The organism is Motilibacter peucedani (assembly GCF_003634695.1).
In the GTDB taxonomy this organism is placed as follows: Bacteria; Actinomycetota; Actinomycetes; order Motilibacterales; family Motilibacteraceae; genus Motilibacter; species Motilibacter peucedani.
This window is the reverse complement of sequence record NZ_RBWV01000014.1, coordinates 1-57,671: the sequence shown is the minus strand read 5'-3', so window position 1 is coordinate 57,671 and position 57,671 is coordinate 1. Positions and strand designations below refer to the sequence as shown.

44 protein-coding genes, 1 pseudogene and 1 riboswitch (1 of these 46 running past the window's edge) are annotated in these 57,671 nt (G+C 73.9%); of the genes and pseudogenes, 30 read left to right on the top strand and 15 right to left on the bottom strand.

What is annotated here, in order from left to right; all coding sequences use genetic code 11:
• Positions 1 to 1,480, top strand: the 3' portion of a protein-coding gene (gene glgX / locus CLV35_RS15365; protein WP_121194396.1) for a glycogen debranching protein GlgX. It extends 569 nt beyond the left edge of the window; the window shows 1,480 of its 2,049 coding nt (coding positions 570–2,049); the start codon falls outside the window, past its left edge; the stop codon is at positions 1,478 to 1,480.
• Here the strand turns inward: glgX and CLV35_RS15360 are convergent.
• Positions 1,443 to 2,090: a sigma-70 family RNA polymerase sigma factor gene (locus CLV35_RS15360; protein WP_231121888.1), complete on the bottom strand. Its 648-nt coding sequence runs from the start codon at positions 2,088 to 2,090 to the stop codon at positions 1,443 to 1,445. The two genes, glgX and CLV35_RS15360, sit on opposite strands and share 38 nt — an antisense overlap.
• A 146-nt stretch (positions 2,091 to 2,236) precedes the next feature.
• Between CLV35_RS15360 and CLV35_RS15355 the strand changes: the two genes are divergently transcribed.
• The gene (locus CLV35_RS15355; protein WP_121194394.1) at positions 2,237 to 2,860 is read left to right on the top strand and encodes an acyltransferase; all 624 of its coding nucleotides are present in this window, start codon (positions 2,237 to 2,239) and stop codon (positions 2,858 to 2,860) included.
• On the opposite strand, the gene CLV35_RS15350 is transcribed toward CLV35_RS15355, so the two are convergent.
• Genes CLV35_RS15350 through CLV35_RS15340 form a run of 3 tightly spaced genes read right to left on the bottom strand, consistent with a single transcriptional unit; the run spans position 2,821 to position 6,463 of the window.
• Entirely contained in the window at positions 2,821 to 3,477 is a 657-nt protein-coding gene (locus tag CLV35_RS15350; protein ID WP_231121887.1) for a class F sortase, read from the bottom strand. The two genes, CLV35_RS15355 and CLV35_RS15350, sit on opposite strands and share 40 nt — an antisense overlap.
• On the bottom strand, positions 3,474 to 4,355 hold the full coding sequence (locus CLV35_RS15345) for a DUF4397 domain-containing protein (protein WP_121194393.1): 882 nt from the start codon (positions 4,353 to 4,355) through the stop codon (positions 3,474 to 3,476). Before CLV35_RS15345 ends, CLV35_RS15350 begins: the two co-directional genes overlap by 4 nt.
• A gap of 2 nt (positions 4,356 to 4,357) precedes the next feature.
• Complete coding sequence (locus CLV35_RS15340; RefSeq protein ID WP_121194392.1) at positions 4,358 to 6,463, bottom strand: hypothetical protein; 2,106 nt, start codon at positions 6,461 to 6,463, stop codon at positions 4,358 to 4,360.
• Positions 6,464 to 6,795: 332 nt separating this feature from the next.
• On the opposite strand from CLV35_RS15340, the gene CLV35_RS15335 reads away from it, so the two are divergent.
• Positions 6,796 to 7,998, top strand: coding sequence for a glycosyltransferase (locus CLV35_RS15335; RefSeq protein ID WP_231121886.1), 1,203 nt, complete (start codon positions 6,796 to 6,798; stop codon positions 7,996 to 7,998).
• Here CLV35_RS15335 and CLV35_RS15330 read toward each other — a convergent pair.
• From CLV35_RS15330 to CLV35_RS15310, 6 genes are read right to left on the bottom strand one after another with little or no spacing between them, the layout of a single operon-like run.
• Positions 7,995 to 9,170, bottom strand: a complete 1,176-nt coding sequence (locus CLV35_RS15330; RefSeq protein ID WP_183062017.1) for a cellulase family glycosylhydrolase — start codon at positions 9,168 to 9,170, stop codon at positions 7,995 to 7,997. The two genes, CLV35_RS15335 and CLV35_RS15330, sit on opposite strands and share 4 nt — an antisense overlap.
• 14 nt (positions 9,171 to 9,184) lie before the next feature.
• Positions 9,185 to 10,303: a glycosyltransferase family 4 protein gene (locus tag CLV35_RS15325; RefSeq protein ID WP_147431988.1), complete on the bottom strand. Its 1,119-nt coding sequence runs from the start codon at positions 10,301 to 10,303 to the stop codon at positions 9,185 to 9,187.
• The gene (locus CLV35_RS15320) at positions 10,300 to 11,436 is read right to left on the bottom strand and encodes a glycosyltransferase (protein ID WP_231121883.1); all 1,137 of its coding nucleotides are present in this window, start codon (positions 11,434 to 11,436) and stop codon (positions 10,300 to 10,302) included. Before CLV35_RS15320 ends, CLV35_RS15325 begins: the two co-directional genes overlap by 4 nt.
• Complete coding sequence (locus CLV35_RS15315) at positions 11,433 to 12,599, bottom strand: glycosyltransferase family 4 protein (protein WP_183062016.1); 1,167 nt, start codon at positions 12,597 to 12,599, stop codon at positions 11,433 to 11,435. The genes CLV35_RS15320 and CLV35_RS15315 overlap by 4 nt, the downstream gene beginning before the upstream one ends.
• Positions 12,596 to 13,300, bottom strand: coding sequence for a hypothetical protein (locus tag CLV35_RS20180; protein WP_183062015.1), 705 nt, complete (start codon positions 13,298 to 13,300; stop codon positions 12,596 to 12,598). The genes CLV35_RS15315 and CLV35_RS20180 overlap by 4 nt, the downstream gene beginning before the upstream one ends.
• Complete coding sequence (locus CLV35_RS15310; RefSeq protein ID WP_121194388.1) at positions 13,293 to 16,487, bottom strand: DUF6541 family protein; 3,195 nt, start codon at positions 16,485 to 16,487, stop codon at positions 13,293 to 13,295. The genes CLV35_RS20180 and CLV35_RS15310 overlap by 8 nt, the downstream gene beginning before the upstream one ends.
• A 308-nt stretch (positions 16,488 to 16,795) precedes the next feature.
• Here CLV35_RS15310 and CLV35_RS15305 point away from each other — a divergent pair, with 308 nt between their 5' ends.
• The 5 genes from CLV35_RS15305 (at position 16,796) to CLV35_RS15285 (ending at position 25,419) form a co-directional block, all read left to right on the top strand.
• Positions 16,796 to 18,631, top strand: a complete 1,836-nt coding sequence (locus CLV35_RS15305; RefSeq protein WP_147431987.1) for a glycoside hydrolase 5 family protein — start codon at positions 16,796 to 16,798, stop codon at positions 18,629 to 18,631.
• A gap of 465 nt (positions 18,632 to 19,096) precedes the next feature.
• Positions 19,097 to 20,056, top strand: coding sequence for a glycosyltransferase family 2 protein (locus tag CLV35_RS15300; protein ID WP_407938218.1), 960 nt, complete (start codon positions 19,097 to 19,099; stop codon positions 20,054 to 20,056).
• A 113-nt stretch (positions 20,057 to 20,169) separates the two neighbouring features.
• Positions 20,170 to 21,345 carry a cysteine desulfurase family protein gene (locus CLV35_RS15295; RefSeq protein WP_121194385.1) on the top strand — a complete coding sequence of 392 codons (1,176 nt, stop codon included), beginning with the start codon at positions 20,170 to 20,172 and terminating at the stop codon, positions 21,343 to 21,345.
• 1 nt (position 21,346) lies between these two features.
• On the top strand, positions 21,347 to 22,435 hold the full coding sequence (mnmA, locus tag CLV35_RS15290) for a tRNA 2-thiouridine(34) synthase MnmA (protein ID WP_231121879.1): 1,089 nt from the start codon (positions 21,347 to 21,349) through the stop codon (positions 22,433 to 22,435).
• A 119-nt stretch (positions 22,436 to 22,554) separates the two neighbouring features.
• Positions 22,555 to 25,419: a hypothetical protein gene (locus CLV35_RS15285; protein ID WP_121194384.1), complete on the top strand. Its 2,865-nt coding sequence runs from the start codon at positions 22,555 to 22,557 to the stop codon at positions 25,417 to 25,419.
• Positions 25,420 to 25,432: 13 nt separating this feature from the next.
• On the opposite strand, the gene CLV35_RS15280 is transcribed toward CLV35_RS15285, so the two are convergent.
• Together CLV35_RS15280 and CLV35_RS15275 are read right to left on the bottom strand one after the other, a co-directional pair.
• The gene (locus CLV35_RS15280; RefSeq protein WP_121194383.1) at positions 25,433 to 25,828 is read right to left on the bottom strand and encodes a VOC family protein; all 396 of its coding nucleotides are present in this window, start codon (positions 25,826 to 25,828) and stop codon (positions 25,433 to 25,435) included.
• Positions 25,806 to 27,104, bottom strand: a complete 1,299-nt coding sequence (locus CLV35_RS15275; protein ID WP_121194382.1) for an MFS transporter — start codon at positions 27,102 to 27,104, stop codon at positions 25,806 to 25,808. The genes CLV35_RS15280 and CLV35_RS15275 overlap by 23 nt, the downstream gene beginning before the upstream one ends.
• A gap of 119 nt (positions 27,105 to 27,223) precedes the next feature.
• Here CLV35_RS15275 and CLV35_RS15270 point away from each other — a divergent pair, with 119 nt between their 5' ends.
• From CLV35_RS15270 to CLV35_RS15235, 8 genes are all read left to right on the top strand, one after another.
• Positions 27,224 to 28,243 (top strand): methionine synthase, encoded by a 1,020-nt coding sequence (locus CLV35_RS15270; protein ID WP_231121878.1) that lies wholly within the window; start codon positions 27,224 to 27,226, stop codon positions 28,241 to 28,243.
• Positions 28,176 to 30,347, top strand: a complete 2,172-nt coding sequence (gene ligA / locus CLV35_RS15265) for an NAD-dependent DNA ligase LigA (protein ID WP_121194381.1) — start codon at positions 28,176 to 28,178, stop codon at positions 30,345 to 30,347. Before CLV35_RS15270 ends, ligA begins: the two co-directional genes overlap by 68 nt.
• The gene (locus tag CLV35_RS15260; RefSeq protein ID WP_121194380.1) at positions 30,347 to 30,964 is read left to right on the top strand and encodes a hypothetical protein; all 618 of its coding nucleotides are present in this window, start codon (positions 30,347 to 30,349) and stop codon (positions 30,962 to 30,964) included. The genes ligA and CLV35_RS15260 overlap by 1 nt, the downstream gene beginning before the upstream one ends.
• Positions 30,965 to 30,977: 13 nt before the next feature.
• On the top strand, positions 30,978 to 31,547 hold the full coding sequence (locus tag CLV35_RS15255) for a YdeI/OmpD-associated family protein (RefSeq protein ID WP_121194379.1): 570 nt from the start codon (positions 30,978 to 30,980) through the stop codon (positions 31,545 to 31,547).
• Positions 31,548 to 31,568: 21 nt separating this feature from the next.
• Entirely contained in the window at positions 31,569 to 31,868 is a 300-nt protein-coding gene (gene gatC / locus CLV35_RS15250) for an Asp-tRNA(Asn)/Glu-tRNA(Gln) amidotransferase subunit GatC (RefSeq protein WP_121194581.1), read from the top strand.
• On the top strand, positions 31,865 to 33,406 hold the full coding sequence (gene gatA, locus CLV35_RS15245; protein WP_121194378.1) for an Asp-tRNA(Asn)/Glu-tRNA(Gln) amidotransferase subunit GatA: 1,542 nt from the start codon (positions 31,865 to 31,867) through the stop codon (positions 33,404 to 33,406). Before gatC ends, gatA begins: the two co-directional genes overlap by 4 nt.
• Positions 33,403 to 34,932 carry an Asp-tRNA(Asn)/Glu-tRNA(Gln) amidotransferase subunit GatB gene (gatB, locus tag CLV35_RS15240; protein WP_121194377.1) on the top strand — a complete coding sequence of 510 codons (1,530 nt, stop codon included), beginning with the start codon at positions 33,403 to 33,405 and terminating at the stop codon, positions 34,930 to 34,932. The genes gatA and gatB overlap by 4 nt, the downstream gene beginning before the upstream one ends.
• Before the next feature lie 81 nt (positions 34,933 to 35,013).
• On the top strand, positions 35,014 to 35,616 hold the full coding sequence (locus tag CLV35_RS15235; RefSeq protein ID WP_121194376.1) for a TMEM165/GDT1 family protein: 603 nt from the start codon (positions 35,014 to 35,016) through the stop codon (positions 35,614 to 35,616).
• On the opposite strand, the gene CLV35_RS20175 is transcribed toward CLV35_RS15235, so the two are convergent.
• Both CLV35_RS20175 and CLV35_RS15230 read right to left on the bottom strand, forming a co-directional pair.
• Positions 35,609 to 35,764 carry a hypothetical protein gene (locus CLV35_RS20175; RefSeq protein ID WP_183062014.1) on the bottom strand — a complete coding sequence of 52 codons (156 nt, stop codon included), beginning with the start codon at positions 35,762 to 35,764 and terminating at the stop codon, positions 35,609 to 35,611. The two genes, CLV35_RS15235 and CLV35_RS20175, sit on opposite strands and share 8 nt — an antisense overlap.
• A gap of 96 nt (positions 35,765 to 35,860) precedes the next feature.
• Positions 35,861 to 36,418, bottom strand: a complete 558-nt coding sequence (locus CLV35_RS15230; RefSeq protein ID WP_121194375.1) for a ferritin — start codon at positions 36,416 to 36,418, stop codon at positions 35,861 to 35,863.
• A 69-nt stretch (positions 36,419 to 36,487) separates the two neighbouring features.
• On the opposite strand from CLV35_RS15230, the gene CLV35_RS15225 reads away from it, so the two are divergent.
• Complete coding sequence (locus CLV35_RS15225) at positions 36,488 to 37,387, top strand: 2-hydroxyacid dehydrogenase (protein ID WP_231121872.1); 900 nt, start codon at positions 36,488 to 36,490, stop codon at positions 37,385 to 37,387.
• Positions 37,388 to 37,399: 12 nt separating this feature from the next.
• Here CLV35_RS15225 and CLV35_RS15220 read toward each other — a convergent pair whose 3' ends face one another.
• Positions 37,400 to 39,202, bottom strand: coding sequence for a hypothetical protein (locus CLV35_RS15220; protein ID WP_121194374.1), 1,803 nt, complete (start codon positions 39,200 to 39,202; stop codon positions 37,400 to 37,402).
• Positions 39,203 to 39,393: 191 nt separating this feature from the next.
• Here CLV35_RS15220 and ilvD point away from each other — a divergent pair, with 191 nt between their 5' ends.
• The 13 genes and pseudogenes from ilvD (at position 39,394) to CLV35_RS15155 (ending at position 57,575) form a co-directional block, all read left to right on the top strand.
• Positions 39,394 to 41,091 (top strand): dihydroxy-acid dehydratase, encoded by a 1,698-nt coding sequence (gene ilvD / locus CLV35_RS15215; protein ID WP_121194373.1) that lies wholly within the window; start codon positions 39,394 to 39,396, stop codon positions 41,089 to 41,091.
• Between the two features lie 142 nt (positions 41,092 to 41,233).
• The gene (locus CLV35_RS20170; RefSeq protein ID WP_183062013.1) at positions 41,234 to 43,510 is read left to right on the top strand and encodes an RAD23 family protein; all 2,277 of its coding nucleotides are present in this window, start codon (positions 41,234 to 41,236) and stop codon (positions 43,508 to 43,510) included.
• 117 nt (positions 43,511 to 43,627) lie between these two features.
• Positions 43,628 to 46,153 carry a hypothetical protein gene (locus CLV35_RS15205; protein ID WP_121194372.1) on the top strand — a complete coding sequence of 842 codons (2,526 nt, stop codon included), beginning with the start codon at positions 43,628 to 43,630 and terminating at the stop codon, positions 46,151 to 46,153.
• A gap of 221 nt (positions 46,154 to 46,374) precedes the next feature.
• Positions 46,375 to 48,210 (top strand): annotated as a pseudogene (locus tag CLV35_RS15200) (acetolactate synthase large subunit); the annotation flags it as partial.
• Positions 48,210 to 48,737, top strand: a complete 528-nt coding sequence (gene ilvN / locus CLV35_RS15195; RefSeq protein ID WP_121194370.1) for an acetolactate synthase small subunit — start codon at positions 48,210 to 48,212, stop codon at positions 48,735 to 48,737. The pseudogene CLV35_RS15200 and the gene ilvN, both read left to right, overlap by 1 nt.
• Positions 48,738 to 48,771: 34 nt before the next feature.
• On the top strand, positions 48,772 to 49,803 hold the full coding sequence (gene ilvC / locus CLV35_RS15190; RefSeq protein ID WP_121194369.1) for a ketol-acid reductoisomerase: 1,032 nt from the start codon (positions 48,772 to 48,774) through the stop codon (positions 49,801 to 49,803).
• Between the two features lie 151 nt (positions 49,804 to 49,954).
• The gene (locus CLV35_RS15185) at positions 49,955 to 51,691 is read left to right on the top strand and encodes a glycoside hydrolase family 13 protein (protein ID WP_121194579.1); all 1,737 of its coding nucleotides are present in this window, start codon (positions 49,955 to 49,957) and stop codon (positions 51,689 to 51,691) included.
• Between the two features lie 10 nt (positions 51,692 to 51,701).
• Positions 51,702 to 51,796, top strand: a riboswitch (TPP riboswitch).
• Between the two features lie 63 nt (positions 51,797 to 51,859).
• Complete coding sequence (gene thiM / locus CLV35_RS15180) at positions 51,860 to 52,681, top strand: hydroxyethylthiazole kinase (RefSeq protein WP_121194368.1); 822 nt, start codon at positions 51,860 to 51,862, stop codon at positions 52,679 to 52,681.
• Positions 52,678 to 53,310 (top strand): thiamine phosphate synthase, encoded by a 633-nt coding sequence (gene thiE, locus CLV35_RS15175; RefSeq protein WP_121194367.1) that lies wholly within the window; start codon positions 52,678 to 52,680, stop codon positions 53,308 to 53,310. The genes thiM and thiE overlap by 4 nt, the downstream gene beginning before the upstream one ends.
• The gene (thiD, locus tag CLV35_RS15170; protein ID WP_121194366.1) at positions 53,307 to 54,149 is read left to right on the top strand and encodes a bifunctional hydroxymethylpyrimidine kinase/phosphomethylpyrimidine kinase; all 843 of its coding nucleotides are present in this window, start codon (positions 53,307 to 53,309) and stop codon (positions 54,147 to 54,149) included. The genes thiE and thiD overlap by 4 nt, the downstream gene beginning before the upstream one ends.
• Before the next feature lie 51 nt (positions 54,150 to 54,200).
• Positions 54,201 to 55,790, top strand: a complete 1,590-nt coding sequence (gene serA / locus CLV35_RS15165; protein ID WP_121194365.1) for a phosphoglycerate dehydrogenase — start codon at positions 54,201 to 54,203, stop codon at positions 55,788 to 55,790.
• Between the two features lie 7 nt (positions 55,791 to 55,797).
• Complete coding sequence (locus CLV35_RS15160) at positions 55,798 to 56,472, top strand: lysophospholipid acyltransferase family protein (protein ID WP_121194364.1); 675 nt, start codon at positions 55,798 to 55,800, stop codon at positions 56,470 to 56,472.
• 59 nt (positions 56,473 to 56,531) lie between these two features.
• The gene (locus CLV35_RS15155; protein WP_121194363.1) at positions 56,532 to 57,575 is read left to right on the top strand and encodes a 3-isopropylmalate dehydrogenase; all 1,044 of its coding nucleotides are present in this window, start codon (positions 56,532 to 56,534) and stop codon (positions 57,573 to 57,575) included.
• The last annotated feature ends 96 nt before the right edge of the window (positions 57,576 to 57,671 follow it).

Sequence of the window (57,671 nt, the reverse complement as noted above, 5' to 3'; positions counted from 1 at the left end):
GCACCAGTTCCGGAGCGAGCCGTTCCTCGAGGCGCGCGGCCTGACGAACTACTGGGGCTACAACACGGCCGCGTTCTTCGCGCCCCACCACGCCTACGCGTCCGGCGGCAGCCGCGGCGAGCAGGTGCGCGAGTTCAAGGACATGGTCAAGACGCTGCACGCCGCGGGGCTCGAGGTCATCCTCGACGTGGTCTACAACCACACGGCCGAGGCGGGGCCCGACGGGCCGGTGCTGTCGTTCCGAGGCATCGACAATGCCATCTACTACCACCGCCATGGTGCAGCGAATGCCGACTACACCGGCTGCGGCAACAGCGTCAACGCCTCGCACCCGCAGGTGCTCCAGCTGGTGCTCGACTCCCTGCGCTACTGGGTGCAGGAGATGCACGTCGACGGCTTCCGCTTCGACCTGGCCACGACTCTCGCGCGCCGCGAGGGCGGCGACGTCGACATGAACGGCCCCTTCCTCATCGCCGCGCGCCAGGACCCGGTCCTGCGCAACGTCAAGCTCATCGCCGAGCCGTGGGACGTCGGCTGGGGCGGCTACCGCGTCGGCGAGTTCCCGTCGCCGTGGGCCGAGTGGAACGACAAGTTCCGCAACGGTGTCAGGGACTTCTGGCGCGGCGCCACGGCCGGGGTGCGCGAGATCGCCTACCGCGTCTCCGGCTCGAGCGACATCTACGGCACCCGCCGGCCCCACGCGTCGGTCAACTTCGTCACCGCGCACGACGGCTTCACCCTGCGCGACCTCGTCTCCTACGACCGCAAGCACAACGCGGCCAACGGCGAGGACGGGCGCGACGGCACGGACGACAACCGGTCGTGGAACTGCGGTGCCGAGGGCGAGACGGCTGACGCCTCGATCCTCGCCCTGCGGGCCCGCCAGCAGCGCAACATGCTGGTGACGCTCCTGCTCGCCACAGGCGTACCCATGCTCACGGCGGGCGACGAGTTCGGCCGCACCCAGCACGGCAACAACAACGCCTACTGCCAGGACAACGCGATCTCCTGGATGCCCTGGGACCTCGACGAGCCGCAGGAGGCGCTGCTCGCCTTCACCCGGCGCGTGCTCGACCTGCGCCGCTCGAACGTCGCCCTGCGGCAGAAGCACTTCTTCGAGGGCCGGCCGCTCGAGCCGGGCGGCCCCAAGGACATCGCGTGGTTCACCTCCGAGGGGCGCGAGATGGAGGAGGGTACGTGGTTCGACCCCTCCACCCGCACCCTGGGCGTACGCCTGTCGGGCCTCACCGTCCGCCGCCGCGGACCGCGCGGCGAGCGGCTCGTCGGCTCGACGTTCCTCGTCCTGCTCCACTCGGGGCCCGAGGACCGCACCATCACGCTGCCGCCCACGGGAACCCTCGGCGGCCGGTGGGAGCTCGTCATCGACACCGCCGACGACGACGCGCTGCCGGTCGAGTACGCCCCCGGCGCGCGCGTCGAGATCACCGGCCGGTCGACCCTGGTGCTGCGGGCGGGCTGAGCGAAGGCGCACCGCCGGACATCCCGTCCACCGCGGCCGCGAGGCGGAGCAGGCCGTCGCGGATGCGCGACTTCACCGTGCCGAGCGGGACCCCGAGCTGCTCGGAGATCTGCACGTGCGTCCGGCCGGCGAAGAAGGACAGGACCACCGCCTCGCGCTGGACGGCCGGCAGCACGCCCAGCTGACGGCGCACCTCCTCGGTGGCCAGCCGGACAGCGACCACTTCGTCGACGTCGACCTCCGCGAGGAGCCGTTCGTTGGAGAACTGGTGCTCGCGGTCCCGCCGCCGCTCCGCCTGCACGGAGCGCACGCGGTCGACCGCACGCCGGTGGGTGATGGCGCTGAGCCAAGCCATGGCCGCACCTTGCGACGGGTCGAAGCGCGATGCCTGCACCCACACCTGGGCCAGCACCTCCTGAGCGACCTCCTCGGAGAGGTCAGGGTCGTGCAGCACGGCGTCAGCCCGGGCCCACAGGGCGCGGCGGGTGGCCTGGTAGAGCAGGTCGAACGCGGCCGCGTCACCCTTGCCGACGGCGACCAGAGCGCTGCTGAGGTCGGAGTCGGACGCCGTGGCGCTCGCCGGGCGCGGGGGCCGGCTCTCCGTGGACACACCTGGATTCGTGGCAGGTGCGACCCCCGGATCGCCAGTGTGCTCCACGTCACGCCGCCATCTCGGACGTCGCCTCAGCATGAGCCGTACGGGGCATCCTCGCCGAAGCAGTGGCGCGACGACGCGGGGGGCGGCACGCTCTAGGGATGCCCAAGCTGACGGCGCAGATGGTCCGGCCCGCGTGCCGCACGGTCCTGCTGCGCGCGCGGCACCGACGGATCCGCGGCTCGGGCTTCCTGATCCACCGGGGTGCGGAGATCGTGGTGGAGCCGGGCGCCACCTTCTGGGTCGGTGCATCGACACAGATCCTGCGAGACGCGACCATCACGGTGCAGGGGACGCTGCGGATCGGCTCGAAGGTCTTCGCCAACCGCGGCCTCTACCTCTCCGCCCGCCACTCGGTCGAGATCGGCGACCGCGTGCAGATCGGCGAGTACGTCTCGATCCACGACGAGAACCACGCCTTCGACAACCCGGACCTGCCGATCCTGCACCAGGGCTTCGTCACCGAGCCCGTGGTGATCGAGGAGGACGCGTGGGTGGGCAGCCACAGCGTGGTGCTGCCCGGCGTACGCATCGGTGAGGGCGCGGTCGTCGGTGCTGGTGCGGTGGTCACCCGCGACATCCCGCGCGGTGCCGTGGCGGTCGGCGTGCCCGCCCGCGTCGTGAGCTACCGGCCCGGGTTCGGCCCGCTACCGCCCGAGGAGGCCGGCGTCGAGGTCGAGGCCGCTCACGTCGCCACGGCGAACACGATGCGGTTGTCCCTGTAGCCGCCTGCGCCCTTGTCGTAGACCCCGGCGCACGTGATCAGCCGGAGCTCGCGGTCGGGCGTCGGTCCGTAGACCTCCGCTGACGGGAACGCGTCCTTCGCCGCCTGCTCGACGCGCGTCACGTCGAAGCGGGCGGCCGTCCCGTCGGAGAGCCGGACCGTGATGCGGTCCCCGCGGGCGAGCTCGCGCAGCCGCCAGAACACCGCGGGACCGGTAGGGGAGTCGACGTGGCCCGCGATGACCGCCGGGCCCGGCTCCCCAGGCACCGCGCCGCCGGAGTACCACCCGGGCCGGTCCCAGTGCGGGGGCTTCTCGAGCTCGCCGTCGGCACCCAGGCGCAGGGTGTCGAGCGGCGCGGAGACCCGGATCGCCGGCACTTCGAGCCGGACCGGCACCGCGACCCGGGAGGGCAGCGGCGCCGGCCCCGTCGGGTCCGGGGTCGCCGCCGGCTCGGCTGCCCGCGCGTCGGCCGAGGCGCCGGAGGTGGCGGCGGCGGGGGTGGAGGTGGCGGAGGTGGCCGCGGACGTCGCCGTCGCGGTGGACGCCCGCCCGCCGGGACCGGCGCACGCGGTCAGGGCGAGCCCGGCCGCGACGAGGGCGGCGGCCAGGCGGGTCACCGCCCGCGGCGTGCGCGGACGGGCGCCGGCACCGGACGCGTCGTGCGCAGGCGTGCGGCGACGACGAGCACTCCGAGCAGCGCCGCGCCGGCGAGCCCGGCTCCCGCCAGGTGCTCGTCGCGCCCGCCGGACGCGACCGGGCCGTAGCCCGTGGCGACGCCACCCTTCGGGACGACGGCCGATCCGGAGCTGTCGGAGGTCGTCTTCAGCGTCAGCGAGTCCGGCTCGGAACCGTCCAGCACCAGCACCGAGCTGATCCGGCCGGCGGGCACGTCGACCGACGTCGTGACGGGCTTCGCGCTGCCGTCGAGGGGCGTCACCCGTACGCTCCAGCGCCCGGCGCCGATGGTGGCGTAGCCGGTGGAGGTGCCGAACTCCGCAGCTGTCGCGAGGGTCGGGCCGCCGATCGCCTTGACGTCGACCTGCTCGGCCCGGGTCGAGGCCTGGATCAGGCGGACGCGGCCCTTGTCGGCGGGCGGAGGCGTCAGGTCGTCGCCGAGCACCTTCGCGGTGAGGTCCTTGCGCAGCCCGACCGCGGCCACGGTGTAGGCCTTGCCCGCGTTGACCTGCGCGGTGCCCTCGAGCACGGGCGAGCTGGCGCCCGCACTGCCGGCGAGGCGCATGGTGGCCGTGTACGTGCCGCGCGGCACCGACATGTAGGACCCGACGTCGCCGTAGGAGACGTCCTTGAGCACCACGGGCTTGCCGCCCGCGTAGGACGAGAGGTAGATGTCCACCGCGGGGGTGTCCGGCGAGAGGTGCGCCAGGCGCAGCCAACCGGTGGCGGGCGCTGCGGAGGCCGGCGCCGCGCTCAGGGCGAGCCAGACGGGGCTCGCGGCGACGGCGAGTGCGAGGACGGCGGCGCGGATGCGCGTCATGGTCAGGGTCCCTTCGGGAGGAGCGAGGTCTCGGGGGTGGGCTCCTGCCCGGGCGCCGGGAGGAGGCCCGACGCGGGCGAGGCGGGGTAGGACACGACGAGGGCGCCGTTGCCCACGGAGACGGTGGCCGCGCTGTAGGGCGCTCGCTGGGCGGCGACGAGCGAGCGGAGGGCGAGCACCCCGGGGGAGTCGACCGACACTGGCGCCCCGTCGAGCGAGACGACCTCGGCCGCCCGCCGCGGGCGCTCGGCCGACTCGCCGGGTGCCGCCGGGAAGCCTACGACGGTGACCGGCTGGTCCTGGAGGGCCAGGGCCAGCAGCGTCACCAGTCGTGCGTCGACGTGCCCGCCGACGAGCAGCGCGCGGGCCGGCGACGACAGGCTCAGCCGGGGGTTGCGGGCCAGCTGGGCGCCCACGCCCGCGGACGCGGTGGTGTCCTCCCGCGCCTGCGCGCCGGCGGAGCCTGCCCCCAGCGCGTTGACTCGGCGCACCTCGACCCGGTCGGCACCGGAGCCGAACGACGCGAGGACCGTCGAGGAGGTCAGCGAGTCGGAGACGTACGCGGTGCTGCTCGCCAGGGAGCGCAGCGCGCGCGTGGAGACCACGACGTCGAGGTCCTGCCAGCGCGCCGGCGGCGTGGAGAGCAGGGTGCCGTCGGCGTCCGGCTGAGCCAGAGCGGGGACGTCCGACGCCGAGCTGGTGCGCGCGGCGGTCCGGCCGTCGGCACGGAGGTCGAGCACGGTGGCGTCGTCGGAGAGGAGCGTGTCGGTGGCAGGCACGTTGACGGCGAGCCAGTCGCGCGCCGACACCTGCGGCGCCGCGTCCCCGGCGGTGACCGTGCGGTAGTCGTCAGGCACCCAGGCCAGGGCCGCTCCGGCGAGCGCGATCACTCCGACGGCGGTCAGGCCCGCGGTGCCCCGCGGCCCGACCGCGCGTGCGCGGTCGACGACCAGCGCACCTGCGGCGGCGGCGCTGACCGCACCGAGCGGCAGGAACACCGCTAGCAGGCCGGTGCCCTCCGGCGCCCAGAGCCACGCGGCCAGCGCGGCGACGGCCGTGCCGGCACCGAGCAGACGGGTGCGCGGGGCGCCGAGGACGACGAGGAGCACGGCGGCGACCAGGCCGCCGAGGACCAGCAGCGGGTCAGTCGAGACGAGGGAGCCTGCACCGCCGGGCGACCAGGCACCGGAGAGCCGGTGCAGGAGCCCGTCGAGGGCCGGTCCGGTGCCGCCCGGCCGGTCGAGGGCCGGCCAGAGGCCGGAGCGGTCGGCGACGACGAGCCACCCCGCGCCGACGGCGAGGAGCAGCGCGCCCGCCACCGCGTACGCGCGCCAGGCGGCCCGGCCGCGCCACGCAAGAGCGGCCACCAGCGGCAGCACGGCCGCCGCGGCAGGTGCGGTGAGCGTGGCCACGGCGAGCGCGAGAGCAGCGGCCGGCAGGGCGACCGCGCGGCGGGTCCGCGCGGTCGAGAGGACCACGGCCAGCAGCGCCCACGGAGTGGCGAGGACGACCAGCGAGACCTCCCGAGCCCCGGGGAGCACGGCGGGCGAGAGGCCGTAGGCGAGGACGGCTGCGACGGCGGCGGGCCGGGTCAGACCCACACGGCGGGCCAGGACCCACACGAGGGCGGCGGACACCGTGTGGGCGACCAGGCCCAGCTCCAGCGCGGTTGCGACGACGCCCGGCGCAGCGCCCACCCCTGCACCGCTCCCGGTCCAGGCGCCCAGTGCGAGCCAGCCCAGCGGGGGTGCCGCGCTCCGGTGGTCGTGGGAGCCGAGGGCGGCGGCGTGCTGCGTGACCCACGCGTGGGCGAGCACCCGGCCCGAGGGCCCGCCGGCGGACGGGCTGTCCCACAGGCGCAGGCCCGCGACGACGGCCACGAGCCCCACCGCACGCACCGGCCAGGACAGCACGTCGTACGCGCGCGCCAGCCTCGCGGTCCACCGGGCCCGGTCGGCGGGTACGTGCACCACCTCGAGCCGGTCGTCCGTCGGCAGCGCCCCGTCCAGGCTCAGGCCTCCCGACCGCGGGTCGCGCTGCAGGAGCGAGCCGGGAGGCCGCGAGGTCGTCGTGCCGGGCGGCTCTGGCGAGCGGTCGGAGGGGGCCACGTCGGTGCTTCGTACCTGAGGGGACGTGCGGATCGATCGTCGCGGCAACAAACTCGCTCGGCTCACCGCTCGTGACGCGCTGTGCCGAGCACCCCGCGGTGGCACCCGCCGCGCGGAGGGCCAGAATGATCACGTGGTCCTCTCGTGGCTCGCCCTCCGACTGCGCACCGGCCCCTGCCGGCGGTGCCGCCATGACAAGCAGGCCCACCTGCACCACCGCCGCGGGTCGGACTGCTCGCTCTGCAGCTGCCCCGCCTACCGCTGACGGCCTGGACCTCCGCAGGGTGCTCGCGGCCCGTTCGGCCCGAGCGCCGCTCGCTATCCTTCGGGGCGTGAGCACCCCGAGCGAGCCCCGCGGCCCCCGAGTGCTGGTCGTAGGCTCCGGCTGGCGCTTCACCTCGGGCATCAGCTACTACACCTGCCGGCTGTCCAACGCCTTCAGCGAGGTGACGCCGACGAGCGCCCTGCTCATGCGGCGGCTGGTGCCGCGTGCGCTCTACCCCGGTCGCGCCCGGGTCGGCGTCCAGGTCAACGCCCTCGAGTACGCCCCCGGCGTGCCGGTCCTCGACGGCGTCGACTGGTACTGGGGCAGCAGCATGCTGGCCGCCCGCCGGTTCCTCCGCGAGCAGCGGCCCGACGTCGTCGTGCTGCAGTGGTGGACCGGTGCGGTGCTGCACTCCTACCTCGCGATCGCGACCCTCGCGCGCCGGCAGGGCGCCACGGTCGTGATCGAGTGGCACGAGGTGCAGGACACCGGTGAGGCGCGCATCCCCGGGGTCGTGCGCTACGTCCGGGCGGCCGTGGCGCAGCTGCTCCGGCGCGCGGACGGGCACGTGGTCCACAACAAGCACGACCTCGAGCTGCTCCAGGCCGCCTACGACCTGCCTCCCGGCAACGTGGTCGTCGCCCCGCACGGGCCCTACGACCACCACGCCGGCGCGGTGCAGGCCACCGGACCAGAGCACCCCGACGCGGCTCCCGTCGACGACGACGGCCGTTTCGTGTTCCTCTACTTCGGCATCGTGCGCCCCTACAAGGGCGTCGAGGACCTCGTCGCGGCGTGGGACCTGCTCCCTGCGCCGGTGCGGGAGGGTTCCCGCCTCGTGCTCGTCGGCGAGAAGTGGGAGGGCTGGGACGCCCCCTTCGAGGCTGTCGCCGCCAGCCCGTCGCGCGAGAGCATCTCGGTGGTCGACCGCTACGTCACCGATCCGGAGGTGCAGGCCTACTTCGGCGCGGCGGACGCGGTGGTCCTGCCCTACAAGCGCTCCTCGTCCTCGGGGCCGCTGCACATCGCGATGAGCGCCGGGCTCCCTGTCGTCGTCACTGCGGTCGGGGGCCTGGTCGAGGCCGCTGGCGACTACGCAGGCACCGTCTTCGCACCGCCGGAGGACCCGGCGGCGCTCTCCGAGGCGATGCAGCGGGCGTACGCCATGCGCGGGCAGCGCTTCGAGGACCCGCACAGCTGGTCGACGACGCTCGAGGCCTACGCGGACCTGCTCCGGCGCCTCGGCGCGCGCACCTGGAACGGGTCCTAGTCGCGGCCCGACTCGGCGGCGCCGACGGCCTCGAGCACTCCGAAGAGCGGGTCGTCGCTGCCGAGCAGCACGTCGTAGGAGTCCGTCGGCTCGGTGTTGAGCTGCCACACGAGGTAGCCGTCGGCCCCTGCCGCGAACGCCGCCCGCATCTTGGCCAGCAGCAGGTCGGCCCGTCGCTGACGCTCGGCGTCGGTGGCGGCCGAGATCCCGGCCTCGCCCACGACGAGCGGCTTGCCGAGGACCTGCGCCCGGGCGAACGAGCACCCGATCTTCGAGTCCGTGCGTGTGCACTGGCCGTCCTCTGGCGACGGCGGCGTGGTCCCGTCGGAGCTCCCGGGCATCGGCACCGTGTCGTCGCCCCAGCGGCCCCAGTCGTGCACCTCGGCGAAGTCGACGGTGTCGGTCTGGTAGACGTCGCTGAAGTCGGTGCCGCTGGCCCCAGGGGCGCCGTTGCTCTGCGTCCCCACCGTCAGCAGGTGCCTGCTGTCGTGGGACTTGACGACGGCTCCCACGTCCTGAGCGAAGTCGACCAGGGCGGAGCGTCCGTCGGCGTCCCTGGCGCTGGTGTCGGCCTCGTTGACCATGCTCCACCCGAGGATCACCGGCTCGTCACGGTAGTGCGTCACGACGCGCGCGGCGTAGTCGCGGAACGACAGCGACGCCGTGCCGTAGGGGTGCTTGTAGCCCTCGGTGTACCACGTGTCGCCCTCGTAGCTCGACTTCGGCGTGTGAGCCGGGCCGGTCGTGCAGTCACCCGGGCCGTCCTCCAGCACGGGCAGCAGGTGCAGGCCCGCGTCGCGCGCTGCCTCCACCACCTTGTCGACGCCGGCCCAGTAGGTGCCGCCGCGGGTGTAGGTCTGGTAGGCCCAGAAGCGCACCACCGTGGCGCCGCTGTCGTGGATCCGGGTGAAGGCCGAGGCGAGCTGGCTGGCGTCGAGCGCCGTCTGCGGGTGGCAGGAGTACGAGTCGGTCGCCGCGGCGTCGTAGAGGTTGAACCCCACGAAGCGGAAGGGTGCGCCGTCGAGGCGGAAGCCGTCGCCCTGGCGGCTGACCCACCCCGAGTGGCGACCGGAGCAGGCAGCGAGCGACGTGCCGAGCAGGGCGACCAGCAGGCAGGTGACGACCAGGCGGAGCCGACGCGTCCTCCGCGCCGCTGCGTACCGCTCCGGCACCGGCGCGAGCGCGGTCAGCAGCTCAGCTCCCCGGCGAGCCGCTCCCGCGTCAACGCCGGGAGCATGCGGTCGACCACGTGGTCCCACTGGAAGCGAGACTCGACGCGGGAACGCCCCGCGGCGCCCAGCTGCTGCGCGCGCACGGGATCACGGAGCAGCTCGCAGAGGGCGTCGGCGAGCCCTGCGGCGTCGTGCGGCTTGACCAGCAGCCCGGTCTCGCCCTCGACCACCATGTCGGGGATGCCGCAGACGGTGGTCGCCACGACGGGCAACGTGTGGGCCATCGCCTCCAGCACCACGAGGGGGAAGGGGTCGAACAGCGAAGGCAGGCAGAAGACCGTTGCGCCTGCGTAGATCCGGGCGAGCTCCGCCCGGTCGCGCACGCGACCGGTGGCCTCGATCCCAGGACCGAGGTCGCCGCGCGGGCCGGCACCGACCAGGCGCAGACGCGCGTCGGGGTGGGCGCGCCGCACGAGGGCGAACGCCTCGAGCAGCACCTGCCCGCCCTTGCGCTCGAAGTCGTTGCCGACGAAGAGGATCTCCGGCGGGCCGACAGGGGCGGAGGTCCGGACCTGCGGCAGCTCCGCGACGTTGGCGCCGGCGCCTACGACCGAGACCCTGGCCGGGTCGACGCCGTAGTCGTCGACGAGCGAGTCGGCCGTCGCCTGGTAGAAGGCGAACAGGTGCTGCGCGCGCGCGTACGTCGCCCGCTCCTCTGCATGCCACTCCGCGAGAGCCCTGCCGCGCAACGGATTCCACGCCGGCCACTGCTCGACCACCTGGCGGTGGGTGCAGTCCACGTAGACCGCCGCCCGCGCCCACTCGACGGCGAACAGCGCGTGCACCTGGAGCGTGACGTCAGCCTCCGCGCCGTGCCGGTCGTGCAGCGTCCGGGCGTTGCGGGTCCGCAGACGACGGGCCAGGAGGCTCTTGAAGAAGCGCTCCGCCCACGCTGCCCGCGACGGCCGGAAGGAGGTCGCGGCGACGAGGTAGCGCTGCCAGCGGCGCAGGTCGGGGTCGAGCTCAGCGACCACGTCGAAATGCCGCGCCACAGCCCTGAACAGGAACGGCGAGAGCGGGTCGCCGCGCGAGACCAGCTCCATCGAGGCGCGAGCAGGGCCGGTGCCCGTCATCCCGCCGCCGCCCGGAGCTCGTCGTAGAGCGAGTCGAGGCGCTCCACCGTCGAGGCGATGCCGTAGCGCTCGACCAGTCGGCCGGGAGCGGGGTGGCGCGTGCGGCCGTGGGCGAGGAGGTCGTCGACGGCGCCGCTGATGGCGAGCAGTTCGTCGTCGCCGTCGGCGCCCGGAGGCAGCTCGACCGCCCAGGAGCACTGGACCTGCGCCTCGTCGATCGCCGGGCACTGCGCGTAGACGACTGGCAGACCGGAGCCCAGCGCCTCGACGACAGCCATGCCGAAGGTCTCGTCGCGCGACGGGCTGACCAGCAGGTCCAGCGCGCTGAGAACGGCGGGGACGTCCGGCCGGGCGCCCAGCAGCAGCACCCGGTCGGCGACCCCGAGCTCGGTCGCCAACGCCTCGAGCTCAGGACGCAGCGGCCCGTCACCCGCGACGGCCAGCCAGGCGTCGCCGGAGCGCAGACGTGGCGCCAGGGCGCGCACCAGCCGGTCCATCCGCTTGACGGCGTCGAGGCGGCCCACGGCGCCCACCACGACGGCCTGCTCGTCGAGCCCGAGCTCGGCGCGCACGCTCGCGCGGGCGGTCGAGGAGAACCGCAGCGCCTCGAACTCGATGCCGTTGTCGACGACCTCGATGCGCGCCGGTCGGACTCCCCATGCCACCAGGCGCTCGCGAGTGGTCGCCGACACCGCGACGGTCCGCGTCGTGAGGCGCTCGAGCGCCAGGTAGAGCCGACGCAGCCAGGCGCTCAGCGGGCGGCCCTCGATGGTCGTCGCCATGAGCGAGTGCTCGCTCGAGACGATCACCGGCACGCCGGCGAGACGAGCCGCGGGGATGCCCCAGAGCTGCGCGGCCAGCAGGTGGACGTGCACGACGTCGGGCCGGTAGCGCCGGATCCTGGCGGCGAGGCGGAAGACGGCGACCGCCTTGCGCCAGCCGTCCATGCCGAGCACCTCCACGCGCTGGCCGGAGGCGACCATGGCGTCCCCGACGGTCCCTGACCCGTAGAGGCAGATGGTCGCGGTCTGGTGCCGGGTCCGCCCGACGATCGACTCGAGCTGGCGCTCGGCGCCCCCGGTCGTGAGGGTGGTGATGACGTGCACGACGCGCAGCGGCGCTGCTGGGGTCACAGCAGACCCCTGGACCGGCCGATGTCGCGGTAGACGTCCGCCACAGCGGCGGCGCACGCGTCCCAGGTAGGCAGGTCGGCCTCGGGCAGGGGTCGCGGGCCGTCGAGGGTCGCCGAGGCGCGCAGCTCCTCGACCAGGGCTGCAGCGACCTGCGCGGGAGCAGCGTCGTGCGGGACCCCTGTGACGAGCCCGTCCTCGACGAGGTCGCCGGTGCCGGCGACGTCGGCCCCTACGACGGGCAGTCCGATGGCCACAGCCTCCATGATCGCGACCGGGTGCGCCTCGTAGCTCGACATCGCGGCCATGACGGCCGCGCTCGCGAGCTCGGTCGCCATGGCGGCGCGGTCCGCCGGAGGCAGGTGCTTGATCGTGACCGATCCCGCCACGCCGAGCCGGTCGGCGAGCGCCCGGAGCTCCGGCTCGTAGGCGCCGCCGCCGAGCACCACAAGGTGGGCTCCTGGCACGTCGCGCTGCACGAGCGGCAGGGCCTCGATGACGCGGTGATGGCCCTTGTACTTCTCCAGGCGGCCGCTCGACACGATGCGGCCAGGGACCGGGCGCAAGCCCTCGGGCACCGGCGGGAGCGCACCGCCGTTGGGGATCACGGTGAACCGGCCCGGCTCGATGCCTGTCGACGCGGAGAAGGCGGAGCGCTCGAACCGGCTCACGGCGATGAGCCGGTCGGCGCCCCGGAGCAGCGGCGTGATGGCCCGCCACTGCAGAGCGCGCACCCTCGAGCGCGACGGCGCCGAGTGGCCGCCGCTGTGGAAGGTCAGCACGTAGGGAAGTCCCGCCCGCCGCGCAGCTGCCATGCCGATGATGGGTACGAAGGTGTGCACGCCCTGGAAGTGGACGACGTCCCAGTCGCCGCCGGTGATGACCGACCACACGCCCGGGGAGAGGTAGAGGTCGGCGTCGCGCGGCCAGGAGCGGCGCCGGACGACGCGTACGCCGTCCACCTCGTCGCGGCGCGGGAGCGTGCCGCTCCGGTCGGTGGCGAGGACCGTCACGTCGATGTCGTCGACGGCGACGAGCCGGCGGGTCACCTCGGCCACGTGGGTCTCGGTGCCCCCGAGCTCCGGGAAGAAGCGCTGCACGACCTGCAGGACGCGCAGCGGGCGACGGCTGGCGGGCCGTGCTTCGCCGTCGGTCTCGAGCGTCACGGGTTCCTCCGGTCTAGCACGACTGAGCGGACCGGCTGGTCCTGCGAGGGATTGCTGAGCGTCACGACGGTGCGTGCTCCGCCCTGCACGAGGACGGGGAAGCTCATGGTCTGGCCGGCCTCGAGGGAGAAGCTCCCGCTCAGCACGGTCGCCCGGGAGCCCGACTCCGCTCTCAGCACGAAGGGTCCGGCATCCCCGCCGGCGCTCACCAACGCGCGGGTGACGCCGCCGGAGGTCTTGAGCGACAGCTGCACCGGCGGTTCCTCCAGCCGCCGGGCCGACTCCACCGAGATGCCGAGGGCGGTCGCCACGAGAGCGACGGTGACGCCACCCCATACCACTGCAGTGGGGGAGCCGAACGACGTGCCGGCCCACACGGGCGGCGGGACCGGACGGCGCGCGCACAGCGCCAGCGCAGCGAGCGCGAGCACCCCGGCACCGAGCGCCCACGACGTCCGGGTGATGCCACCAGGCACCACGTCCAGCACGAAGCCGAGACCGATGAGGCACACGACGGGCCCGGCGATCGCGGCGATGGTGGCGTCGAGGCGCCCGCGCCGCCGGTGCCGCGCGACCCGCTCGGCCACGACCACGGCCGCGAGGACCACGGCAGGGGTGCTCAGCCACGCAGGGACTCCGAGCGAGGCGAGCACGACGGCGTCGAGCACCACGCCCATCCGCCAGGTGATCTCCCTACGCACCGCGCAGCCTCCGGACGTCGTAGATGGCGATCGAGCCGTTGTCGTAGACCTTCGTGACGCCGCGGACGGTGTCGAACTTGTGCAGTGCGGCCGCTGGGACCGGCGCGGTGCGCGGCGAGCCGAACTCACCGGACTCGATGTAGACGTCCTCGTGGGGCAGGCTGTTCGAGTCGCGCTGGTCCACGACGACGTAGGAGATGCGCGCCTGCTTGATGAGCGCGACGTCCGCCGCGGTGAACTCAGGGTCGAGGATCAGCCTCGAGGCGTCGATGTCGGTGGAGATGTGGCGCACCGTGAACATGCCGCCGACGCCCGCGGCGAGCAGGCCGGACACCCGGTCGGCGTAGACGCGGGTGTCGCCCTTGACGTTGTCGTGGAGCCACTGGGCCGCAGCCAGGTTGTCGCTGTCGACGCTGCGCGCGTCGGCAGAGATCTGATAGGCGCCGGGCAGCTGCTCGGAGACGGGGCCCGCGCCGAGCACGACGTTGCCGAGCATGACGATCCCGAGCGCTGCGGCGAGGACCGCGGCCGTCCTCGCGCGCAGGGTCCGGCGCCAGAGCCACCAGCCGAACACGAAGGCCACGCCGAAGAAGACGAACCCCGACGAGCGGTCGCCCACCTCCGCAGTGGCCCGCGTCAGGTGGCCCGCGGGGATGATCGGGAACAGGCAGGCCACGAGGCTGAGCAGGACAGCCAGCGGCACCCGCCGCCGCAGCCATTCGCGCGAGCGCAGCAGCGCGGGGACCAGGCCCACGGTGACGAGCGCGAGAGCGGCCAGGATCAGCGCCTTCTCCCAGAGATAGCTGCTGGTGCCTGCGGAGTCCTTGAAGACGCTCTTGGTCTGCTGCCCGCGCGTGAGGGCGCCCACGTCGTTGCTCGAGCTGGTGACGATCGACCAGAGGTAGCTGACCACCGGGTTGCCGGGGTTGGCGGCCACCAAGACGACGGCAGCCGCTCCGACGGCCCCCAGCACGGCGAGGCCGAGCGCGTCACGGCGTTCGCCCTTGGCGCGCAGCAGCAGCTCGAGCACGAGCCAGCCGAGCAGGGAGGCCACCAGGAGCACCGCTGTCAGGTGGTGCGTGGCCGCGGTCGCCGACGCCAGCGCCGCGGCGCCCAGCAGCGAGCTGCGGCGACCCCGCACGCGGCTGACGAACGCGTACAGCGTCAGCACCGCGAGGGGGAGGGCGAGCGTCTGGTAGGAGAACTGCGAGTTGAAGAACAGCAGCTGGGGGTTCGAGACGTAGACGACGCTGGCCACGCACGCGACGCGGGTCGAGCCGGAGACGGCCCGCACCAGCGCGACGAGGGTCAGGGCGAAGACCACCCGCACCAGCAGCAGCACGACCACGGAGGTGGCGTAGACCGGCAGCCCCGTCGTCTGCCGCACGGCGTCCGTGACGATCTCGAGCCCGGGGTAGTAGGCCGAGACGGGCAGCAGCGAGTTGAGCGAGAACAAGTGGTGCGAGGAACCGATCTGGCGCAGGACGTTCGCGTGCAGGAACTCGTCGTGGTAGGCGAAGTGCTGCGGGTTGATCAACGGCCGGCTGAGCTGCAGGGCGATCGGCACCGCTACGGCCAGCGCGATGCGCTCCCGGTCCGACGTCCCGGAGAGCAGGATGCGGAAGGCGGCCGGCACGAGCACGACCGCGAGCCCGAGGACGTAGGTGACGGCCTGCAGCTGGCCGGCGGCGTCGGGCCGGGACTGCGCCCCTGCCACGGCGACGAGCAGCAGTCCGAGGGCCATCGCCGCGAGGGTCGGACCGGTGAGGTCGCGGGAGGGCGGGACGGACCCTGCCGAGAGGCTGGTCGGTGCGGGCTCGTCGTTCGGCGCGGGCTCGTCGGTGACCTGCCCCCCGGGGGGCGTCACGGGCTCCGTGTCGCGGGCTGCGTGGCGCACGGCGAGCAGGAGGGGCGGCAGCAGCACCAGGGCCTCGGCAGCCAGCACGCTGACCCACGCCACGCTGAGCCCGTCGATGCCGTGCGTGCGCGCACCGACGAGGGCGGCGGCCAGCTCGACGACGGTGAAGCAGGCGATCACGGTCACGGCCTGGCTGGTGCGTCCCTGCAGCCGGCGCAGGGCGATGAAGTGGTCCTTGACGACGAAGGGGATGCCGGCCAGCACCAGGACGCGCAGCGTGGTGGCGCCGTCGTCGGCGTAGCCGCTGCCGAACAGCCGCAGGACCAGGCCGGCGAAGGGGAACAGCACGACGTAGGCCGCGACGCTGGCCGCCACGGCGAGCGGGATGGTCGTGCGCATGTGGGCGATGGCCGCACGTTCCTCACCGCGCGCCGAGGCGAAGACCCCGATGGCGATGGCGTAGGGCACCGCGAAGACGAACCCCGTGACCAGGAGCGCGGTGTTGAACGCGCTGTTGGCGGCGGTCGAGAGCGCCACGGTGACGATCAGCGGCAACAGCTGCAGCGGCGCCTGCAGGGCGAGGTTGAGCGCGTGGTGGCTGGCGGCGTGCCGGCCGAGCCCGCGCATCCTCCCGAGGTCGACCAGACGGCCGGACGTGTCGAGCGCGCGGCCCCCACGCGTACGCCATGCGACCAGCGGCAGCGAGGTGGCGGTCCCGATCGTCCAGGCGAGGAAGATCGCCATCCCGCTCGTGGCGCCCGCCGCGCCGAGGGCGAGCAGTGCGACGATCTTCACCGAGCTGGCGAGGACGTTGCGCTCGAGCTGGAGCGCGCCGGTGCCGATGCTGAGCACCGCCTGGTCGAGGACCATCACCAGGGCCGTGAGCCCGATGCCGAGCACCAGACCTGCTGCGGCAGCGGGGCTGCCGGCCATGGAGCGCAGGTTGTCGACGTGCAGCACGCCTTCGGCGACCGCTGCGAACACCGCCGTGAGGAAGGCGCCCGCGAGCCCGGCCAGCAGCAGCGAGTTGCGCACGAGCACCCGGCGCTCGCCCTGCTCGGTGCGGGGGAGGCGGTCGATCAGCAGGGTGCCCAGGCCGAGGGTGCCGACCGAGCCGATCAGCATCATGAGCGAGACGGCCGCGAGGGCGGTGCCGACCTGCGGGCGCGACGACTGCCGCGCGGCCACCGCCCAGAAGAGCAGCCCGAGCAGCGCGGTGACCGCCTGCGTCGAGACCAGCGAGGCGCTGATGCCCGCGATGCGGCGCAGCCCGGAGGACACGCTGCGCGGTGCTGCTGCGGGGCGGCGCTCGTCGACGCTCGCTGTCACAGTGCCCCCGTCCGAGTTCGCTCGTGCATTCCATCGACGCAGTTGCCTTTGCCGGTGGCGCTCCGCACGTCGTCGTCAGTGCACCTGGGAGCGCGATCGTCGGCTCCCCCGCGTCCAGTCTACGAACAGCGCGGCGGTCCCGTCCCCCGAAGAGGGCGTCGAGTCCCGCAGTTCACCGTCTCGGGTGTGTTCGGAGCCGGGGGACGCGCGGACGGGTGGTCGTGGCCGCCGCGCTCAAGCGTGGCGACGAGCCGGCCGATCGAGCGGGAGCGCTCATCCCCGAGCCGCCCGTGTCCGGAGGTCCTGCTGTGAGTGCACGTCCCGTCCACCGCACCTCATGGAGCACGGCCGTCGTGGCAGCGGTGAGCGCGGCCGCGGCGGTGCTCACGCTCGCCGGTCCGGCGGCCGCCTCGACCCCCGCGCACCGCAGGGTGCCGGCCGCCGTACGCGCCGCCGCAGTGTCCGTGCCACGAGCCGCGAGCGCGCTGCTGCCCACCGCGGACAGCTTCGTGACCCGTTCGGGGAGCACGCTGCTGCTGCAGGGCAAGCCGTTCCGCTTCGTCGGCGCCAACGAGTACTACCTCGGCCTCGACGACAACGTCCGTGACGCCCAGGGCCGGCCGACCTACCCGACGCACGCCGCGATCGACTCGGCGCTCGATGCGGCGGTCTCCCTCGGCGCCACCGTCGTCCGGGCGCACACCCTCGGCATCTCCGTAGGCAGCCCGCGCAGCGTCGAGCCGTCGCTGGGTCGGTGGAACGACGCCGCCTTCGAGCCCGTCGACTACGCGGTGGCCGCTGCGCGGGCGCGCGGCCTGCGGCTCATGGTGCCCCTCACCGACGAGTGGCGGTACTACCACGGCGGGAAGTCGACGTTCACCGCGTGGCGCGGCTACGCCGGCAGCACCGACCCTGGCGCGACCGCGGCTGACGACGCGGTGCAGCGCGACGCGGAGGCGCACTTCTACTCCGACCCTGCGGTGATCTCCGACTTCCGCGCCTACGTCGCTCACGTGCTGGGCCACGTCAACCGCTACACCGGCACCGCCATGTCCAGCGAGCCGACGATCGCGGTCTGGGAGACCGGCAACGAGCTGTGGGACGCACCGAACTCCTGGACGGCGTCGACCGCCGCTTACATCAAGTCGCTGGCCCCGCGCCAGCTCGTCGCGGACGGCTCCGCCGCGAACGGCAAGCACGTGGCCGACGCGGCGGTCGACGCCCCTGCGGTCGACATCGTGGGCGGCCACTTCTACCCGCGTGACCCTGCGTGGATGCAGCAGGACGCTGCAGTGGCGGCCGGGCACGGGAAGGCGTACGTCGTCGGCGAGTTCGACTGGACGGGCGACCTCAGCTCCTGGCTCAGCAAGATCGCCGCCACCCCAGCGGTCTCGGGCGGCATCCTCTGGACGCTGCTGCCCCGCATCGCGGGCAAGCCGGAGCAGCACGGTGACGGCTACGCGATGTGGGTGCCCGGCACCACCGCCCAGATGACCTCGGCGCAGCAGCAGATCCGCAGCACGGCCGCAGCCCTCACGCGCAGCTGGCAGCAGGCCGCTGCTCCCGCGCCCGCAGCGGTGGCACCGCAGTGGTCGACCTGGGCAGGGCCGGGCGGCTCGGTGCAGACCACCACCAGCGGACTGGTGCTGCGTACCGGCGCGACGGGCGGCTGGGCCGACAAGGCCTCGGCGCGGCTCGTCGCGGCCGCGTCGGCCGACACCCGCGTGCGGGCGACCGTCGTGCCCGTGACGACGGGTGAGTCGTACCTCTCGCTCGTGCTGCGCAGCGCGGGGTCGGCCACGAGCGTGGCCGACGAGGCCGGCTACCGGGTCGAGCTCGACGGCGGCGGGTACGCGTCGGTGGGCCGCCGCGGTGCGGCGCCGGCACTGCTCTCGCCCAGCCTGCACATCGACGGATTCGCTGCGGGTTCACCGTTGTCGATCGAGTTCGCCGTGCGCGGCACCGCTCTGGAGCTCCGGCTGTGGACCGGCCCGGTGCGTCCGTCGCAGCCGACGTGGTCGGGCGACGACGACACGGCTGCAGCGGTCGCGGCGCCTGGTGGGGCGGCGTTCTCGCTGAACGGCGGCGCAGCGGCCGCACCGACAGAGTGGAAGATCACCTCGTGGCAGGTGCTTCCTGCCTGATCCGGCGCGTGGCCGATGTCGTGCCATCACGTCGTGGGCCCGTCCGGGGGACATCTCTGCGACGGAGTGCGAGTGCTCCGTCACGGCTCGTGAGACTTTCCCGGAAGGCTGTTGCTCCAGCACTCGTGCACCTAGCATCGAGGTGCGAGGTCGTGTCGAACCCGCCGCGGGGGAGCAGCGGATCGACAGCCCCGGTGCAGTCGAAGAAGATTTCTCGCAGTGCCTCCCATCCACCGCTGGACCGGCTCCGAACCTCGTAGGTCGGTGCCCTTCCGGTGGCCGCCGCTCCACGACGGAGCAGCAGCAGGCCTGCCGGGTACGCACGGGTGCGTCGACGACCTCGCTCGGCACCGGCGCCGGGAGTCCCGAAGCATCGAGTGCCTTCCAGGGGGAGCCATGTCAACAACGTCATCAAGCACTGCCGCCGCTCGCGACGGCGCGTCGCCCAGCCAGCTCAAGGTGCTCATGCCGGCACCGCGCCGGGACCTCGCGCCCGACGGTCCGTCGGTCACCGTCGTCGTGCCCGCCATGAACGAGGCGCGCAACCTCCCGTGGCTGGCCAAGCACATGCCGAAGGGCATCGCCGAGATCATCCTCGTCGACGGCCACTCCGTCGACGACACCGTCGCCGTCGCGCGCGGGCTGTGGCCCGACGTGCGCATCGTCTCGCAGAACCGGCGCGGCAAGGGCAACGCCCTCGCGTGCGGCTTCCACGCCGCCACGAGCGAGATCATCGTCATGATCGACGCCGACGGGTCGATGGACCCGGGTGAGATCCCGTTCTTCGTCGACGCACTGGTGGCCGGTGCCGACTACGCCAAGGGCAGCCGCTTCGGCACCGGAGGCGGCTCGAGCGACATCACGCCCGTGCGCGCCGCCGGCAACCGCTTCCTGAACCGCCTGACCAACACCTTGCACCGCACGAGCTACAGCGACCTCTGCTACGGCTACAACGCCTTCTGGCGCCGGGTGCTGCCGTTGCTCGCCATGGATCCCGGGACCGCCGAGGACGACGTCACCGAGCGCAAGTGGGGCGACGGCTTCGAGGTCGAGACGCTGATCAACATCCGCGTGCACAACTCGGGCCTGCGGATCGCCGAGGTCGCCTCCTTCGAGTCCGAGCGCCTGTTCGGGAGCAGCAACCTCCACGCGGTCTCCGACGGGCTGCGGGTCCTGCGCACCATCGCCATCGAGAAGCGCGACCTCCGTCGCGGCGACCGGGTCCGTGCCCTCTCGCAGCAGCTGATGCGCCTGGAGGACGTCTCGGAGCGCAGCAAGGTCGACGCCGTGACGCGCACGACGCCGGCAGCGGAGCCGGACCGCACGATCGACCTGCGCCGCTCCACCGTCGACCTGACCGCCGAGACGGTCAACGGTCACTCTCGGGGCGGGCGCAGCGCGTCGAACGGCAGCATCGCCGTCTGAGCGGGTGGGGGCGCCCGCCCGCCCCCCTGTTGGCACGATGTGACTCCTTGCCAATCTGATTGGCAAGGAGTCACATCGTGCCCAGGGCTGGCCGCCGCGTAGGATCGCCGACGATGGCGTACCTCGACCACGCGGCCACGACGCCTCTGCGGCCGGAGGCCGCCGAGGTGCTCTCGGCGCTGCTCCCGACGACGGTCAACCCGGCCAGCCTGCACGCGTCCGGCCGCCGCGCGCGCCGAACGCTGGAGGAGGCCCGTGAGCAGCTGGCCCGGGTCGTGTCGTGCCGTCCGGGCGAGGTCGTCTTCACCGGTTCCGGCACCGAGGCCGACAACCTGGCCGTGAAGGGCCTCTACTGGTCGCGCCGGGACGCCGACCCGAGGCGCCGCCGCGTCGTCGTCAGCGCCGTCGAGCACGCCGCCGTCCTCGAAGCCGCGCACTGGCTCGAGCGCTCGCAGGGCGCGGAGGTCGTCACCGTCCCGGTCGACGGTCTCGGCCGCACCGACGTCGACGCGCTCCGGAGCGTCCTCGACGACGACCCCGGCACCGTGGCGCTGGTCAGCGTCATGTGGGCCAACAACGAGGTCGGCACGGTCCAGCCGCTCGCCCAGGTGGTCGAGGCGGCGGCCCGCCACGGCGTACCCGTCCACGCCGACGCCGTCCAGGCGCTCGGCGCGCTGCCCATCGACTTCGCCGCCAGCGGCCTCGCCGCCCTCACCGTCAGCGGCCACAAGGTCGGCGGCCCGGTCGGCACCGGTGCCCTCGTCCTCGGCCGCGCCGAGGTCGTCACGCCGGTGCTGCACGGCGGGGGACAGGAGCGCGACGTACGCTCCGGCACCCTGGCCGCCGCATCGCTCGCCGCGTTCGCCACCGCCGCAGCCTGCGCCGAGGAGCGCCGGCCGGTCGAGTCCCGCCGGCTGGCGGGGCTGCGCGACGAGCTGGAGCGCCGCGTGCTCTCCGAGGTGCCCGACGCCGTCGTCAACGGCGACCGCGGCAACCGGCTGCCCGGCGTCGCGCACCTGACCTTCCCCGGCTGCGAGGGCGACGCGCTGCTCATGCTCCTCGACGCGCGCGGGGTCGAGTGCTCGACAGGTTCTGCTTGCACCGCAGGCGTTCCTGAGCCCAGCGAGGTGCTCCTGGCCATGGGGCTCGGTGCCGAGGCCGCCCGCGGCTCGCTCCGCTTCAGCCTGGGCTGGACCTCGACCAGCACAGACGTCGACGAGCTCGTCGAGGCGATCGGGCCCGCGGTCGCCCGGGCCCGTCGTGCCGGCCTCGTCACGACGGGAGCCTGACGTGCGCGTCCTGGCCGCGATGTCCGGCGGAGTCGACTCCGCAGTCGCGGCAGCACGGGCGGCCGAGGCAGGGCACGACGTCACCGGCGTGCACCTCGCGCTCTCGCCCTCGCCCGCGTCGTTCCGCGCCGGCGCCCGAGGCTGCTGCACCGTCGAGGACGCGCGCGACGCCCGCCGCGCCGCCGACGTCATCGGCATCCCCTTCTACGTCTGGGACCTCGCCGAGCGCTTCGCCGCCGACGTGGTCGAGGACTTCGTCCAGGAGTACGCAGCCGGCCGCACCCCCAACCCGTGCCTGCGCTGCAACGAGAAGATCAAGTTCGCCGCCGTGCTCGACCGCGCGCTCGCCCTGGGGTTCGACGCGGTCTGCACCGGTCACTACGCCCAGATCGTCGACGGCCCAGCGGGTCGCGAGCTCCACCGGGCGGTCGACCCGGGCAGGGACCAGTCCTACGTCCTCGGCGTGCTCGACGAGCGCCAGGTGGCCCACGCGATGTTCCCCCTCGGCGGCTCGCTCAAGTCGGAGGTGCGCGCCGAGGCCGAGCGCCGGGGGCTCGCCGTCGCCGACAAGCCCGACAGCCACGACATCTGCTTCATCGCCGACGGCGACACGGCCGGCTTCCTCGCCCGCCGCCTCGGTGACGCGCCCGGTGAGATCGTCGACACCGCCGGCGAGGTGGTCGGCACCCACGGCGGGTCATTCGGCTTCACGGTCGGCCAGCGCCGCGGCCTGCGCATCGGCCGGCCCGCGCCCGACGGGCGCCCTCGCTACGTCCTCGACATCTCGCCCGTCACGAACCGCGTCGTCGTCGGGGCCGCAGAGGAGCTCGACGTGCACGCGGTACGCGGCTCCCGCCCCCGCTGGTCCGGCCCCGCCCCCGACGGCGAGATCGAGTGCCTCGCGCAGGTCCGCGCGCACGGCGAGCCGGTCCCTGCAGTCGCGGGCGTCGGCGAGGACGGCACGCTGACGGTGCGGCTGCGTACGCCGGTGCGCGGGGTCGCCCCCGGCCAGGCGGTCGTCGTCTACGACGGCACCCGCGTCGTCGGCTCGGCGACGATCGACGCGACCTCGCGCGCAGCCACCGTCTGATCCCCGCGTCCGGCGGAGGGCCGCTCGGGCAGGAGCGCTGGACGCAGAGCCCCACCAGAACCACACTGCGGAGCAGCGCGCTGTGCACCCGGCGTGCGCCGAGCTCGGGGGGACCGCCCATGGAGGGCACGCGCCGTCGGCAGTGGGCGCTGCTGGCTCTGGCGACCGCGCTGCTGCCGGCCGTGGTGACCCTGCTCGACGGCGCGCAGGTCGAGCAGGCGCCCTACTGGCAGGCGCGCGTCAGCGGATCGAGCGACTGGGTCCACCTCCCGCTGCGCACCCGGCAGCCCGGCGTCGACTGGCAGGCCCTCGCCGCTCGCGGCCCGGGATGCTTCCCCTCGACCGTCGACGTCGAGCAGACCGCGTCGGGCGGGCTCACGGTCGACGCGAGCCTGCAGCTGCCGTCGACGCACCCGCTGGTGGGGGCGGTGCTCGAAGGCCGCGCCAGGGGCGACCCCTCGGCCTTCGCCTCGCAGGTGCTGGCCTACGTGGGCGTCGGGCCGCCCAGCGCCGACCTGGGCGCGGGCAGCCAGCCGGCCTACCTGTCCTGGAGCGCCCCGACCGTCGACCTGCTGACGCAGCCGCAGCGCTCGGCGACCTCGACGAAGCCCTGCACCGTCAGCGGCGGCGCGACCATCCGGCTGCACGCCGCGGCGCAGGGACTGGCAACGGCCGCACTCGGCGTCCAGGTCGACCAGGCCTGGCAGTGGTGCGTCGACGCCTGCTTCGCCACGCGCGTCGACCTGACCGTGGGCGCGCGGTCGAGGACGGTCGAGGCCGTCCGGCCGCTGCTGACCGGCGGAGCGCGGCCGGCGGTGGTCAGCGGGACTGCCCACATCGTACGGCTGGTGCTCGGCCCGCGGACCGTCGACGCAGCACCGCCCGGGGTCGAGGTCGTGCTGTCGCCGGAGCCGGGCGCTCCCTCGGTCGGCCAGACCACGCGGTACCACGTACGCACCGGCTGGCTGGAGGGCGCCGGCTGGCCGTGGCCGCAGCTGCCGGAGCTGTGGTACGCAGTGCTCTGGGCGCTGCCGCTCCTGCTGGCCGTCTCGCTGCTGGGCCGCGGCCGCGCCGCACCGGCCGCCGCTGCGCCCGCCGCAGACGTACGCGTCGTCGCCTCGCGCCTGCGCTCGCTGATCGCCGTGCTGGCTGGGCTCTCGCTGTTCCTCGGCGCCACCAGTGCTGTGACCGAGGTGGAGAACGCCGCCGTCGTCCGCTTTGACATCTACCCCTCGCCCGCGGTCTCCGGGTCCCTGGTGATCCTGCTGGCGGGCATGATGACGCTGTGGCCGGCGATCGTGCGGTCCGGGGTGACCCGCACCGAGGGCGCCCCGGCGGCCCAGGGTTCGGGCCCGCGCCCGGCCCGCCGGTGGGCGCGGCGGGCGGTGCAGCCGGTGGTGTGGACGCTCGGCCTCAGCGGTCTCGCCGCCGGCACGGTCGTCCTGGTCGGCTGGCTGGTCCGCACGCCGGCCTCCGCGCCGGAGCCGGTGCCCGGCTCACCGACGGCCGTGCTGGCCTGGACCGGCGGCGCCTTCGCCGCGACGCTGGCCATGTCGCTCGCCCTGCTCTGCGGCAACGGGCGCCGTGCCCTGCCTGTGCGCATGAGCGTCCTCACGGCGGTGCTCGCCACGCTGCTCGCGACCGTCGCCCCGCTCAGCGCCGACTACGCCGGACGCGTTCCCGACGTGCTGCACGCGCTGCCCGTGCTCGCCGCGGTCGTGGCCCTGCTCGGCTTCGCCGTGCTCCTGGTCGCCCGCGCCGGTGCAGCAGGCTCGCCGTCGGTCGTGTCGCGGCTGCGGCACGTGCGCGGCCCTGCCGGCCTGGCGGTGCTCGGCGCCGGCGTCGCCGCCCTGGCGTGGGGGTGGAAGGTCGACCCCGGGGCCGGCAGCCAGCCGAGCTGGTACGACTTCTACTCCTTCTCCCTCGCCCTGCGCACCCTCTGCGTCCCCGCAGCACTGCTGGTGGTCGTCCGCGAGCTCGACGCCAGGGGCAGCGCCGACCTCGCGCGCGGTCGGCGCGACCTCGCGACGGGCGGAGCCGGCCTGCTTCTGGCACGCCTGCGCTGGCGGCGGCGCAGCGCCCTCGCCGTCGCGGTGCTCGCGCTCGCGCCCAGCCCGCTGCAGCGAGCAGGGCCGGTGCCGGCGGCCTTCCTCGTCTTCACCGCGGCGATGGCGTTGGGTGTCCTGCCGACGGCGAAGCCCGCACGGCTCGTCGCGTCGCACGACGGCTACCAGTCGCCCGCGCAGCAGGACGCCCGCGTGACCCAGTTCGTCACGTCGCTCGACGCGCGGGCCCAGCCCCCGGCGACTGGTCGGCCGTCCACCCCGTCGCAGCGCGCGGCGGCCCGCCGGGCGTTCGACGCGGCCGCGTCGGCAGCCTTGCGCGCACCGGCGCCCGCGGTCGCGCTGGCCCGTGACGGCGCGCTGGCAGGTCTCGTGCTCGGCGCCCCGTGGCTCGCTCTCGGCACCTCGCGGCTCCCGCACCCCTCGCTGAGCGGCGACCCGGGGCAGGTCCTCTCGCTGTGCGTCGCCTGGGGGCTGGCGGTGCTGCACTGGCCGCTGGTGGGCTTCGTGTTTGGCTACGCGTTCGCCTTTGTCCGCGGCTCGACCGGGCTGGTGAAGGGCGTGACGTTCCTGGCCGGTCTGGCGACGGCCCCGGCGGTCGAGCTCGTCACGGGCGCCCTGTCGCCGAGCGCCGCTGCCGTCGTGCTCGCGCAGCAGGCGGCCGTCTGCCTGCCGCTCGGGTTGGCGGCCGACTGGCGCACCCTGCGCGCCGCCGGCTACGGGTGGGCGGAGGTGCAGTCGCTCTACCGGCTGCGCTTCCTCGCCGGCTGGGGAGCCGCGCTCACCGCCGCGGTCGCGAGCGCCCTCGCCGTCGGCGCCACGGCCTCGCTCACCGAGCTCGCCCACCTGCTCGTGACGCCGACGACGGCGGTGCCGCCCGGTCCGATCCCGAGCCCTTCGACGACCACGACCCCGCGCTAGTCGGCATGACCGCCTAGGAGTCCACCTCTGACCAGTGCTCCGTCGGCGGCTGGAGCACGCAGAACTCGTTGCCGTCAGGGTCGGCGAAGACGTGCCACACCCAACCACCCTCGGAGATCGGCTGCTCCGTCGTGCGCACGGCGCCGGCCCGGGTCACCCGCTCGCACTCGCTGTCGAGGTCGCGGGTGCGCAGGTCGAGGTGCACCCGGCTCTTGGCGAGCTTGCCCTCGGGCACGCGCTGGAGCAGCACCTCCACGCCGGTGCTCTCGGGGGCGAGCAGGCTGCGATAGGCCGAGCCGGGGTAGCCGGAGCTCCGGTAGCCCAGCACCTCGGTCCAGAACGCCGCGGCGCGGTCGAGGTCGGCGCAGTCGATGACGACGGCGAGCTCACCGCGGGCGTATGCCTGCATGGCCCTCCTTCGCGGTCACGTCGGTCTGCTCGTGCGCCTGGGCCGGCAGGTGCGGCCCGTCGCCGCGCCTCTCGAGGCTTCGTACGGAGCGGCTCGACAGCGCCCACAGCGACGTCGCGACGACCAGCAGGCCACCGCATACCACTGCAGACCGTGTGCCGAGCGCCGAGGCGACCGGACCCGCGAGCACCTGGCCCACCGGGATCGCCGCGAACGTGCCGAACTGCTCGAACGCCATGACCCGGCTCAGCGACCCCTCCGGCACGTTCTGCGTCAGCGACGTCTGCCACGCGATCTCGAACGTCTCGATGGCGGCGCCGCCGACGACGACCGCCACGACGAGCGCGGGCAGCGACGGCGCCGCGCCGAGCACGAGCAGGGACGGGGCGACGAGCAGCGTGGCCGCGACGCCGACAGCGAGCAGGCGCGTAACCCGCACCTTGAGCATCAGAAGACCACCGAGCACCATGCCGACCGCGAGCGACGAGCTGACGAAGCCCCAGCCCGTGCGGCCGAGATGGCGCTCGGCGATCACCGGCCCCAGCGTGCTCCAGGCACCGGCGAGCACGGCGTTGATGACGAAGAACTGCGCGACGACCACGAGCAACCACCGTCGCCGCCGGAACTCGCGGAAGCCGTCGACGAGGTCGTCGAGAGGACGGGTACGCCGTGGCTCCCGCCCCGGCTCGACCGACCGTCCGCGGGCGCGGGCCATGAGCACCGCGGCCGCGCCGAACGCCGCCGCGTCGAGCGCGAACCCCCAGCCGGTTCCCGTCGTCGCGAGGAGCAGGCCGCCGAAGGCCGCGCCGCCGACGCTGGCCGTCGTGACGCCGAGCCGCACGAGCGGCACCGCCCGGTGCACGAGCCGCTCGTCGACCGAGGTGCCGGTGAGCGCCTCGGTGGCGGGCATGAGGAAGGCGGTCGCCGCTCCGTTGACCGCCTCCAGAGCGGCCAGCTGCCAGACCTCCACCGTGCCGGTGAGGACCAGCGCGGCCACGCCGGCCTGCGTCAGCGTCGCGACCGCCAGGGCCGCGACGGCGACCCGGTGCCGGGAGACGCGGTCGGCGACGACGCCGCCGGCGAGCACGAGCAGCACCTGCGGCACCGAGCGGGCGGCCAGCACGACGCCCAGCGCGTAGGCGGAGTGGCGGATGTCGAGGACGGCGAAGGCCAGCAGCACGGGGGCCGCAGCGTTGGCGAGCGCGGCGAGCACGCGGGCGCCGAGCAGGCGCCGGAAGCCGGGCAGGCGCAGCAGCTGCGCCGTCTCGTGCTCCATCGTGCTCCACTCCCTGCGTCGGGCGTGACGGTCACCGTACGCGATGAGGAGGCACGCTGCGTACCCGTGTGTGCGGCTCCGGCGGGCACCCGGTCGGCGTCCGGCTCTAGGCTGCGCGGGTGGAGAGCCCCGAGCGTCCGGACCTCGCCCTGCCGCCCGGATCGGCGACGGGCGTCGGCTCCGTGCCCGGCACGGCTCCGCTCGAGGCGGTCAAGGCGGTCTTCGGGCTGCTGCCCGACCTGCCCTTCCTGCCCGAGCTGCCCGCGCGCGGCCCGGGCGCTGACATGGTGGGACGCGCCGTCTCGCTGCTCGCGGACCTCCACGGCGACGTCCAGCCCAGCGGGTGGCGCCTCACGCCGGGGCCCGGTCGCGACGAGCGGCTCGGCGTCGCCTGGCTGGGGGAGGACCTCGACGCCCTCGAGGAGGTCGCCGGAGCCCACGAGGGCGCGGTGAAGCTGCAGGTCACGGGCCCGGTCACGCTCGCTGCGACGGTCGAGCTGTTCCGCGGCGGGCTCGCCGCCCGCGACCCCGGCGCCCGGCGCGACCTGACCGAGTCGCTCGCGGAGGGCGTCGCCGCGCACGTCGCCGAGGTGCGCCGCCGCCTGCCCGCCGCCCGGGTCGTGCTGCAGCTCGACGAGCCGGCCCTGCCCACCGCCCTGCTGGGACGGCTCCCCACGGCGAGCGGCTTCGGCGCCCTGCGGGCGCTGGAGGAGTCCGAGGCGCAGAGCTCGCTGGAGGCGGTGGTCGCGGCCGCAGGCGTACCCGTCGTGCTGCACTGCTGCGCGGCCTCGCCACCCGTGGCGTTGTTCAGGCGGGCCGGGGCGTGGGGCGTCTCGCTCGACGCGAGCCTGCTCACGGAGCGCGACGACGAGGTGCTCGGCGAGGCGGTCGACGCCGGGGTGCAGCTGCTGCTGGGGCTCGTCCCGTCCATGGACAGCACGTTGTCGGACGTGGCCGCTACGGTCGCGCCCGTACGCCGGCTGTGGCGGCGGCTCGGGTTCGCCCCCGGGCTGCTCGCGACGGCCGTCACCGTGACGCCGACGTGCGGGCTCGCGGGCGCCTCGGCGGGGTATGCCCGCCTCGCGCTCGAGCGCTGCGCGGCGGCGGGGCGGGCACTGGTCGACGATCCGGAGGGGTAGCGCGGTGGCAGCGGAGAAGACGGTCGACGGGGTGCCGGCGAGCGCGTTGGCTCGGCACGCCGAGCTCTCGCAGACGATCGAGGACGCGGCCTACCGCTACTACGTGCTCGACCGGCCGACCATCACCGACGCCGACTACGACGCCGCCATGCGCGAGCTCGAGGCCCTGGAGGACGCGCACCCCGCGCTGCGCACGCCTGACTCGCCGACGCAGAAGGTGGGCGGCACCTACTCGACGCTGTTCACCCCGGTCGAGCACATCGAGCGCCTGCTGAGCCTCGACAACACCTTCACCTACGACGAGCTCGCGGCCTGGGAGGCGCGGGTCGTGCGCGAGGTGGGCGAGGGCACCGCCCGCTGGCTGTGCGAGCTGAAGATCGACGGGCTGGCGGTCGACCTCGTCTACGAGGACGGCCGGCTGGTGCGCGGCGCCACTCGCGGCGACGGGCGCACCGGCGAGGACATCACGCCCAACATCCGCACGCTCGACGGCGTGCCGACGACGCTGCAGGGCCCGTCGGTGCCGAGGCTGCTCGAGGTGCGCGGCGAGGTGTTCTTCCCGACCGAGCGCTTCGCCGAGCTCAACGCGAGCCTGGTCGAGCAGGGCAAGGCGCCCTTCGCCAACCCGCGCAACGCCGCCGCCGGCTCGCTGCGGCAGAAGGACCCGCGCATCACCGCCCAGCGCCCGCTGCGCCTCACCCTCCACGGCCTCGGCGCGCGCGACGGCTTCGACCCGCCCACCCAGTCGGAGGCCTACACCCGCCTGCAGGAGCTGGGCCTGCCGATCTCGAGCCGCTACCAGGTGCACGAGACGTTCGAGGGCGTCCACGGCTACCTCGAGCACTGGCACGAGCACCGCCACGACGTCGAGCACGACATCGACGGCGTGGTCATCAAGGTCGACCAGCTCGCGCTGCAGGGCCGTCTCGGCGCGACGTCCCGCTTCCCGCGGTGGGCGATCGCGTTCAAGTACCCGCCGGAGGAGGTCAACACCCGCCTGCTCGACATCGCCATGAACGTCGGGCGCACCGGCCGCGTGACGCCCTTCGCGGTGCTCGAGCCCGTGCAGGTCGGCGGCGTGACGGTGTCGCGGGCGACCCTGCACAACGAGGACGAGGTACGCCGTCGCGACGTCCACGTCGGCGACACCGTCGTCGTGCGGCGGGCGGGCGACGTCATCCCCGAGGTCGTCACCCGCGTGCCGGAGCTCTCGCCGGAGGACCCGCCGGCGTTCGTGATGCCCACCGAGTGCCCCGAGTGCGGCACCCCGCTCTACCGGCCCGAGGGCGACGTCGACTGGCGCTGCCCCAACACCGTGGGCTGCCCCGCCCAGCTGCGGGAGGCCGTGTTCCACCTCGCGGGGCGCAGCGCCCTCGACATCGACGGCCTCGGCTACGAGACCGCCATTGCGCTGCTCGAGGCCGGGCGCATCCGCGACATCGGCGGCGTCTTCTCCCTCACGCGCGAGTCGTTCGAGGGGCTGCGCGGCTTCGGGCAGAAGAAGGTCGACCAGATCCTCGGCTCCCTCGAGACCGCCAAGACCGACCGGCCTCTGTGGCGGCTGCTCGTCGGGCTCTCGATCCGCCACGTCGGGCCGCCCACCGCCCAGGCGATCACCCGCGTCTTCACCTCCCTGGCCGACCTGCGGGCGGCCACCGCCGAGCAGATCGCCGAGGTCGAGGGCGTCGGGCCGGTCGTCGCCGGGGTGATCGCCGACTGGTTCGCCGACGAGAGCCACCAGGACCTGCTCGACCGCATCGAGGCCTCCGGCATGCGCACGCGCGACGAGGTGGCCGACGTCGGCGAGCGCCCGCTCGAGGGCGTCAGCGTCGTCGTGACCGGCACCCTCGAGGGGTTCTCGCGCGACTCGGCGACCGCGGCGGTCCAGGACCGCGGCGGCAAGATCAGCTCGTCGGTGTCGAAGAAGACCTCCTTCGTCGTGGTGGGCGAGAGCCCGGGGAGCAAGGCCGACAAGGCGGCGGCGCTCGGCGTGCCGGTGCTCGACGAGGCGGGCTTCCGGGTGCTCCTCGAGCAGGGGCCCGACGCGGCCCGGGCGCTCGTCGGCGGGGGGGACGAGGACTCCGACGAGCCGGCCGGCTCCTGATGGGCTTCGCCACGCTCGTCCCCGTCCCGGTCTCGTCGTCGCACGACGGCGGCGGCACACCGGTCTGGCTCTCGCTGCTGCTCGCGCTCATCCCGCTGTCGGGCGCGGTGCTGGCCGCGGTGCTGGTCCGCCGCACCGACCGCGAGACGGTGCGCGTCAGCCAGGAGGAGCTGGCCAACTCGGTCCTGTCCCGCGTCGACGCCCGCCTCGGCGACCTGGAGCTCGACAGGTGGCGCCGTCGCGAGGAGACCATGCGCATGCTGCGCTGGGCGGCTGAGCAGGCGGCCACGGACGACACGTGGACGGTGGGGCTCGCGACGCTCAGGGCGCTCGGGACCTCCGAGCTCCTGCAGCCCGAGGACCGCGGGATCATCACCGCCGTGCTCGAAGCCCTGCTGGCCAGGCCGAGGGCCACGACGGCGGCGCACGCGGTCCCGGACCGCCCGAGCCCAGTCACGCCGAAGGAGCAGGCCGCCGCCCGGCTGCTGGTCGAGCTCCAGGAGCTGTGGGACGTCCAGGTCGCCGACGCCACCCGTGCGGTCGCCGCCGCTCCCACGGCGGACCTCGGGCCACCGTCCACGTCCACGGGGCCCGCGGGTCCCCAGCCACTGGCGTGACGTCGTGGGCGTCATGGACTCAGCCGTTCGCGTACACCCGCTCGACCGCGCCGACTGGCGCAGCTGGCTCGCTGCCCACGCCGCCGGGTCCACCGGTGTCTGGCTCGTGATGTGGAGACCGAGCACCGGCCGTGGCGGGCTGACCTACGACGAGGCCGTCACCGAGGCGCTCGCGTTCGGCTGGATCGACGGGCAGGGTCGCGGGCTCGACGACGAGCGCAGCATGCAGTGGTTCTGCCCCCGCAAGCGCGGCAGCGGGTGGGCCGGCACGAACAAGGTCCGGGTCGAGCTGCTCCTGCGCGAGGGCCGGATGACCGAGGCGGGGCAGCGGGTGGTCGACGCCGCCAAGGCGGACGGCTCGTGGTCGCTGCTCGACGAGGTGGAGGCGCTGGTCGTGCCGCCCGACCTCGAGGCCGCCTTCGCGGCGGTCCCCGGCTCGCGGGAGCACTGGGACGGCTTCCCGCCCTCGGCCCGGCGCCTCATGCTGACCTGGCTCGTCACGGCCAAGCGCGCCGAGACGCGGGCAGCCCGTGTCGCCGACGTGGCGGCCGCCGCCGGCCGTGGGGAGCGCGCCCGCTCCTAGCCGTTCCCTAGGATGGACGCCATGCCGTCCCTCACGCGGGACGAGGTCGCGCACCTCGCCCGCCTCGCCCGCCTGCAACTGCCCGACGACGAGCTCGCCCACTACGCCGAGCAGCTCGAGGTCATCCTCGGAGCGGTCGCCCAGGTCAGCGAGGTCGCCGGCGCGGACGTGCCGCCCACCTCGCACCCGCTGCCGCTGCGCAACGTGACCCGCGAGGACGTCAGCCGTCCCGGTCTCACCGCCGAGGAGGCGCTCGCCGGTGCGCCCGCGCAGGAGGAAGGGCGCTTCCGCGTCCCCCGCATCCTGGGGGAGGAGGCATGAGCGAGCCGCTGAGCCCCGAAGCCGGCGACGAGGTGCTGCGCCTGACCGCCGCCCGCACCGCGGCGGCCGTCGCCTCTGGCGCGGTGAGCGCCGTCGAGGTCGCGCAGGCCCACCTCGACCGGATTGACGCGGTCGACGACCGCGTCCACGCCTTCCTCCACGTCGACGCCGAGGGCGCGCTCGAGGCGGCCCGCGCCGTCGACGCCGCCCGCGCGCGCGGCGACGAGCTCGGCCCGCTCGCCGGCGTGCCCCTCGCGCTCAAGGACGTGCTGACGCAGAAGGGGATCCCGACGACCTGCGGCTCGCGCATCCTCGAGGGCTGGCGCCCGCCCTACGACGCCACCGTCACCGCGCGGCTCAAGGCCGCCGGCGTCGTCATCCTCGGCAAGACCAACATGGACGAGTTCGCGATGGGCTCGTCCACCGAGCACTCGGCCTACGGCCCGACGCACAACCCGTGGGACCTCGAGCGCATCCCGGGCGGCTCGGGCGGCGGCAGCGCTGCGGCGGTCGCAGCGTACGAAGCGCCGCTCGCCATCGGCACCGACACCGGCGGCTCGATCCGCCAGCCCGGTGCGGTCACCGGCACGGTCGGCGTGAAGCCGACCTACGGTGGTGTGTCGAGGTACGGCCTGGTCGCCTTCTCCTCGTCCCTGGACCAGGCGGGGCCGGTGTCCCGTACGGTGCTCGACGCCGCTCTGCTCCACTCGGTCATCGGCGGCCACGACCCGCTCGACTCGACCTCCATCGACGCGCCGGTCCCGCCGGTCGTCGAGGCCGCCCGCCGCGGGGCCACCGGCGACCTCGAGGGCGTGCGCGTCGGCGTGGTCAAGGAGCTCAGCGGCGAGGGCTACCAGCCCGGTGTCGAGGCCCGCTTCGCCGAGGCCGTCGAGGTCCTCACCAGCCTGGGCGCCACGGTCGTCGAGGTGTCGTGCCCGCACTTCACCTACGCGCTGGCCGCCTACTACCTCATCGCACCATCTGAGGCCTCCAGCAACCTCGCGAAGTTCGACGCGATGCGCTACGGCCTGCGGGTCGGCGACGACGGCACGCACAGCGCCGAGGAGGTCATGGCGCTCACGCGGGCGGCCGGCTTCGGGCCCGAGGTCAAGCGGCGCATCATGCTCGGCACCTACGCGCTCTCGAGCGGCTACTACGACGCCTACTACGGCTCGGCGCAGAAGGTCCGCACGCTGATCTCGCAGGACTTCGCCAACGCCTACGCCGAGGTCGACGTCCTCGTCTCGCCGACGACACCCACCACGGCGTTCAGGCTGGGCGAGAAGCTCGAAGACCCGCTGGCCATGTACCTCAACGACCTGTGCACCATCCCGTCCAACCTGGCCGGCGGTGCTGCGATGTCCGTGCCCTGCGGGCTCTCCGACGACGGCCTCCCGGTCGGCTTCCAGGTCATGGCCCCGGCCATGGCCGACGACCGGCTCTACCTCGTCGGCGCCGCCCTCGAGGCCGCGCTCGAGCAGCGCTGGGGCGGGCCGCTTCTCGCCAAGGCCCCTGTCCTGGAAGGGAACAAGGCATGAGTGCCAACGCGCGTCCGGTCGAGCCGCCGCAGGAGCTCGTGCCCTACGACGAGGCCGTGTCGACCTTCGACGTCGTCATGGGCATCGAGGTGCACGTCGAGCTCTCGACGCAGTCGAAGATGTTCTGCGGCTGCCCGACGGAGTTCGGGGCCGCGCCCAACACCCAGGTCTGCCCGGTGTGCCTCGGCCTGCCCGGTGCGCTGCCGGTGCTCAACGAGACCGCGGTCGAGTCGGCCATGCGCATCGGGCTCGCGCTGGGCTGCTCGATCGCCGAGGAGTGCCGCTTCGCGCGCAAGAACTACTTCTACCCCGACATGCCGAAGAACTTCCAGACCTCGCAGTACGACGAGCCGATCGCCTTCGACGGCGCGACCTTCGTCGAGGTCGAGGGCAAGACGTTCGAGATCCAGATCGAGCGCGCCCACATGGAGGAGGACACCGGCAAGTCGCTCCACGTCGGCGGCGCCACCGGCCGCATCCACGGCGCCGACCACTCGCTCGTCGACTACAACCGCGCCGGCATCCCGCTCATCGAGATCGTCACCAAGCCGATCGAGGGCACCGGCGCGCTCGCACCGCAGGTCGCGCGCGCCTACGTCGCCCACCTGCGCGAGCTGGTGCGCGGGCTCGGGGTCAGCGACGTACGCATGGAGCAGGGCTCGCTGCGCGCCGACCTCAACGTGTCGCTGCGGCCCTCGCCCGACTCGCCGCTCGGCACCCGCAGCGAGACCAAGAACGTCAACTCGCTGCGCTCGATCGAGCGGGCCGTCCGCTACGAGATCGAGCGGCACGCCGGCATCCTGAGCACCGGCGGGCGCGTGGTGCAGGAGACGCGGCACTGGCACGAGGACACCGGCGTCACGACCTCGGGCCGCTCGAAGGAGCAGGCCGAGGACTACCGCTACTTCCCCGAGCCCGACCTCGTGCCGGTGGCCCCGCCGCGCGAGACGGTCGAGGCGCTGAAGTCCGCTCTGCCCGAGCCGCCCGCCGCCCGCAACGCCCGGCTGCTGGCCGACTGGGGGTTCAGCGAGCTCGAGTTCCGCGACGTGCTCAACGCGGGCGCCCTCGGCGTCATCGAGCGCACGGTCGCGGCCGGCGCCTCGCCCGCCGCTGCCCGCAAGTGGTGGACCACCGAGCTCTCGCGCCGGGCCAACGAGGAGGGCGTCGAGCTCGAGGCCCTGGCCGTCACCCCCGAGCAGGTCGCCGAGGTCCAGGCACTCGTCGACGCCGGCACGCTCAACGACAAGCTGGCCCGACAGGTCTTCGAGGGCGTCCTCGCCGGCGAGGGCTCGCCCGCCGACGTGGTCGCGGCACGGGGGCTGCGCATCGTCAGCGACGACGGCGCCCTCACGGCCGCCGTCGACGAGGCGATCGCCGCCAACGCCGGCATCGTCGAGAAGGTACGCGGTGGCAAGGTCCAGGCGGCCGGTGCGCTGGTCGGGGCCGTCATGAAGGCGACCAAGGGCCAGGCCGACGCGGCCCGCGTCCGCGAGCTCGTGCTCGAGCGCATCGCCCAGTCGCGATGACCATGAGGAGGTCAGGCGACACGCTCGGCGTGTCGCCTGAGAACCTCATGATCATCGCGAGATGCGGGCGGTGAGGGCCTGATGGACCTCGCCGTCGTCGTCACCAGCTTCCTGCCCCTGCTCCTGCTCGAGCTGCCCGACAAGACCTTCGTCGCGACGCTGGTGCTCTCGACGCGCTACCGCCCGCTGCTGACCTGGATCGGGGTCGGCCTCGCGTTCGGCGTCCAGTGCCTCATCGCCGTGACCGCCGGCGGGCTGCTCGCGAAGCTGCCGGAGAAGCCCGTCGCGCTGGCCGCGGCCCTGCTCTTCGCGGTGGGGGCGCTCGTCCTGCTCCGCGGCTCGTCCCACGCCGACGAGGAGGAGGCCGAGGCGGAGGCTGAGTTCCGCGAGCGCACCTTCACCGCCGCGCACGGCCTGCGTGCGGTGGGCGCGTGCTTCCTGCTGATCTTCCTCGCCGAGTGGGGCGACCTGTCGCAGCTGTTCACCGCCGGTCTGGCCGCGCGCTACGGCGACCCGGTCTCGGTGTTCGTCGGCTCCTGGGCGGCGCTGCTGGTCGTCTCGGGGCTCGGCGCGCTGCTGGGCAAGGCGCTGCTCACCCGTCTGCGCCTGAGCACCGTGCGCCGCGCGGGCGGTGTCGTCTGCATCGCGCTGGCGGTGCTGACGCTCGTCGAGGTGGTCAGCTAGCGCCCTCGGCCTGCGGGGCGCCGGCCTCAGCGGCTTCCCTGCGCCGCTGCGCTGCGGCAGCGAGGTCGGCGGCCATCACCTTCGGGGTGACGACCGGTCGCACGGGCGCCGTGGAGGTCTCGCTGGCGGGGTCCGAGTCTGCGGTCATGGCGAGCTCCTCCGGCGGTGCGGATGGAAGACTGGCGCGCGGACAGCCGCGCACCTCCATCCCACGACCGTACTCGCAGGTCAACGTCCCCGCGGGTCAGGCGAGCGCCCCCGCCACCGGGGGTGCGCCGCTCTCGGTGCCCCCGCCGACCATCTCGCGCGCGAGGAAGTCCTCGATCTTGAACCAGTCGTCGCCCGCGCGCTCGGCGATGCTGAGCAGCGTGGACGCCGAGGCGATCTCCTCGACCTGCTCGCGCAGGAACCACAGCACGAACTGCTCGCCGATGACGTCGCCCTCGGCCCGCGCGGCCTTGAACAGCCCCTCGATCTGCTCGGTGACCAGCCGCTCCTGCTGCAGGGCCAGGGCGATCGGCTCGCGCGGCGCGGAGAAGTCGTTGACCACGTCGTCGACGCCGGGGATCGCGACGTCGAGCGCCCGGTCGAGCATGTAGCGGACCATCATCATCGCGTGGTCGCGCTCCTCGCCGGCCTGGCGGTAGTAGTGCCCGGCCAGCTGCGGCAGGTCGTGCGCGTCGAACCACACGGCGATCGCGACGTACTGCTGGCTCGCCGTGAACTCGTTGCGCACCTGCGCGCGCAGCAGGTCGAGGAACTGCGACGGCGCGGGAGCCGTGTCGGTGGTCACGGGGGTCATCCTGCCTGCTCGGCAGCCGTCAGGGCAGTGGCGTCGGCGCTGTCGGTGGGCTCGGATAGCGTCGCGCGCGTGCACGCACTCCTCAGCATCGACGGCGTCGACCTGCCCGACGGCGTGACCGCCGACGTCTGGACGGGCGAGGGTCCGCTGCCCGACCGGCTCGACGAGGTCGAGTTCTTCGTGGCGCCCTACACGGGCGGCAGCGACGCCACCGAGCAGGCGCTGGAGCAGCTGCCGAACCTCAAGGTGGTCCAGCTGCTCTCAGCCGGGTTCGAGACCGTGCGCCCGCTCGTGCCCGAGGGCGTGCTGCTGTGCAACGGGCGCGGCATCCACGACGCCTCGACCTCGGAACTGGCGCTGGCGCTCGTGCTGGCTGCCCAGCGCGACCTGCCCGAGTTCGTGCGCACCCAGGACGAGGGGCGGTGGGAGCCGCGGCGCACGACCGGGCTCGCGGACCGTACGGTCCTGATCCTCGGTCACGGCTCCATCGGCGCGGCGCTCGAGCGCCGCCTCGAGGGCTTCGAGGTGGAGGTCCTACGCGTCGCCCGCACCGCGCGCGACGGCGTGCACGGCATCGACGAGCTCCCCGACCTGCTGCCGGGCGTGGACATCGTCGTGGTGCTCGTGCCGGCGACCCCGCAAACGAAGGGTCTGGTCGACGCGCAGCTGCTCTCGCGCATGAAGGACGGCGCGCTCCTGGTCAACGTCGCGCGCGGCAGCATCGTCGACCAGGACGCCCTGCTCGCCGAGCTGCGCTCGGGCCGCCTGCGCGCCGCCCTCGACGTCACCGACCCCGAGCCGCTGCCCGAGGGTCACGCGCTGTGGAGCGCGCCGGGGCTGCTCCTGACCCCGCACGTCGGCGGCGGCACCGCGGCGATGGCGCCTCGGGCGCGCAGCCTCGTCGAGCAGCAGCTGCGGCGCTGGGCGGCCGGCGAGGAGCTCGCCAACGTCATCACCGGGGACTACTGAGCCCTGGGCCGGTCAGTGCCGCGCCGCCACCCCGTCGAGGCGCACGGTCGCGCGGCCGCGGGTGCCGAGGACGACCACCCGCAGCACGTGGCGGCCGGGCCGCAGGCGGCCGGAGGTCCACACCGCTCGCTGCTCGCGCGCGACGCGGGTGCGGGTGTCGACCTGGGCGACGCGGCGCCCGTCGAGCAGCACCGCGATCGCACCCGTGCGCGGGCCGGTGGCGGCGAGGACGCTGAGGCGACGACCGCTCGCGCGCAGCGTCGCCGAGGCCCCGGCCTGCGCCGAGCGCATGGTGCCGCCGTAGAGCGCGCGCGGGTCGGCGCTGCGGCGCCAGGTGCCGGAGAAGCGGGCGTCACGGTCGTCGAGCGGGACCTCGACCGACAGGCGCACCGCGTCGGCCGCGTTGCCCCACGGGTCGTAGGGCGTGACCGTCGCAGTGAGCGGTACCCCTCGGTGCGTCGCGGGCACGGGGGCCTGGTCCGCTCCGGGGACCAGCGGAGTGGTGCCGACGACGGAACCGTCCTCGGTCCAGACGACGACGTGGCGGGCGCCGGGCGTGGCGCCGCGCAGCTGGAGCGCAGCGCCGCGGGTGCCGAGCCAGCCGGTCAGCGCGAGCGACGGGGTCGCGGTGGGCGACACGCGTACGAACGCGGGCATGCTCTCGACGCCTGCCGAGGTGACGCCCACGACGAGGTAGCCGTAGGTGGTGCCCGCGACGAGACCAGAGTCGATGAAGGCGCTCGACGCCGTCTCGGCCAGGAAGTCGCCGCGGTTCCCGGTGGCCGGGTCCGCCCGGTAGATGCGGGTACGCAGGGTGCCGAGGGACGGCGTCCACCGGAGCACCACCTGGTCGGCCCCAGGGCCCGCGCTCACGGTCGTCGGGGCGCTGACGGGCGGCACCGCGGGCGGCGGGGAGGCGACGATGACCGGCGACTCCTCGAGCTCGTCGGGCGTGCTGGTGAGCTGCTGCAGCCCCGTGCCGTCGGAGTGCACCCGCCAGATGTCACCGTCGGACCAGTAGACCCACCGGTCGTCGTGCGACCATACGGGGCGGCCGAGGACGGGACGCGCGAGCGGGACCTCCACGCCGTCGTCCATCGCGCCCTGCCGCGCGAACAGGAGCCGCTGCCCCGCCCCCGACAGGACCGCGACGACGGCGAGGCCGTCGGGTGAGCCGACGGTGACCACGTCCGGCTGCCGGTTGTTGAGGATCCACCAGTGCCGGCCGGTCGTGCCGCCGGACACCGCCGTGGCCGCGTAGCCGGGGATGCCGCCCGGGAGGGTGGAGCTCAGGATCACCGAGCTCGGGTCGCTCGGGTCGAACGACGCGGAGCGAGGTGCCCGGATGTCACCAGTCGCGACCTCGACGACGGTGCCGGACGTCAGGTCAGCCCGCCAGAAGGCCACTCCGGTGCTCCGCGACAGCAGCGCCTGCGACCCGTCGCTCGACACGTCCTGCAGGGACCAGAGGCCGCTCGGCAGCACCAACCGGTCGCGGACCTCGCCCCCGGGCACCGCGCGCCGGACCAGCTGCTGGAGCTCGCCGTCCTGGTCGAGGCTGATGGCCGACGTGCCGTCAGCCGACGGGGAGCCGGTCGGCGACGTCGTCGCCACCACGGCGGCCCCGGTCCCGTCGAGAGCCGAGGCGACCATCCGGCGCGACGACGGCGCCGCCGCTGACGTCGAGGTGCTCGTCCAGAGCAGCGACCCGTCGGCTGCGTCGGCACCCGCTGCCTGCGCGGGCAGGGCGGGGAGCACCGCACCCAGGACGAGCGCCGCGAGCGCGGCACTTCGGGACGTGTGGGACGACAGCATGCGGATCGGCTCCTCGCACGGGCGTTCGTTCGACGCCTCGTGCCACGAGGATGCGTTCAGCCTGGCCGGAGGTTCAGTCGCCTGCGCTGAGAGCACCCGTCCGGGTCGTGGACGTCTGACCGCCTGTCGGGACCGCTGCGTACGATCCTGGTGCAAGGGCACTGATCCACCGACGAGGCAGGACACCAGACGTGGCAACCGAGCCAGACCTCAAGCCCCGCAGCAGGGACGTCACCGACGGCCTCGAGAAGACCGCCGCGCGCGGCATGCTCCGCGCCGTAGGCATGGGCGACGAGGACTTCGCCAAGCCGCAGATCGGCGTCGCGTCGTCCTGGAACGAGATCACGCCCTGCAACCTGAGCCTCGACCGGCTGGCCAAGGCGGCGAAGGACGGCGTCCACAAGGGCGGCGGCTTCCCCATGGAGTTCGGCACCATCTCCGTGTCCGACGGCATCTCGATGGGCCACGAGGGCATGCACTTCTCGCTGGTGTCGCGCGAGGTCATCGCCGACTCGGTCGAGACCGTCATGAGCGCCGAGCGCCTCGACGGCTCGGTGCTGCTCGCCGGCTGTGACAAGTCGCTGCCCGGCATGCTGATGGCCGCAGCCCGGCTCGACCTCGCCAGCGTCTTCCTCTACGCCGGGTCGACCCTGCCCGGGCGCGCGAAGCTCTCCGACGGCACCGACCGCGAGGTCACGATCATCGACGCGTTCGAGGCGGTCGGCGCGTGCGCCGCCGGGCTCATGTCGCGCGAGGACGTCGACACCATCGAGCGGGCCATCTGCCCCGGCGAGGGCGCGTGCGGCGGCATGTACACCGCCAACACGATGGCCTCGGCCGCCGAGGCCCTGGGCATGTCGCTGCCCGGCTCGGCCGCCCCGCCCGCGGTCGACCGGCGCCGCGACGGCTACGCCGTGCAGTCCGGCGAGGCCGTGGTGGGCCTGCTGCGCAAGGGCATCACCGCGCGCCAGATCCTGACCAAGCCGGCGTTCGAGAACGCGATCGCGGTCGTCATGGCGCTCGGCGGCTCGACCAACGCGGTGCTGCACCTGCTGGCGATCGCCCACGAGGCCGACGTCGACCTGACGCTCGCCGACTTCACCCGCATCGGGGCGAAGGTGCCGCACCTGGGCGACCTCAAGCCCTTCGGCCGCCACGTCATGACCGACGTCGACCGCATCGGCGGCATCCCGGTCGTCATGAAGCTGCTGCTCGAGGCGGGCCTCCTCCACGGCGACACCCTCACGGTGACCGGCCGCACGATGGCCGAGAACCTCGAGGAGCTCGCCGCCCCCGAGCCCGACGGCACCGTCATCCGCGCGCTCTCGAACCCGATCCACAAGACCGGCGGCATCACGATCCTGCACGGCTCGCTGGCGCCCGAGGGCGCCGTCGTGAAGTCCGCGGGCTTCGACGAGGCCGTGTTCGAGGGCACCGCGCGCGTCTTCGACGGCGAGCGCAAGGCCATGGACGCGCTCGAGGACGGCACGATCGTCGCCAACGACGTCGTGGTCATCCGCTACGAAGGGCCCAAGGGCGGCCCGGGCATGCGCGAGATGCTCGCCATCACCGGCGCCATCAAGGGTGCGGGGCTCGGCAAGGACGTCCTGCTGCTCACCGACGGCCGCTTCTCCGGCGGCACGACCGGGCTGTGCGTCGGGCACGTCGCCCCTGAGGCCGTCGACGGCGGGCCGATCGCCTTCGTGCGCGACGGCGACCGGATCCGGCTCGACGTCGAGAACGGCACCCTCGACGTGCTCGTCGACGACGCCGAGCTCGAGGCCCGGAAGCAGGGCTGGGAGCCGCAGCCGCCGCGCTACACCCGCGGCGTGCTCGCGAAGTACCGCAAGCTGGTCGGTTCTGCCGCCGTCGGGGCGGTCTGCGGCTGACGAGGGCGTTCGGACCGGTCGCAGTCGCCTAGTCTGGGCGGCTGCGCTCCCGGTCGCGCCGCCCGTCGAGGGCCGTCCCGGGTGCGCGAGGTCAGCGCCGACCTCGCCGACGACCACCCGTGCTCGTACGCCGAGGAGACCCATGCGCGTCCTGCGCCCCTTGCTCGCCGCCGCTCTCGCGGCCGGATGCCTCGGGGTCGTGCCCGCCGCCGGGTCCCTCGTCGTCGCGACGCCCGCGCACGCGGCGCAGGCGGCCGCACGCGCGTCCGCGCTGGTGCCGCTGCCCGGCACCCGGGTGGCGAGCCTCTCGCTGAAGACCGGTACGCGGCTGCTGCCCGTGGCGGGCCACGCCCGCGTCCCGGCGCGCGGCGCCAGCGCGGTGCTCCTCACCGTCACCGCCCGCAACGCGACCGGCCGCCCAGCCGCCGGCGTACGCGTCTGGGCCGCCGGCGGCCACCGACCTGACGAGGCGTCGTTCACCGCGCTGCCCGGCACGACCACCACGACCAGCGTCCTGGTGCCCCTCGGGCGCGGGGGAGCGGTCGCGCTCACGACCGCTGCCGCCACCTCGTCGCGACTGGCGCCCTCGCTCTCCGTCACCGTGTCGGCCACGGCCTACGTGCGCGCCGGCACCGCGGGCGCCGGCGGGGTGCTCGCCGCGTCGTCGCCGAAGCGGCTGGTCCTCGGCGGGCGCACCGTGCCGGTGCGGCCGCGTACGGTCCGGGCGACCGGCGTCGCCGGCGTCCCGCTGGGGGCGAGCGCCGTCGTCCTCCAGCTGCACGCCAGCGGCCGCCCGGCGAGCGTGTTCGCCTGGCCGAGCAGGACCGCGCGCCCCGCCGCCCCTGCCCTCGTCCTCGAGAGCGGCCAGCCGCGCACGGACTCGCTGGCCGTGGTGCCGGTCGACCGGTCGGGCCGCTTCTCCCTGCAGGCGACCCGCACGTCGCCGACCATGACGGCGACCCTGGTGGGCTGGGTCGCGCCGTCTCCCGCGGCGACGGAGGGCGCGCTGCGGCCCGTGGCCAGCAGGACCCTGGTCAGCTCCGACGTCGGCGTCGGGCACCCCCGCAGCGTCTTGCGGCCGGCCGGCGTGCCCGTCGGCGCCGCCGCCCTCGCGCTCGGCGTGAGGGTCACCAAGGGCTCCGGAGTCGTCCGCCTCATCGGCTCGGCCGTCACCTCGGCCGCCGTGTCCGCAGCCACCCGCGGCGAGACCGTCCTGCTCGTGCGCCCGGACTCCAGCGGCAGGTTCGTCGTCGCGAGCTCGGCCCGCACGCTCCGGGTGAGCCTCCGCGTGCTCGGCTACGTCGACGGGGCGCCCGTCGCGTCGGCGCCCGCGCCGAGCCCGACGGCTCCGGCGCCGGTCGTCACGCCGCCGGCGACCTCGGCCCCGGCGCCCACGCCGAGCCAGGCACCCAGCTCGGCACCGAGCCAGCCGGCGACCTCGGCGCCGCAGCCGGTGCCCGCCGCCTCTGTGTCGCTGCCCGGCTCACCGGTGTCCTCCCAGCTCGTGCTCAACGTGCTCGCCTCGCCCAGCTCGCTCACCCCGCACGCGACGGGCGTCGTCCGCGTCACCAACACCGGCACCGGCGCGCTGACGCTCGGCTCGGCCACCACCGCGGTGACCAGCAGGGCGATCGTCCACAAGTCCGGGCAGGCTGACGCCGAGGCCGGCACGCTCGGCAGCTTCAGCGTCCGCGGCGTCCCTGCCACCGTCGCGCCGGGGGCCTCGGTCGACCTGCCGGTCACCTACTCCGCGACCGCCGCCTCCACCACGAGCTGGTCCTACTCGCCCGACCTGGGCACGCTGACCGTCGCGACCGACGCCCCGGCGACGCCGACCCTCTCCGTGCCGCTGGCCGGCCTGCGCGAGCGGGTGCCGGGCACGGGGGAGCCGTGGCTGCGCGACCTGCTCCACGCGTACGCCGTCGGCTCGGTCGTGCCCGGCACGCTGGCCGCCGTGCCCGCGACCGGCGGCGACGTCGTGGCCGCTCGCACCTTCGTGCGGGCCGGGGCAGACCCGGTGGTCCTGCGCGAGTACGCCGCCTTCGGGCCGGTCAGCAGCACGCTGCGCCTGACGGCCGGCAGCACGCAGGTGCTCACCCGCGCCGCGTCGTCGAGCTCGTCGGTGCTGCCGCTGCAGCTGGGCGGCGAGGTGCCCGTCGCTACCGTGCCGGACGCCGTCGCAGGCTCGCCGTTCGCGCTCCGAGCGGTCGTGACCATGCCCGACGGCTCGGCCGACCGGGTCGCCGCCACCAACACCGAGCCGGGCAACTGGCGGGTCCTGCGCGTCCGCGACGCAGCCGGGGCGGTCGTGCCCGGCGCCTACCTGCTCTGCCTCGACGAGCCGATCCCGGGCGGCAGCCCCAACAACGACTTCCAGGACGAGGTCTTCCTCCTGACGGGGGTGGCCGTCGCCTCCTGACCGCTCGAGCGGCCGTCCGGGCCCGCCGGTTTCACCCGTAGAGGTGGGCCGCATGGTGCACGACGTCCGTTTCGCGCGCTTACCCTGGTGCCTCCCGTCCGTTACACGAGGAGACACATGCGTCGAACCCTGCGCCGCGGTCTGACCGCGCTCGTCGCCACAGCAGCCGCCGCGTCACCGGTGGCCGCCGCCATGACCCCGGCCTCCGCCGCGGGTCCGGCTTCGAGCGCGTCGGCGCTCGTGCCCCAGGCCGCGGCCGCGGTGCCCGCGACGACGGCGGCGACCGCCGGCGGCGTCAGCGCGGTGCCCGTCAAGGGCCTCTACTCCTCGCGGCTCGCCGCGGGCGTGGTCCGCGACGTCGCCGTGCTCGGCAAGGCGGGCGTCCCCCGCCGCGGAGTCAGCGCCGTGCTGCTGCAGGTCGACGCGACCTCCTCGCGCGCCTCGACCGTCACCGTGTGGTCGAAGGGCGCCCGCCGCCCCGCCGCCGTCACGCTCACCGGCGTGGCCGGCTCGACCCGCACCACCACCACCCTGGTGAAGCTGGGCCGCGGCGGCGCAGTCTCGGTCAGCGCCAGCGGCGCCGTGACCACGACCCGCCTCTCGGTCGTCGGCTTCGTGCGCTCCGGCGCCGTCGCCGCCTCCGTCGGTGCCGTCGTCCCGACCGTCCCCAAGGCGCTGAGCCTCGGCCGCCTCGCGCCGACCGCCGACCGCCGCGTACGCGTCGCCGCCCACGCCGGCGTGCCCTCGCGCAACGTCGGCGCGGCCCTCGTGCACGTGCGCCTGGCCGGCAGCGCCACCGGCTCGCTCTACCTCTGGGCCGACGGCCAGGCCCGTCCGGCCGCTCCCGCCGTCGTCCTGACCCGCGGGCGCAAGGTCACCGACGCGCTGGTCGTCGTGCCGACCAGCGCCTCGGGCGTCATCCGCACCCGCTTCAACGGCCGCGGCGCCGCCTCGGCCACCGTCGTCGGCTACGTCACCGGCACCCGCGGCACCGCCGCGGTGGACGGCGCGCTCGTCGGAGTCTCCGGCGCCTACGTCGTCGGCAGCCTCGGCCACGCCGCCCAGGTGCGCGCGGGCCACCCGGTCACCGCGGCGATCGCCGGCGTCGGCGGCACCCCGCTGTCCGGCATCCACGCGATCACCGTCGCCTTCTCGTGGATCGCGCCGCGCGCCGGCGTCGTACGCGTCTACTCCGGTCGCGCCGTCCAGTCCTTCGCCGTCGCCAAGGGCAGCTCGGGCCAGACCCTTCTCGCCGTGGCACCGACCAGCAACGGCACCGTGCGCGTCGCCGTCTCCGCCGGCACCATCACCATGCGGGCCCAGGTCACCGGCTACCTCTACGCCACGGCTCGGTCGAGCCAGCCGGCGATCGTCGTGACCGACCCCGTCCCGGGCGCCGGCACCACGACGCCCGCCCCGGGCACGGGCACCGGTCCGGGCACCGGCACCGGCGGCGTCGCGCTGCCGCCGGGCGCGGCCGCGGTGGTCCTGGCGCCGAAGACGGTCCTGCCCTACGTCGACCGCTTGGTCTTCAACCGGGTCGATGACAACGCAGCCAACTCTGCCACCACCGGCAACCCGTCGTACGCGGGTCGGTACTGCACGAGCGCGGGCACCTTCTCGTGCGTGCACGACACTGACAGCGTCACGGTCCGCAACACCGGCGCAGTGGCGGTGAACCTCACAGGAGCGTCGGTCCCGGCTGGTTGGACGCTCGTGTCGCCTACGACCTTCCCTGTCAGCATCCCTGCCAACGGCACAGTTGACCTGACGGTGCAGTTCACCCAGACGAACCCCACGGCTAACGGACCCGCCTACGCGACGAGCGGCGCCATGACGGTCACCAGTGACAGCTCGTCGACCCCGACCGCGTCGATCACGCTGGCCGGCATCGTCCAGTCCCATGTCGGCGGTGACTACGAGCCGGCTCTCCAGCAGATCTTCTCCACGTTCGGCTGGGGCACTCGAACGCTGACTGATCAGGAGATCAAGGAAGGCAAGACCCTCAACACGGGATCGCAGCGCACGCTGCGAGGTGACGAGGTGTCTCTGCCGCACTTGGCGGCAGCCGACCCGAGCGGCAACTTCTCCGTCTTCGAGATGGCTTCTTGGCACGATGACGCCAAGAAGGACGGTGCCGTCTACGGCACCGCCCAGTCCCTCTTCTGGTCGGCCCCTTATGCGGCCGGTAGCGACGCGTTTCCCGAGTTCCGGTCGCATCCCATCGTCAGCGACAGTCCGGCATGGTCTCAGGCGTTCGTGCCTCAGGCGACCGAGCAGGCCTCGGGGTCCCCGCTCACAGGTTCCACCCATGTCGACGGCATCTTCGACCTCGTGATCGCCAACACCGACACGTCCGCCTTCGACGGAGTTCGCCCCGGTGAATGGAGCGAGGACGCGGTCAACGTCGGTCCGGTGCGGAAGGCGCTCATGGCCCAAGGGATCAACTCCAGCCAGTACGTGTCTTGTCCCACGCGCCCCAATCCGGGACGGTGCGGGCATGGGCTGCGGTTCTTCGCCCTGAAGCTCGCGAACGGCTCCGTCGTGCCAGATACCTACCTCCTGGTCAACGACACCTACGTGGTCAACTCCGACTTCAACGACCACGTCTACCTCGTTACGGGCGTCAAGCCCGCCAACTAGGCGGCTGAGCACGGGGAGGGGCGGGGACGCGTACTGCGTCCCCGCCCCTTCCTGCACCCGGCGCCGTCTCGCTCCCTGGACACCGGTGGACACCGGCGGCAGGCGTGGGGCAGTATGTCCACCGTGCAGACCCGACTCCTCGTAGTTCGACAGCGCGCCAGCTGACCACAAGCTGAGCGCGCTACCCCTCGTCGCCCCATCGGGCCGGGGGGTTTTTTGTTGGACCAGACCCTGGTGGACCAGAAGAGCCGCAGCACGCAGAGCAACGCCCGACGCGAGGAGAGGTGGAGCGAGTGACCGAGAAGATCACCGGAGCCCAGAGCCTGGTCCGGTCGCTGGAGTCCGTCGGCGTCGACACCGTCTTCGGCATCCCGGGCGGCGCGATCCTGCCGGCCTACGACCCGATCCTCGACTCCCAGCAGATCCGGCACATCCTGGTGCGCCACGAGCAGGGCGCGGGGCACGCGGCCGAGGGCTACGCCGTGGCCACCGGGAAGGTCGGCGTCTGCATGGCGACGAGCGGCCCGGGCGCGACCAACCTGGTGACCCCGATCGCCGACGCCTACATGGACTCGGTGCCGATGGTGGCGGTCACCGGCCAGGTGCCCAGCGGCGCGATCGGCACGGACGCCTTCCAGGAGGCCGACATCTCCGGCATCACGATGCCGATCTCGAAGCACAACTTCCTGGTGACCTCGGCCGACGAGATCCCGCGCGCGATCGCCGAGGCGTTCCACATCGCCGGCACCGGCCGCCCCGGCCCGGTGCTCGTCGACATCGCCAAGGACGCGCTGCAGGCCCAGACCGATTTCGCCTGGCCCGCGAGCGTCGACCTGGCGGGCTACCGTCCGGTGACCAAGCCCCACAGCAAGCAGGTGCGCGAGGCGGCCCGGCTGATCGCCTCGAGCAAGCGCCCGGTGCTCTACGTCGGCGGCGGGGTGATCAGAGCGCGCGCGGCGGCCGAGCTGCGTACCCTCGCCGAGCTCACCGGCATCCCCGTCGTCACGACGCTGATGGCGCGCGGCGCCTTCCCCGACAGCCACCACCAGCACCTCGGCATGCCGGGCATGCACGGCACCGTCGCCGCGGTGACCGCGCTGCAGAAGGCCGACCTGCTCATCACGCTCGGCGCGCGCTTCGACGACCGGGTGACCGGCAAGCTGTCGAGCTTCGCCCCGCTGGCCAAGGTGATCCACGCCGACATCGACCCGGCCGAGATCTCCAAGAACCGCACCGCCGACATCCCGATCGTCGGCGACGTGCGCGAGGTGATCGCCGACCTCGTGCCCGCGGTCAAGGCGGAGTTCGACGCCGGCAACCGCGCCGACCTGGCCGGCTGGTGGTCGATGGTCAACGGCTGGCGCGAGACCTACCCGCTGGGCTACGACGAGCCCGACGACGGCACGCTCTCGCCGCAGTACGTCATCTCCCGCATCGGCAAGATCGCCGGTCCGGAGGCGGTCTACGCCGCGGGCGTCGGCCAGCACCAGATGTGGGCGGCGCAGTTCATCGACTACGAGAACCCCAACACCTGGCTCAGCTCGGGCGGTGCCGGGACCATGGGCTACGCCGTCCCCGCGGCCATGGGCGCCAAGGTCGGCCGGCCCGACGCGACCGTGTGGGCGATCGACGGCGACGGCTGCTTCCAGATGACCAACCAGGAGCTCGCCACCTGCACGATCAACGACATCCCGATCAAGGTGGCCGTCATCAACAACGGCACCCTGGGCATGGTGCGCCAGTGGCAGACGCTGTTCTACGGCTCGCGATACTCCAACACCACGCTGGAGAGCCGCCGGGTGCCCGACTTCGTCAAGCTCGCCGACGCCTACGGCTGCGTAGGGCTGCGCTGCGACTCGCCCGACCAGGTCGACGCGACGATCGAGAAGGCCATGTCGGTCGACGACCTGCCCGTCGTCATCGACTTCGTCGTCCACCAGGACGCGATGGTCTGGCCGATGGTGGCGGCCGGCACGAGCAACGACGACATCATGGTCGCCCGCAGCCTCGCCCCGGTGTGGGACGGCGAAGAGGGCGAGACGGGAGTGGAGCTCTGATGGCCGACAAGCACACGCTCAGCGTGCTGGTCGAGGACGTCCCCGGCGTGCTCGCCCGCATCTCCGGCCTCTTCAGCCGGCGCGGCTTCAACATCGACTCCCTCGCCGTCGGCCCGACCGAGCAGCCCGGCATCTCGCGCATGACCGTCGTGGTCGACGTCGACGAGCTGCCGCTCGAGCAGGTCACCAAGCAGCTCAACAAGCTCATCAACGTCGTGAAGATCGTCGAGCTCGAGCCCTCCGTCACCGTCGCGAGGGAGCTCCTGCTCGTCAAGGTCAAGGCCGACCTCGCGACGCGGTCCCACATCCTGGAGACCGCCTCGCTGTTCCGCGCCAAGGTCGTCGACGTCGCCACCGATGCCGTCACGATCGAGGCCACCGGCAACGCCGAGAAGCTGGCCGCGCTGCTGCGCGTCCTCGAGCCCTTCGGCATCAAGGAGCTCGTGCAGAGCGGCATGGTCGCCGTCGGCCGCGGCTCCCGCTCCATCACCGACCGCGCGCTGCGCCCGGTCGACCGCTCAGCCTGAGACCCCCGCTTCCATCCTCAAGGAGATCCGACCCGTGGCAGCAGAGCTGTTCTACGACGAGAACGCCGACCTCTCGATCATCCAGGGCCGCACCGTGGCCGTCATCGGCTACGGCAGCCAGGGCCACGCGCACGCCCTGAGCCTGCGCGACTCCGGCGTCGACGTCCGCGTCGGCCTGCCCGGGGGCTCCAAGAGCCGCGCCCGCGCCGAGGCCGAGGGCCTGCGCGTCGTGACGCCGGGCGAGGCCGCGGCCGAGGCCGACCTCATCATGATCCTCACGCCCGACCACATCCAGCGCCACGTCTACACCGCCGAGATCGAGCCCAACCTGCAGGACGGCGACGCGCTGTTCTTCGGCCACGGCTTCAACATCCGCTTCGGCTACATCAAGCCGCCGGCCGGTGTCGACGTGTGCATGGTGGCTCCGAAGGGTCCCGGGCACCTGGTGCGCCGCGAGTACAGCGAGGGCCGCGGCGTACCCGTCATCGTCGCCGTCGAGCAGGATGCCACGGGCGGCGCGTGGCCGCTCGCGCTCTCCTACGCCAAGGCGATCGGCGGCCTGCGGGCCGGCGGCATCAAGACCACGTTCACCGAGGAGACGGAGACCGACCTGTTCGGCGAGCAGGCCGTGCTCTGCGGCGGCATGTCGGCGCTGGTCCAGGCCGGCTTCGAGACGCTCATCGAGGCGGGCTACCAGCCCGAGGTCGCCTACTTCGAGTGCCTCCACGAGCTCAAGCTCATCGTCGACCTGATGTACGAAGGCGGCATCGCCAAGCAGCGCTGGTCGATCTCCGACACCGCCGAGTACGGCGACTACGTCTCGGGCCCGCGCATCATCGACGCCTCGGTCAAGGCGCGCATGAAGGACGTCCTCACCGACATCCAGGACGGCACGTTCGCCAACCGGTTCATCACCGACCAGGACGCCGGCGCGCCGGAGTTCAAGCAGCTGCGCGCCAAGGGCGAGCAGCACCCGATCGAGGCGACCGGTCGCGAGCTGCGCAAGCTCATGAGCTGGGTCAAGTCCTCCGACGACGACTACGTCGAGGGCTCCGCCTCGCGCTGAGGCGTCGAAGAGCTCCGCGCGTCCCGCCCCACCAGGCGGGACCCGCGGTAGTGCGGAAGGGCCGTCCCGCCACCCCTGGGACGGCCCTTCCCTCTCTCTGCACCACCCCCGTGTCCGAACCCGCCGCGCGCCGACCTGCGGCGATGTGCTGATGTGTTCGGACACACGAGTGGAAGGGTGGGACGCCGACGTGGCACCAACGACGCCCTGGTGGGCCGACGCGGTCGTCTACCAGATCTACCCGCGCAGCTTCGCCGACTCCGACGGCGACGGCATCGGCGACCTGGCCGGCATCCGGTCCCGCCTGGACCACCTGCGCACGCTCGGGGTCGACGTCCTGTGGCTCTCGCCGGTCTACCCCTCGCCGCAGGACGACGCCGGCTACGACATCCGCGACTACCAGGGCATCGACCCGGTGTTCGGCACCCTCGAGGGCTTCGACGAGCTGCTCGCCGACGTGCACGCGCACGGCATGAAGCTCGTCATGGACCTCGTGGTGAACCACACCAGCGACGAGCACGCGTGGTTCGAGGAGTCACGGGCGAGCAAGGACAGCCCGAAGCGCGACTGGTACTGGTGGCGCCCCGCCCGCGAAGGCCTCGAGCCGGGTACGCCTGGGGCTGAGCCCACGAACTGGGGCTCCTTCTTCTCCGGCTCGGCCTGGCAGCTCGACGACGCGACCGGCGAGTACTACCTGCACCTGTTCTCGCGCAAGCAGCCCGATCTCAACTGGGAGAACCCCGAGGTACGCCAGGCGGTCTGCGCGATGATGCGCTGGTGGCTCGACCGGGGCGTCGACGGCTTCCGCATGGATGTCATCAACATGATCTCGAAGGACCCGGCCCTCCCGGACGCGCACGTGGTGGGCTCAGGTGGTCTGTTCGCCGACGGCGGCGCCTACTACCTCTGCGGACCACGCATCCACGAGTTCCTGCAGGAGATGAGCCGCGAGGTCTTCACTGGCCGGCCCGAGCTGCTGACAGTCGGTGAGATGCCCGGCGTCACCGTCGACGAGGCCCGGCTGTTCACCGACCCGGCCCGGCGCGAGGTCGACATGGTCTTCCAGTTCGAGCACATGGGTGTCGACCAGGGCCTCACCAAGTGGGACCACCACCCGCTCAAGCTCACCGACCTCAAGGCCACCCTCGCCCGCTGGCAGGCGGGCCTGGCCGATGTCGGATGGAACAGCCTCTACTGGAACAACCACGACCAGCCGCGCGTGGTGTCGCGCTTCGGCGACGACGGCGAGCACCGGGTGCGCTCCGCCACCATGCTCGCGACGGTGCTGCACCTGCACCGCGGCACACCGTACGTCTATCAAGGCGAGGAGCTCGGGATGACCAACGCGCCGCTGCGCTCGGTCGACGAGCTGCGCGACATCGAGTCGATCAACCACTACCGGCAGGAGGTCGCGGCCGGCCGCGACCCCGAGCAGGTGCTGGCCTCGATCCGCCCGATGGCCCGCGACAACGCGCGCACGCCGATGCAGTGGGACGCCTCGCCCCACGCCGGGTTCACGACCGGCACGCCATGGAGCGAGGTCAACCCCAACTACACCGAGGTCAACGCCGCGGCCGAGACGGCCGACCCCGACTCGGTCTTCCACCACTACCGCCGCCTCATCGCGCTCCGCCACAGCTCCCGGACCGTGGTGCTCGGCGACTTCACGCTGCTGCTGCACGACGACGAGCAGGTCTACGCCTTCACGCGCCGTCTCGGCAACGAGGAGCTGCTGGTGCTGGGGAACTTCTCCGGCTCCGACGCCGAAGTCGAGCTCGAGGGGTGGGAGGGCTCGGAGCTGGTGCTGGGCAACTACCGCGAGCCGGCGGAGGGGCTCGGGCTGCGGCCCTGGGAGGCGCGCGTCCACCGCCGCGAGGTGGGGCGCTAGCCTCTGACCCGTACGTCGGCCGGGGTGCCCTCGCGAGAGGGCTGAGACAGACCCGCCGAACCTGATCCGGGTCGTTCCGGCGTAGGGAGCCGACGCACGAGGGCGCGCTCCCCGTGCCCGCGTGCTGACGTCGGCCTCCTCGCCGGGCGCACGCGAAGGAGAGCCCGCATGGACGTCGCCGAGGTCGCCGAGCTGCTCGCGCAGGTGCGCCGCAGCTCCCCGCTGGTGCAGTGCATCACCAACTACGTCGCCATGGACCTGGCGGCCAACGCCGTCCTCGCGGTCGGCGCGTCGCCGGCGATGGTGGCCGACCCGGCCGAGTCGGGGGAGTTCGCCGCGATCGCGTCGGCGCTGACGGTCAACACCGGTACGCCGTCGCCCCGCTGGGCCGACGGCATGGTCCGCGCGACGACCGCTGCGGTCGAGGCCGGACGACCCTGGGTGCTCGACCCGGTGGCCGTCGGGGCGACCGCCATGCGCGACGAGCTCTGCGCCGAGCTGATGGCCCGCACGCCGAGCATCGTGCGTGCCAACGCGAGCGAGGTGCTCGCGCTCGCCAGGGTCACCGGAGCCTCGTCGACGGCCGAGGCCGGTGGGGGAGCGCGCGGGGTCGACAGCACCGACAGCGTCGAGTCGGCTCTCGACGCCGCGCAAGCACTGGCACGCAGGCACTCCTGCGTGGTCGCGGTGACCGGCGAGGTGGACGTCGTCACCGACGGGACCAGGGTCGCGACGGTCACGGGCGGGCACCCCCTGATGGCCCGGATCACCGCCACCGGGTGCAGCCTGACCGCGGTGACGGGCGCCTTCGCCGCCGTCGCGCCGGCCTTCGAGGCCGCGGTCGCGGCCTGTGCGGTCTACGCAGCCGCCGGGTCCCGCGCCGGGTGCGACGCCGCGGGCCCGGGCACGCTGCGCTGGCGGCTGCTCGACGAGCTGCACCGGCTCGACGAGTCCGCCCTCCGGGACGGCGCCCAGGTGGTCTCCTCATGACCGCGGACCTGCGCGTCTACCTGGTGACCGACCCGGCGCTCGGCGGCGAGCGCCCGCTCGAGGCGACGGTGGAGGCCGCCGTCGTCGGCGGGGTCACCGCCGTCCAGCTGCGCCACAAGGGGGCCTCGCCCAGCGAGCTGTTCGTCGAGGCGCGCCGGCTGCTGCAGGTGCTCGACGGCACGGGCGTGCCACTGCTGGTCAACGACTCCCTGCCCGTCGCGACCGAGCTCGGGCTCGGGCTCCACGTGGGTCGCGCGGACCCTGATCCCGTGCTGGCGCGGCAGGTGCTCGGCCGCGACGTGGTCATCGGCATGTCGCTCTACGGCGGCCGCCGCCTCGCCGACGACGAGAGGTCTGCACTGGACTACACCGCGGTCGGGCCGGTCTGGGCCACCTCGACGAAGTCCGACGCGGGTGGAGCCGTGGGCACCGGGGCGATCGGGGCCACCGACCGCAGCCGGCCCGTCGTCGCCATCGGCGGGATCGACCCGGACCGCGCCCGGCAGGCGGTGGCCGCCGGTGCGTCGGGCGTGGCCGTCGTCTCGGCCGTCATGGCCGCTGCGGACCCCCGGGCAGCCGCCGCCGCGCTGCGCGCGGCGGTCGACGAGGCGTTGGCGGCCCGGTCGTGAGCGCGGTCGTGGTGCTCACGGTCGCCGGGTCCGACCCGTCGGGCGGTGCGGGCATCCAGGCCGACCTCAAGACCTTCTCGGCCCTCGGCACCTACGGCGCTGCGGTCCTCACGGCCCTGACCGCGCAGAACACCCGCGGGGTGACCGGCGTGCACGAGGTGCCCGCCGACTTCGTCACGGCCCAGCTCGACGCTGTGCTCGGCGACCTCGACGTGCGCTGCGTCAAGACCGGGATGCTCGGTACGCCGGAGGTCGTCGAGGCGGTCGCTGCGGCGGTGGCGCGCCACCGCGTACCCCAGCTCGTCGTCGACCCCGTGCTCGTCGCCACCAGCGGTGACGCCCTCGGTGCGGCGGGCACCGCCGAGGCGGTGCGCGAGCGGCTGCTGCCCCTGGCCACGCTGGTCACCCCGAACCTGCCGGAGGCCGCCGCCCTGCTCGGCCACCCGGTGCCGGACCGGGCGGCGATGGCGCAGGCCGCGCAGGAGCTGCGCGCGCTCGGTGCGGGCGCCGCTCTGGTCAAGGGCGGCCACCTCGACGGGAGCACCAGCGACGACGTGCTGGCCGACGCCGACGGGCTGCTGGAGCTGTCCGCGCCGCGCGTGCCGACCCGCAACACCCACGGCACCGGCTGCACGCTGGCCTCGGCGGTCGCCGCCCACCTCGCGCGCGGCCTGCCCCTGCGCGAGTCGGTGCGACTGGGCAAGGACTACCTGACCCGGGCGCTCCTGCACGCCGACGAGCTGGAGGTGGGGTCGGGCTCCGGCCCGGTCCACCACTTCGCGGACTGGTGGAGGCCCGAGCAGGGCGCAGCGGTCAGGAGTGCCGGTGCGCCTCGCTAGAGTGGCGCGCCTAGAGGCAAGGTCCGCCCCTTCCACGCGTCCCGGGAGCATCTGGTGAGCAAGCCCGTCGTACTGATCGCCGAGGAGCTGTCGCCGGCGACGATGGAGGCCCTCGGCCCCGACTTCGAGGTCCGGCACTGCAACGGCGCCGACCGCGCCGAGCTGCTGGCCGCGATCGTCGACGTCGACGCCATCCTCGTCCGCAGCGCCACCAAGGTCGACGCCGAGGCCATTGCCGCCGCGAAGTCCCTGCGGGTCATCGCCCGCGCCGGGGTCGGCCTCGACAACGTCGACGTGCCCGCGGCCACGCAGGCCGGCGTCATGGTCGTCAACGCACCGACCTCCAACATCGTGTCGGCCGCCGAGCTCGCCATCACGCTGCTGCTCTCGGTCGCCCGCCGGGTGCCGGCCGCCCACGCCTCGCTCAAGGCGGGGGAGTGGAAGCGCAGCAAGTTCACCGGCGTGGAGCTCTTCGAGAAGACCATCGGCGTCGTCGGCCTGGGCCGCATCGGCGTGCTCGTCGCCCAGCGGCTCTCGGCGTTCGGCATGAAGGTGCTGGCCTACGACCCCTACGTGCAGGCGGGGCGCGCCGCGCAGATCGGCGCCCGCCTGGTGAGCCTCGACGAGCTGCTGGCCGAGGCCGACTTCATCACCGTGCACCTGCCCAAGACGCCGGAGACCGTCGGCCTGATCGGCGAGGAGGCGCTGCGCAAGGTCAAGCCCGGCGTCCGCATCGTCAACGCCGCGCGCGGCGGCATCGTCGACGAGAAGGCGCTCTACGACGCCATCGTCGAGGGCCGGGTCGCCGGCGCCGGGCTCGACGTGTGGGCCAAGGAGCCCACCACCGACTCCCCGCTGATGACGCTCGAGCAGGTCGTCGGCGTTCCCCACCTCGGCGCCTCCACCGACGAGGCCCAGGAGCGCGCGGGCATCGCGGTCGCCCGCTCGGTGCGCCTGGCCCTGGCCGGCGAGCTCGTCCCCGACGCGGTCAACGTGCAGGGCGGCGTGATCGCCGAGGACGTGCGCCCCGGCATCCCGCTCACCGAGAAGCTCGGCCGCATCCTCTCCGCGCTGATCGGCGCCGTGCCGCAGTCGCTCGACGTCGTCGTGCGCGGCGAGATCGCCGAGCAGGACGTCCGCGTGCTCGAGCTGGCGGCGCTGCGCGGCATCTTCGCCGACGTGGTCGAGGAGGCCGTCACCTACGTCAACGCCCCCGTGCTGGCCAAGGAGCGCGGGCTCGAGACGCGCCTGCTCACCGAGCGGGTCAGCCCCGACTACCGCAACCTGGTCACGCTCGCCGGCACCACGGCCGACGGCGCGCAGTTCTCGGTGTCCGGCACGCTCACCGGTCCGCGCCAGGTCGAGAAGATCGTCGAGGTCGACGGGCTCGACGTCGAGGTGGTGCCCACCGAGCACATGCTGTTCCTGCGCTACGAGGACAAGCCGGGCGTCGTCGGCGTCATCGGCCAGCACCTCGGCGAGGCCGGCATCAACATCGCCGGCATGCAGGTCAGCCGCAGCAGCGCGGGCGGCGAGGCGCTCGTCGCCCTCACCGTCGACAGCGCCGTCTCGCCCGAGGTGCTGGAGGCCATCGTCGAGAGCATCGGGGCCGTCTCGGGCCGCGTCGTCGACCTCGCCTGAGCTGCCGGTGCTCTACCGCGTCGTCCGACTGCTGCTCTCGGTCCTGCGCCACACGGTCTACCGACCGGTGGTGCAGGGCCGGGACAACGTCGCGACCTCCGGGCCGGTCATCCTCGCCAGCAACCACGTCTCGTTCATCGACAGCATCGTCATCCCGCTGGTCGCCCCGCGCGACGTCGCGTTCCTCGCCAAGGCCGAGTACTTCACCGGCCCCGGCATCTCGGTCGTCTTCACCCGCGCGTTCTTCACCGCCCTCAACGCCATCCCGGTCAAGCGCGGCGACACCGCGGCCGCCCACCGCTCGCTCGAGACGGCGCTCGAGGTGCTCCGGGCCGGGGGCGCCTTCGGCATCTACCCCGAGGGCACCCGCTCGCGCGACGGCCGGCTCTACCGCGGCCGCGCCGGCGTCGCGTGGCTCGCTATGGCCTCGGGTGCGCCGGTCGTGCCGGTCGGTGTCATCGGCACCGAGCGCCTGCTGCCGGTCGGTGCGTGGGTGCCGCGCCTGGCGCGCGTGACCGTACGCTTCGGTGAGCCTCTCCACGCCGACGACCTGCCGCCGGGGCTCAGCCCGGCGGCCGCCCGGCGCGAGTTCACCGACCGGGTCATGGCCGCGATCGCGGCGCTCTCCGAGCAGGAGGTCGCCGGCGACTACGCTCCCGGCAGCGAGGCCGCAGCCGCCTGAGGCTTCCACATGCTGGGACGCGACGCCAGCATCCGGTCGCGGGTCGTAGGGTCGACGGCGTGACGCAGACCTACCGCATCGCCAGCATCCCGGGTGACGGCATCGGCCCGGAGGTGGTCGCCGAGGCGCGCACGGTGCTGGACGCCGTGCTCGCCTCCGAGGGCGCCCGCGCCGACTACGCCGACTACGACCTGGGCGCGCGCCGCTGGCACGCGACGGGGGAGACGCTGCCCGACAGCGTGCTCGAGGAGCTGCGCGGCGTCGACGCGATCCTGCTCGGCGCCGTCGGCGACCCGTCGGTGCCCAGCGGAGTCCTCGAGCGCGGGCTGCTGCTGCGTCTGCGCTTCGAGCTCGACCACTACGTCAACCTGCGTCCCTCCAAGCTGTTCGCCGGCGCCACCACCCCGCTCGCGGGCTCGCCGCAGATCGACTTCGTCGTCGTGCGCGAGGGCACCGAGGGTCCCTACGTCGGCAACGGCGGCGCGATCCGCGTCGGCACGCCGCACGAGGTCGCCAACGAGGTCAGCGTCAACACCGCGTACGGCGTGGAGCGGGTCGTCCGCGACGCGTTCGCCCGGGCTCAGCGCCGCGAGCGCAAGCACCTCACCCTGGTGCACAAGAACAACGTCCTGGTGCACGCCGGGCACCTGTGGGCGCGCACCGTCGCGGCCGTCGCCCCGGAGTTCCCCGACGTGACGACCGACTACCTCCACGTCGACGCGGCCACGATCTTCCTGGTGACCAAGCCCGAGCGCTTCGACGTCATCGTCACCGACAACCTGTTCGGCGACATCCTCACCGACCTCGCGGCCGCGGTAACCGGCGGCATCGGCCTGGCTGCCAGCGGCAACGTCAACCCCGACCGCACCACGCCCAGCATGTTCGAGCCCGTCCACGGCTCGGCGCCCGACATCGCCGGGACGGGGGTCGCCGACCCGACCGCCGCGATCCTGTCGACGGCGCTGCTGCTCGACCACCTGGGGCTCTCGGCCGCCGCGGCCCGGGTGGAGGCGGCCGTCGAGGCCGACCTGGCCGCCCGCGGCCCGGCACCGCGCAGCACCCGGGAGGTGGGCGAGGCGGTCCTCGCGCGACTGCAGGGCTAGCTGTACTGACCGGACAGGTTGGTGCAGGGCGACACGCCTCTAGCGGTACTTGATCAGGGAAGGCCCCCGGAGCTGGGGTGGAGCTGTCGAAGAACC

Excerpts from the sequence above, each read along its gene's own strand:
- thiM (WP_121194368.1), top strand. The coding sequence starts at position 51,860 with ATGGACGTCGCCGAGGTCGCCGAGCTGCTCGCGCAGGTGCGCCGCAGC.
- CLV35_RS15185 (WP_121194579.1), top strand. The coding sequence starts at position 49,955 with ATGTGTTCGGACACACGAGTGGAAGGGTGGGACGCCGACGTGGCACCA.
- CLV35_RS20175 (WP_183062014.1), bottom strand. The coding sequence starts at position 35,764 with ATGACCGCAGACTCGGACCCCGCCAGCGAGACCTCCACGGCGCCCGTG.
- CLV35_RS15205 (WP_121194372.1), top strand. The coding sequence starts at position 43,628 with ATGCGTCGAACCCTGCGCCGCGGTCTGACCGCGCTCGTCGCCACAGCA.
- CLV35_RS15275 (WP_121194382.1), bottom strand. The coding sequence starts at position 27,104 with ATGGAGCACGAGACGGCGCAGCTGCTGCGCCTGCCCGGCTTCCGGCGC.
- gatC (WP_121194581.1), top strand. The coding sequence starts at position 31,569 with ATGCCGTCCCTCACGCGGGACGAGGTCGCGCACCTCGCCCGCCTCGCC.
- CLV35_RS15355 (WP_121194394.1), top strand. The coding sequence starts at position 2,237 with ATGCCCAAGCTGACGGCGCAGATGGTCCGGCCCGCGTGCCGCACGGTC.
- CLV35_RS15235 (WP_121194376.1), top strand. The coding sequence starts at position 35,014 with ATGGACCTCGCCGTCGTCGTCACCAGCTTCCTGCCCCTGCTCCTGCTC.
- CLV35_RS15325 (WP_147431988.1), bottom strand. The coding sequence starts at position 10,303 with ATGACGGGCACCGGCCCTGCTCGCGCCTCGATGGAGCTGGTCTCGCGC.
- CLV35_RS15255 (WP_121194379.1), top strand. The coding sequence starts at position 30,978 with ATGGACTCAGCCGTTCGCGTACACCCGCTCGACCGCGCCGACTGGCGC.
- thiE (WP_121194367.1), top strand. The coding sequence starts at position 52,678 with ATGACCGCGGACCTGCGCGTCTACCTGGTGACCGACCCGGCGCTCGGC.
- CLV35_RS15345 (WP_121194393.1), bottom strand. The coding sequence starts at position 4,355 with ATGACGCGCATCCGCGCCGCCGTCCTCGCACTCGCCGTCGCCGCGAGC.
- CLV35_RS15260 (WP_121194380.1), top strand. The coding sequence starts at position 30,347 with ATGGGCTTCGCCACGCTCGTCCCCGTCCCGGTCTCGTCGTCGCACGAC.
- CLV35_RS15295 (WP_121194385.1), top strand. The coding sequence starts at position 20,170 with ATGGCGTACCTCGACCACGCGGCCACGACGCCTCTGCGGCCGGAGGCC.
- ligA (WP_121194381.1), top strand. The coding sequence starts at position 28,176 with ATGCCCGCCTCGCGCTCGAGCGCTGCGCGGCGGCGGGGCGGGCACTGG.
- CLV35_RS15285 (WP_121194384.1), top strand. The coding sequence starts at position 22,555 with ATGGAGGGCACGCGCCGTCGGCAGTGGGCGCTGCTGGCTCTGGCGACC.
- CLV35_RS15230 (WP_121194375.1), bottom strand. The coding sequence starts at position 36,418 with ATGACCCCCGTGACCACCGACACGGCTCCCGCGCCGTCGCAGTTCCTC.
- CLV35_RS15280 (WP_121194383.1), bottom strand. The coding sequence starts at position 25,828 with ATGCAGGCATACGCCCGCGGTGAGCTCGCCGTCGTCATCGACTGCGCC.
- CLV35_RS20170 (WP_183062013.1), top strand. The coding sequence starts at position 41,234 with ATGCGCGTCCTGCGCCCCTTGCTCGCCGCCGCTCTCGCGGCCGGATGC.
- ilvN (WP_121194370.1), top strand. The coding sequence starts at position 48,210 with ATGGCCGACAAGCACACGCTCAGCGTGCTGGTCGAGGACGTCCCCGGC.
- gatB (WP_121194377.1), top strand. The coding sequence starts at position 33,403 with ATGAGTGCCAACGCGCGTCCGGTCGAGCCGCCGCAGGAGCTCGTGCCC.
- gatA (WP_121194378.1), top strand. The coding sequence starts at position 31,865 with ATGAGCGAGCCGCTGAGCCCCGAAGCCGGCGACGAGGTGCTGCGCCTG.
- CLV35_RS15220 (WP_121194374.1), bottom strand. The coding sequence starts at position 39,202 with ATGCTGTCGTCCCACACGTCCCGAAGTGCCGCGCTCGCGGCGCTCGTC.
- CLV35_RS15300 (WP_407938218.1), top strand. The coding sequence starts at position 19,097 with ATGCCGGCACCGCGCCGGGACCTCGCGCCCGACGGTCCGTCGGTCACC.